Origin of the sequence: Marinobacterium zhoushanense (assembly GCF_014641945.1) — a bacterium.
GTDB classification, from domain to species: Bacteria; Pseudomonadota; Gammaproteobacteria; order Pseudomonadales; family Balneatricaceae; genus Marinobacterium_D; species Marinobacterium_D zhoushanense.
Map to the genome: position 1 here is coordinate 343,908 of NZ_BMIJ01000001.1, position 57,671 is coordinate 401,578.

51 protein-coding genes, 1 tRNA gene and 1 riboswitch (2 of these 53 cut by a window edge) are annotated in these 57,671 nt (G+C 58.8%); of the genes, 22 read left to right on the forward strand and 30 right to left on the reverse strand.

The annotated features are described in order from the left end of the window. The 13 genes in view from IEX40_RS01665 to IEX40_RS01720 are tightly spaced (at most 12 nt apart) and all read right to left on the reverse strand, a layout consistent with a single transcriptional unit that may run on beyond the window. On the reverse strand, positions 1-177 hold the beginning of the coding sequence (locus tag IEX40_RS01665; protein WP_188745365.1) for a DUF3261 domain-containing protein. Its footprint begins 378 nt before the window's first position; only the first 177 of its 555 coding nucleotides appear in the window; its start codon is at positions 175-177; the stop codon falls past the left edge of the window. Continuing rightward, complete coding sequence (locus IEX40_RS01670) at positions 165-1,397, reverse strand: NAD(P)/FAD-dependent oxidoreductase (RefSeq protein ID WP_188745366.1); 1,233 nt, start codon at positions 1,395-1,397, stop codon at positions 165-167. The genes IEX40_RS01665 and IEX40_RS01670 overlap by 13 nt, the downstream gene beginning before the upstream one ends. After that, positions 1,397-3,712 carry an MMPL family transporter gene (locus IEX40_RS01675; protein WP_188745367.1) on the reverse strand — a complete coding sequence of 772 codons (2,316 nt, stop codon included), beginning with the start codon at positions 3,710-3,712 and terminating at the stop codon, positions 1,397-1,399. Before IEX40_RS01675 ends, IEX40_RS01670 begins: the two co-directional genes overlap by 1 nt. After that, complete coding sequence (locus IEX40_RS01680) at positions 3,709-4,272, reverse strand: outer membrane lipoprotein carrier protein LolA (RefSeq protein ID WP_188745368.1); 564 nt, start codon at positions 4,270-4,272, stop codon at positions 3,709-3,711. The genes IEX40_RS01675 and IEX40_RS01680 overlap by 4 nt, the downstream gene beginning before the upstream one ends. Next, positions 4,269-4,676 (reverse strand): acyl-CoA thioesterase, encoded by a 408-nt coding sequence (locus IEX40_RS01685; protein ID WP_188745369.1) that lies wholly within the window; start codon positions 4,674-4,676, stop codon positions 4,269-4,271. The genes IEX40_RS01680 and IEX40_RS01685 overlap by 4 nt, the downstream gene beginning before the upstream one ends. 12 nt (positions 4,677-4,688) lie before the next feature. Continuing rightward, positions 4,689-5,666 carry a lysophospholipid acyltransferase family protein gene (locus IEX40_RS01690; RefSeq protein WP_188745370.1) on the reverse strand — a complete coding sequence of 326 codons (978 nt, stop codon included), beginning with the start codon at positions 5,664-5,666 and terminating at the stop codon, positions 4,689-4,691. After that, positions 5,659-6,426, reverse strand: a complete 768-nt coding sequence (locus tag IEX40_RS01695) for a glycosyltransferase family 2 protein (protein WP_229680471.1) — start codon at positions 6,424-6,426, stop codon at positions 5,659-5,661. Before IEX40_RS01695 ends, IEX40_RS01690 begins: the two co-directional genes overlap by 8 nt. Beyond that, positions 6,404-8,101, reverse strand: coding sequence for an ApeI family dehydratase (locus IEX40_RS22050; protein WP_229680473.1), 1,698 nt, complete (start codon positions 8,099-8,101; stop codon positions 6,404-6,406). Before IEX40_RS22050 ends, IEX40_RS01695 begins: the two co-directional genes overlap by 23 nt. Next, positions 8,098-8,631: a COG4648 family protein gene (locus IEX40_RS01700; protein WP_229680475.1), complete on the reverse strand. Its 534-nt coding sequence runs from the start codon at positions 8,629-8,631 to the stop codon at positions 8,098-8,100. The genes IEX40_RS22050 and IEX40_RS01700 overlap by 4 nt, the downstream gene beginning before the upstream one ends. An 11-nt stretch (positions 8,632-8,642) precedes the next feature. Beyond that, the gene (locus tag IEX40_RS01705; RefSeq protein WP_188745373.1) at positions 8,643-8,888 is read right to left on the reverse strand and encodes an acyl carrier protein; all 246 of its coding nucleotides are present in this window, start codon (positions 8,886-8,888) and stop codon (positions 8,643-8,645) included. A gap of 9 nt (positions 8,889-8,897) precedes the next feature. Next, positions 8,898-9,158 carry a phosphopantetheine-binding protein gene (locus tag IEX40_RS01710; RefSeq protein WP_188745374.1) on the reverse strand — a complete coding sequence of 87 codons (261 nt, stop codon included), beginning with the start codon at positions 9,156-9,158 and terminating at the stop codon, positions 8,898-8,900. Further along, on the reverse strand, positions 9,109-9,918 hold the full coding sequence (locus IEX40_RS01715) for a lysophospholipid acyltransferase family protein (RefSeq protein WP_188745375.1): 810 nt from the start codon (positions 9,916-9,918) through the stop codon (positions 9,109-9,111). The genes IEX40_RS01710 and IEX40_RS01715 overlap by 50 nt, the downstream gene beginning before the upstream one ends. Before the next feature lies 1 nt (position 9,919). Further along, positions 9,920-10,651: a beta-ketoacyl synthase chain length factor gene (locus IEX40_RS01720; RefSeq protein ID WP_188745376.1), complete on the reverse strand. Its 732-nt coding sequence runs from the start codon at positions 10,649-10,651 to the stop codon at positions 9,920-9,922. A gap of 205 nt (positions 10,652-10,856) precedes the next feature. Here IEX40_RS01720 and IEX40_RS01725 point away from each other — a divergent pair, with 205 nt between their 5' ends. Further along, positions 10,857-11,297: an excinuclease ATPase subunit gene (locus IEX40_RS01725; RefSeq protein WP_188745377.1), complete on the forward strand. Its 441-nt coding sequence runs from the start codon at positions 10,857-10,859 to the stop codon at positions 11,295-11,297. After that, positions 11,272-11,964, forward strand: a complete 693-nt coding sequence (locus IEX40_RS22225; protein ID WP_373286469.1) for a 4'-phosphopantetheinyl transferase family protein — start codon at positions 11,272-11,274, stop codon at positions 11,962-11,964. Before IEX40_RS01725 ends, IEX40_RS22225 begins: the two co-directional genes overlap by 26 nt. Positions 11,965-12,130: 166 nt before the next feature. Here the strand turns inward: IEX40_RS22225 and IEX40_RS01735 are convergent. Next, positions 12,131-12,206, reverse strand: a tRNA-Thr gene (locus tag IEX40_RS01735). Positions 12,207-12,418: 212 nt separating this feature from the next. Here IEX40_RS01735 and IEX40_RS01740 point away from each other — a divergent pair. From IEX40_RS01740 to IEX40_RS01760, 5 genes are read left to right on the forward strand one after another with little or no spacing between them, the layout of a single operon-like run. Further along, positions 12,419-13,531: a 4Fe-4S dicluster domain-containing protein gene (locus tag IEX40_RS01740; protein WP_188745379.1), complete on the forward strand. Its 1,113-nt coding sequence runs from the start codon at positions 12,419-12,421 to the stop codon at positions 13,529-13,531. Next, on the forward strand, positions 13,528-14,373 hold the full coding sequence (locus tag IEX40_RS01745) for an FAD/NAD(P)-binding protein (RefSeq protein ID WP_188745380.1): 846 nt from the start codon (positions 13,528-13,530) through the stop codon (positions 14,371-14,373). The genes IEX40_RS01740 and IEX40_RS01745 overlap by 4 nt, the downstream gene beginning before the upstream one ends. Further along, positions 14,373-15,185 carry an NADH-quinone oxidoreductase subunit B family protein gene (locus IEX40_RS01750; protein WP_188745381.1) on the forward strand — a complete coding sequence of 271 codons (813 nt, stop codon included), beginning with the start codon at positions 14,373-14,375 and terminating at the stop codon, positions 15,183-15,185. The genes IEX40_RS01745 and IEX40_RS01750 overlap by 1 nt, the downstream gene beginning before the upstream one ends. Continuing rightward, positions 15,178-16,500, forward strand: a complete 1,323-nt coding sequence (locus tag IEX40_RS01755; protein WP_188745382.1) for a Ni/Fe hydrogenase subunit alpha — start codon at positions 15,178-15,180, stop codon at positions 16,498-16,500. Before IEX40_RS01750 ends, IEX40_RS01755 begins: the two co-directional genes overlap by 8 nt. Then, positions 16,497-16,991 (forward strand): hydrogenase maturation protease, encoded by a 495-nt coding sequence (locus IEX40_RS01760; protein WP_188745383.1) that lies wholly within the window; start codon positions 16,497-16,499, stop codon positions 16,989-16,991. Before IEX40_RS01755 ends, IEX40_RS01760 begins: the two co-directional genes overlap by 4 nt. A gap of 263 nt (positions 16,992-17,254) precedes the next feature. Here the strand turns inward: IEX40_RS01760 and IEX40_RS01765 are convergent, their stop codons facing one another. After that, entirely contained in the window at positions 17,255-17,899 is a 645-nt protein-coding gene (locus IEX40_RS01765; RefSeq protein WP_188745384.1) for a TetR/AcrR family transcriptional regulator, read from the reverse strand. Positions 17,900-18,193: 294 nt separating this feature from the next. Here IEX40_RS01765 and IEX40_RS01770 point away from each other — a divergent pair, with 294 nt between their 5' ends. The 3 genes from IEX40_RS01770 (at position 18,194) to IEX40_RS01780 (ending at position 21,545) form a co-directional block, all read left to right on the forward strand. Then, positions 18,194-19,408 (forward strand): multidrug effflux MFS transporter, encoded by a 1,215-nt coding sequence (locus IEX40_RS01770; RefSeq protein ID WP_188745385.1) that lies wholly within the window; start codon positions 18,194-18,196, stop codon positions 19,406-19,408. A gap of 75 nt (positions 19,409-19,483) precedes the next feature. Continuing rightward, positions 19,484-20,152, forward strand: coding sequence for a response regulator (locus IEX40_RS01775; protein ID WP_188745844.1), 669 nt, complete (start codon positions 19,484-19,486; stop codon positions 20,150-20,152). Between the two features lies 1 nt (position 20,153). After that, positions 20,154-21,545, forward strand: coding sequence for a sensor histidine kinase (locus IEX40_RS01780; RefSeq protein ID WP_188745386.1), 1,392 nt, complete (start codon positions 20,154-20,156; stop codon positions 21,543-21,545). Between the two features lie 6 nt (positions 21,546-21,551). Here IEX40_RS01780 and ggpS read toward each other — a convergent pair whose 3' ends face one another. Continuing rightward, on the reverse strand, positions 21,552-23,822 hold the full coding sequence (gene ggpS, locus IEX40_RS01785; RefSeq protein ID WP_188745387.1) for a glucosylglycerol-phosphate synthase: 2,271 nt from the start codon (positions 23,820-23,822) through the stop codon (positions 21,552-21,554). A 545-nt stretch (positions 23,823-24,367) separates the two neighbouring features. Then, on the reverse strand, positions 24,368-25,636 hold the full coding sequence (locus IEX40_RS01790; protein WP_188745388.1) for a response regulator: 1,269 nt from the start codon (positions 25,634-25,636) through the stop codon (positions 24,368-24,370). Between the two features lie 142 nt (positions 25,637-25,778). Then, positions 25,779-25,853: riboswitch (cyclic di-GMP riboswitch) on the reverse strand. Between the two features lie 513 nt (positions 25,854-26,366). On the opposite strand from IEX40_RS01790, the gene IEX40_RS01795 reads away from it, so the two are divergent. Continuing rightward, positions 26,367-27,686: an alkaline phosphatase PhoX gene (locus IEX40_RS01795; protein WP_188745389.1), complete on the forward strand. Its 1,320-nt coding sequence runs from the start codon at positions 26,367-26,369 to the stop codon at positions 27,684-27,686. 250 nt (positions 27,687-27,936) lie between these two features. On the opposite strand, the gene IEX40_RS01800 is transcribed toward IEX40_RS01795, so the two are convergent. Then, a complete protein-coding gene (locus IEX40_RS01800) occupies positions 27,937-28,227 on the reverse strand; it encodes an EH domain-containing protein (protein ID WP_188745390.1) in 291 nt (96 codons plus the stop codon). A 377-nt stretch (positions 28,228-28,604) separates the two neighbouring features. Between IEX40_RS01800 and IEX40_RS01805 the strand changes: the two genes are divergently transcribed. Genes IEX40_RS01805 through IEX40_RS01815 form a run of 3 tightly spaced genes read left to right on the forward strand, consistent with a single transcriptional unit; the run spans position 28,605 to position 31,910 of the window. Continuing rightward, positions 28,605-30,053 (forward strand): sensor histidine kinase, encoded by a 1,449-nt coding sequence (locus IEX40_RS01805; protein WP_188745391.1) that lies wholly within the window; start codon positions 28,605-28,607, stop codon positions 30,051-30,053. Further along, positions 30,046-30,546 (forward strand): hypothetical protein, encoded by a 501-nt coding sequence (locus IEX40_RS01810; protein ID WP_188745392.1) that lies wholly within the window; start codon positions 30,046-30,048, stop codon positions 30,544-30,546. Before IEX40_RS01805 ends, IEX40_RS01810 begins: the two co-directional genes overlap by 8 nt. Further along, positions 30,543-31,910 (forward strand): sigma 54-interacting transcriptional regulator, encoded by a 1,368-nt coding sequence (locus IEX40_RS01815; RefSeq protein WP_188745393.1) that lies wholly within the window; start codon positions 30,543-30,545, stop codon positions 31,908-31,910. Before IEX40_RS01810 ends, IEX40_RS01815 begins: the two co-directional genes overlap by 4 nt. Before the next feature lie 43 nt (positions 31,911-31,953). Here IEX40_RS01815 and IEX40_RS01820 read toward each other — a convergent pair whose 3' ends face one another. Both IEX40_RS01820 and IEX40_RS01825 read right to left on the reverse strand, forming a co-directional pair. Continuing rightward, entirely contained in the window at positions 31,954-32,508 is a 555-nt protein-coding gene (locus tag IEX40_RS01820; RefSeq protein WP_188745394.1) for a PRC-barrel domain-containing protein, read from the reverse strand. A 235-nt stretch (positions 32,509-32,743) separates the two neighbouring features. Continuing rightward, entirely contained in the window at positions 32,744-33,241 is a 498-nt protein-coding gene (locus IEX40_RS01825; RefSeq protein WP_229680477.1) for a retropepsin-like aspartic protease family protein, read from the reverse strand. Between the two features lie 339 nt (positions 33,242-33,580). Between IEX40_RS01825 and IEX40_RS01830 the strand changes: the two genes are divergently transcribed. Continuing rightward, positions 33,581-34,798: a glycerophosphodiester phosphodiesterase family protein gene (locus IEX40_RS01830; RefSeq protein ID WP_188745395.1), complete on the forward strand. Its 1,218-nt coding sequence runs from the start codon at positions 33,581-33,583 to the stop codon at positions 34,796-34,798. 4 nt (positions 34,799-34,802) lie between these two features. Here IEX40_RS01830 and IEX40_RS01835 read toward each other — a convergent pair whose 3' ends face one another. From IEX40_RS01835 to IEX40_RS01850, 4 genes are all read right to left on the reverse strand, one after another. Further along, complete coding sequence (locus IEX40_RS01835) at positions 34,803-35,669, reverse strand: urea transporter (RefSeq protein WP_188745396.1); 867 nt, start codon at positions 35,667-35,669, stop codon at positions 34,803-34,805. A 199-nt stretch (positions 35,670-35,868) separates the two neighbouring features. Continuing rightward, positions 35,869-36,585: a DUF5020 family protein gene (locus tag IEX40_RS01840; protein WP_188745397.1), complete on the reverse strand. Its 717-nt coding sequence runs from the start codon at positions 36,583-36,585 to the stop codon at positions 35,869-35,871. Positions 36,586-36,774: 189 nt separating this feature from the next. Further along, the gene (locus tag IEX40_RS01845) at positions 36,775-38,121 is read right to left on the reverse strand and encodes an 8-oxoguanine deaminase (RefSeq protein ID WP_188745398.1); all 1,347 of its coding nucleotides are present in this window, start codon (positions 38,119-38,121) and stop codon (positions 36,775-36,777) included. A 31-nt stretch (positions 38,122-38,152) separates the two neighbouring features. After that, on the reverse strand, positions 38,153-39,601 hold the full coding sequence (locus IEX40_RS01850; RefSeq protein ID WP_188745399.1) for a nucleobase:cation symporter-2 family protein: 1,449 nt from the start codon (positions 39,599-39,601) through the stop codon (positions 38,153-38,155). A 621-nt stretch (positions 39,602-40,222) separates the two neighbouring features. Here IEX40_RS01850 and xdhA point away from each other — a divergent pair. The 4 genes from xdhA to guaD all read left to right on the forward strand — a co-directional run bounded on the left by xdhA (position 40,223) and on the right by guaD (position 46,338). Next, positions 40,223-41,662 (forward strand): xanthine dehydrogenase small subunit, encoded by a 1,440-nt coding sequence (gene xdhA / locus IEX40_RS01855; protein WP_188745400.1) that lies wholly within the window; start codon positions 40,223-40,225, stop codon positions 41,660-41,662. Then, a complete protein-coding gene (gene xdhB / locus IEX40_RS01860) occupies positions 41,655-44,048 on the forward strand; it encodes a xanthine dehydrogenase molybdopterin binding subunit (RefSeq protein ID WP_188745401.1) in 2,394 nt (797 codons plus the stop codon). The genes xdhA and xdhB overlap by 8 nt, the downstream gene beginning before the upstream one ends. A 50-nt stretch (positions 44,049-44,098) precedes the next feature. After that, positions 44,099-44,938 carry a xanthine dehydrogenase accessory protein XdhC gene (xdhC, locus tag IEX40_RS01865; protein WP_188745402.1) on the forward strand — a complete coding sequence of 280 codons (840 nt, stop codon included), beginning with the start codon at positions 44,099-44,101 and terminating at the stop codon, positions 44,936-44,938. A 65-nt stretch (positions 44,939-45,003) separates the two neighbouring features. Then, positions 45,004-46,338 carry a guanine deaminase gene (gene guaD / locus IEX40_RS01870; protein ID WP_188745403.1) on the forward strand — a complete coding sequence of 445 codons (1,335 nt, stop codon included), beginning with the start codon at positions 45,004-45,006 and terminating at the stop codon, positions 46,336-46,338. Positions 46,339-46,400: 62 nt separating this feature from the next. Here the strand turns inward: guaD and IEX40_RS01875 are convergent, their stop codons facing one another. Beyond that, a complete protein-coding gene (locus tag IEX40_RS01875; protein ID WP_188745404.1) occupies positions 46,401-47,138 on the reverse strand; it encodes a GntR family transcriptional regulator in 738 nt (245 codons plus the stop codon). A gap of 508 nt (positions 47,139-47,646) precedes the next feature. On the opposite strand from IEX40_RS01875, the gene IEX40_RS01880 reads away from it, so the two are divergent. Both IEX40_RS01880 and IEX40_RS01885 read left to right on the forward strand, forming a co-directional pair. Then, the gene (locus IEX40_RS01880; RefSeq protein WP_188745405.1) at positions 47,647-49,080 is read left to right on the forward strand and encodes an NCS2 family permease; all 1,434 of its coding nucleotides are present in this window, start codon (positions 47,647-47,649) and stop codon (positions 49,078-49,080) included. Between the two features lie 74 nt (positions 49,081-49,154). Next, positions 49,155-49,772, forward strand: coding sequence for a LysE family translocator (locus tag IEX40_RS01885; protein WP_188745406.1), 618 nt, complete (start codon positions 49,155-49,157; stop codon positions 49,770-49,772). A gap of 139 nt (positions 49,773-49,911) precedes the next feature. On the opposite strand, the gene IEX40_RS01890 is transcribed toward IEX40_RS01885, so the two are convergent. Further along, positions 49,912-51,837 (reverse strand): FAD-dependent monooxygenase, encoded by a 1,926-nt coding sequence (locus tag IEX40_RS01890; protein ID WP_188745407.1) that lies wholly within the window; start codon positions 51,835-51,837, stop codon positions 49,912-49,914. Between the two features lie 172 nt (positions 51,838-52,009). On the opposite strand from IEX40_RS01890, the gene IEX40_RS01895 reads away from it, so the two are divergent. After that, positions 52,010-52,438, forward strand: coding sequence for a MarR family winged helix-turn-helix transcriptional regulator (locus IEX40_RS01895; protein ID WP_188745408.1), 429 nt, complete (start codon positions 52,010-52,012; stop codon positions 52,436-52,438). Between the two features lie 272 nt (positions 52,439-52,710). Here the strand turns inward: IEX40_RS01895 and moaA are convergent, their stop codons facing one another. The 4 genes from moaA to IEX40_RS01915 form a co-directional block, all read right to left on the reverse strand. Further along, the gene (gene moaA, locus IEX40_RS01900; RefSeq protein ID WP_188745409.1) at positions 52,711-53,709 is read right to left on the reverse strand and encodes a GTP 3',8-cyclase MoaA; all 999 of its coding nucleotides are present in this window, start codon (positions 53,707-53,709) and stop codon (positions 52,711-52,713) included. Continuing rightward, the gene (locus IEX40_RS01905) at positions 53,706-54,863 is read right to left on the reverse strand and encodes an MFS transporter (protein WP_229680479.1); all 1,158 of its coding nucleotides are present in this window, start codon (positions 54,861-54,863) and stop codon (positions 53,706-53,708) included. Before IEX40_RS01905 ends, moaA begins: the two co-directional genes overlap by 4 nt. 62 nt (positions 54,864-54,925) lie before the next feature. After that, positions 54,926-57,328: an efflux RND transporter permease subunit gene (locus IEX40_RS01910; protein WP_188745410.1), complete on the reverse strand. Its 2,403-nt coding sequence runs from the start codon at positions 57,326-57,328 to the stop codon at positions 54,926-54,928. Then, a protein-coding gene (locus tag IEX40_RS01915; RefSeq protein ID WP_188745411.1) for a WD40/YVTN/BNR-like repeat-containing protein crosses the window boundary here: on the reverse strand, positions 57,325-57,671 show its end. The gene runs 670 nt beyond the window's last position; 347 of the gene's 1,017 nt are visible here — the last part of the coding sequence; its start codon lies off the right edge, out of view; its stop codon occupies positions 57,325-57,327. The genes IEX40_RS01910 and IEX40_RS01915 overlap by 4 nt, the downstream gene beginning before the upstream one ends.

Genomic DNA, 57,671 nt, shown 5'->3' on the forward strand with positions numbered 1-57,671 from the left:
CAAACGCTCGTCAGCTGACTGCAGGGTGACCGTCTGCTTCAGTAGCACCGGCGCGGGCCCCTCCTCTGGCGGCAACAGCGCAAGCGTTGCCGCCGCATCCTGACCCGGGCGTATCAGGGCGCAGCCCGCCATCAGGCAGATCAAGCCGACAAACACCAACCGAATTAACGACGACATAGCTCGGCCAGTGTGGAGAGTCTTGCAGGCTCACTGACATAGGGGTTGCGGCGGTCCCAGGCGTAGCCGGCGAGAACGGAGCTGATCATCGCTTTCACCGGCTCGCTCTTGTTGTCGGAGAAGATCACATCCTGCAGACGCCCGTCATACCAGCCCTCCACGAACACCCGAAACGTGTCGATCCCGACCTTCAGCGGTATGGCATACTCCTGCTCCCAGTCGGGTTGCAGCCCGTTTAGCTGCCGGTGCACCGCGGCAGCCGCCAACGTCGCCGATTTGAGCGCGATAGTCACGCCGGATGAAAACACCGGGTCCAGAAACTCGCCTGCGTTGCCCAGCAGCGCGAATCGCTCGCCATAGAGTCGCGCCACATCGCAGGAGTATCCATCCAGTTTGCCGACCGGAGTATCGAACAGGGCATTGGCCAGAATCTCACTCAGCATCCCCCCTTCGTCGATATAACGCTGCAAGGTCGGCTGTTCCGCCATGATGGCGTCGTCAAACAGTGCTCTGGGCAGCACGACGCCAACCGACGAACGGCCATTGCTGAACGGAATCAGCCAGTACCAGATCTCCGGGTTTGACGGGTGCACAGTGATCAAAATCTTGTTGCGGTCAAATCGGCTATCGCGAATGTTGTCTTCAACATGGGTAAACAAGGCGACTCGCGAGCCGAGGCAGGACGCCTTTTCCAGATTCAGCAATCGCGGCAGCACGCGACCGAACCCGCTACCGTCGAGCAGAAAATCGGCCGCGACTCGATAGGGTGTACCCTCTTCGGGAGATACGTCGATAACGATCGACGTTTCCAGCTGTTCGATCGCGGTAACGGTCTGGCCATAGCGAATCTCGACACCGCGCTGACCGGCGCTGTCGGCCAGGATCTTGTCGAACTGGCCGCGCTGCACCTGATAGGTGGTGCCCCAGCCGTCCGAGAATTTCTTGCGGAAATCGAACTGGTCGTGCTCTGTACCCCGGCAAAACGCAGCGCCGTTCTTGTACTGGAAACCCGCCTCCACCACCGCTTGCAGCAGTCCGGCCTGCTCAAGAAACTCCATGCTTTGCGGTAACAGGCTCTCGCCGATGGAGAACCGGGGGAAATGTTGCCGCTCGAGTATCAGCACCCGGTGGCCATAATTGGCCAACAGCGTAGCCGCTACAGAGCCGGAGGGGCCGGCACCGATAACGACCACATCATAACGTCCCTGTGACTCTGTCATTATTTAAGCTCTCCAGTAGAGGGGGCCCGCATGAGCGGTGCCAACAGCCAGGTCAGCGTCAGACCCGGCAAGACAACGATACCAAAGTGATACAGTACCGGCGTTTGACTCAACGCCAACAACCCGAATGCCAGCAAGCTGCTCACCGCCGACAGGCTCACGGCCAGCCAGGTGTGATCGCTGTCGCTGGACTCGCTGAGGAAGATCCCCATATCCAGTCCTATGCCCAGCACCAACATCAGGGCTATCAGGTTAAACAGGTTGTAGCCGTCGTTGAGTAGGAGGAAACCGGCGAAGGTCAACAGTGATCCCAACAGCGGTGGCACCACGATACGCCAGAAATGCTGTCGATAACGCAGCACCAGCATCAGCACGACACCGGTATAGGCAAGCAGCAGCCAGTCGACAATTTCGCTGCGATAGCGCGACATCAGATCACTGATGTCACCGACCCGATCGACAAACTCAACCTCGGGCTCCGCTGCGGCCAGCTCGATCAACGCCTGCTTCAGCGCCGCACTCATGCTCCCCTTGAGCCGGATAACAGTAGCCACCTCGCCGTCAGCGCCATTGATAATGTGTGAAGCCCAGGGCTGACTGGTTGTTAGTTGGCGCCACTGTGCCGGGGTCAGCACTGCGGCGGTTCCCTGCTCCATCAGGGCCTGGGCCTGTTCAACCTGTTGCAGAGACAGGTGCAGTATGCTGGCGAGCGCTGGCCAGTGCGATGCATAGAGCGCCCGCACCAGCTCCGCGTTTTCGCGCTGGCGCTGCTGCGAGGGCAGCACCTGAGACAGCGCCGTATAGCCCTGCAACAACGCCCGGTCCTGCAGCGATGCCAAGAGCGGCTGCAGCCGCTCCTCGGTTCGAAGCAGCTGCTCAAAATCCCGGCCCGTGACCAGCAGGAAGGCTGCACTGCTGCCATTAGCCAGCCATGACTGGACCTGCCGGTCCTCCTCCAATAGCGCCTGGGGCGAGGTCTGCAGTAACGTGATATCGTCACGCGCCGCGCCCTGCCAGATCACCAGGCCGCTGATCAGCCCCAGTACCAGCAGCAACGGCATCAGCCAGGATGTCTTGCCGATACGGGGATAGCCGTTACGCCAGCGATCCAGCCATTGAGCGGCCGGCAGCGGCGACAGCCGACGTTGCCCACCGATCACCGGCAACCAGAGCACAACGGTGAGCCATGCCGCTGCCAACCCCAGGACAGAAAACAGCGCCATCTGCCGCAGGCCGGGAAAAGGTGCCAGCGCCAGCCCCGCATAGGCTGCAACACTGGATATCAGTCCCAGCAGCAGGCCGGCAAACAACTTGCGGATGGTGCTATCCGCCACTACCCGGGACTCACAGATAAAGTGCAGGGCGTAATCAACGGCAACGCCGACCAGACCGGCGCCAAAGGCAACGGTCACCAGGTGAATGCGGCCAAATAGCAGCAGGGTCACCGCGGCCGCAACGAGCGAGCCGACCAACACCGGCAAGAGTACGAGGCCCAGCGGCGCAAGGCTGCGAAACACCACCAGAATCAACAGGACGATCCCCAGCAGCGATCCCAGACCGATGGTCGACATCTCCGAGCGCGCCTGCTTGGCCCCCTCTGCGGCATGCAACAGCAGCCCCGAACGGCGGATGTTGATTCCCCGCTGCTGCTGTTCTTTTACCAAAGGCTCCAGCACAGCGTTGACGGCCTGCTGAACGCTCAGGCTGAATGGATCGGCCATCAGCTGCAGGCTGAGCAGATAGCTCGGCTGCTCGGCCGCAGTCAGACGCAGAAGACCGTTATCGATACTGACTGGGAGGTCTGACTGCAGCGATAGCATCAGATCGGTATACAGACTGAACGGATCGCGCAACGGCGCAAGGCTAAATCCAGAGAGCGGATTCAGCAGCCGCTGCAGGGCAATCTGGAACTGCGCAGCCCCTCCCTCGCTATTCAGGCGCACCCGTGCCTCGTCACTCAGCAGGGTGAAACGATAGGGGAAGAGCTCATCTAAAGCCCGGTCGGACGGCGGTGCCTGCCAAGTCAGACGGGCGATACTGTCCAGCGACTGCAAGCCTGCGGCCACCTGCCTGACCGCATTCCGGGCCCTGAGCTCGTCATCGGCCGAGATCACCAGCAGCAGCTTATCGGTGTAGCTCGCCGCGAGCTGTTCGGTGGCGCGTTTGATCAGTGGCTGCTGCTCACTTTCCGGCAACAGTTCCATCACGCTGGTATCGAAAGCGACACCCTTATGCCAGGCGCCGATACAGAGTGCCAGAATCACCGCCAGCCACAACAGCGCCGCGGATCGCCGTCCAGTAGTAGCCGATGTCATTGCTGGATGTCGTAGAACCGGATACGCGTCCAGTCCCCTCCCACTTCGTGGAGCACGACCTCCCTCAGGTAGCGACCGCCCTGTAGCTCAACCTTTGACACCACCTGCTGTACCCTCGGCTCTTTTGGCATCAGGGTTACCTGCCACTGCGACTGGGCGATGCGGGTCTGCAGATCGAAATGCTCGGCCAAGCGGCTCCAGCGCGCGGTCATCACACCAAAGAATATATCGCTGAACAGTGCCACCACCGGGTTGTTGCCAGTTTCCAGCTGCGACAGCACCCTGCCCGCCTGCTCACTGGTGATGCGTTCAGGTGTCAGCCTCAACATATTTTCGATCGGCGCCAGCGTCTGCCAATTGATCTCGCGGTCCCGCTCATAGGCGAAGCGACCTGAGGAGGCGATTTCGGTATCCAGTGCGGCCAGATACTTGACCTGTTCGAAACGACCGCTGAGGCTGGGCGGTGTGGCCATCAACGCTTCCAGCTCCCGGTAATCGGCCACTGCGGCCAAGGGCACGAACACCAGCAGCGAAAACAGCAATACAAGCCGGCGTATCATGCTTCCAGCCCCAGCTTCTGCAGCAGTACCGAGGGTGAGGCATAGAGCATCTCACCGCTGTCGACATCCACCGCCACCTGTACCGTGTACGCCTTGGTCAGGCGCTGCCCGCTCTCCAGATCGATGATCACATAGTTGATTTTCAGTCGGCTTTCCCACTCTACCAATGTCGCTTCAACGACGATTTTCTGCTGAAAGCGCAACGGCTGGGCGTAGCGGATACGCATGTCGATAACTGGCCAGGCATAGCCAGACGTTTCCATCTGGGGGCAGTTGTAATCGATCTTATCCAGCAAGGCGCAGCGTGCGATCTCGAGATATTTGGCATAGTGCCCATGCCAGACGACGCGCATGACATCGACATCATGAAAGGGTATTTCCAGGGTAACTTCAGCTTTAACCATGTGTGTTCCTGATCATGAATGCCTGTCGCGTTGCCGACTCTCAGACGCGGATGAGCTATCCGGCTTGCGGTCGGCCAGCCAGAAAGGGAAAAAATTGAACCATTGCAGCGGCGCCCGGCAGCAGTAATCGGCCAAGCGGTCAGCGTAGGACTGCACCGCCAACTGCAACCCTTCGGTCCGGCTCCTGCGCGGCAACGACAGCCTCTCAGTAAATTTTTCCATGTAGAGATGGTACTGGCCGGCTTCTTTCAGGCAGAACATCAGATACACCGGACAGCCTAACAGACCGGCGAGAATAAACGCTCCCTGGGGGAACTCCGCCTGATCGCCGAGAAAGCTCACCGTCGAGGTCCTTGTGCCGCCGCTGACAGGGGTGCGATCGCCGGCGATCACTACGTACTCACCTGCCGCCACACGTTCCGATAACAGCATGGCGGTTGCCGGCGACATATCCGTCACCTGCATCAAATTGATGCTCGCATCGGGGTTGGCATGCTGCATCAGCCGGTTGAATTTTTCGGCATGCCGGGTATAGACCAGCATGGTGATGCCGATATTCGGTAACTGATGGGCCAAGGCGCTGCATATTTCGGTGTTGCCGAGGTGGGAAACAACAATAATCCCGCCACTACGGCTCCTGTCCACCTCGTCAAACACCTCAGGCGTGGCGAACACAACATCCTGCGGCCGGATATGCCCCATCCAGACCAGCAGCTTATCCAGCAGAATCTCGCCGAAACACCAGAAATGCCGAAAGGGTGTCAGTCCAGCCCTCTGCTCTGCCGGCACTAGCTGCTGAACCCGCGCAAGATAGCGCCTTGACGCCTGCCTTGATGACGGGCGCGTCAGGTAGAAGTAGCTCATGACCGGAAACAGAAAAACTCTGAACCCCGCCCGACCAAACAGCCGATAGGCCAGCAGCAGGATTTTCATGCCCAGCAGCGTGCCCGCTTCACCAATACCGGCCCAGTGCTTAGTGCTGTCAGCCATTGCGACGACGCCTGATAATTGACGGCAGACGCACCAGCATGCCGAAGAACAGCCGGGCATGCATCAGGGAGATCAACACGTTGTCCTTGACCGCATCGAAGTGGGAAACGCCGTCGAGCGGGTAGTGCACCCGGGTCGGCAGGTTCTTGATCGGCAAACCACGCCATGCCCAACGCACGATCACCTCGGGATCGAAATCCATCCGGTTGCCGCAGGGCTCCCGATCCAGCAACTCGACCACCGGCGCCAGGGGATAGACCCTGAAACCACACATGGTGTCCTTGATCCGGAACGACAGGGTATTGATCCAGACCCAGACATGGGTCAGATAACGGGCATAGTAACGCAGCGCCGGTACCGACTCGTCATACCGGGGGTAGCCGGTGACCAGCGCATCCGGCGATGCCATCCCCAGTTCTAAAAATAGCGGCAGATCGTTCAGATCATGCTGGCCATCGGCGTCGATCTGAACCGCATGGGTATAGCCCTGCTTAAGCAACTGGCGAAGCCCGGCTTTTACCGCCGCGCCCTTGCCGCCGTTCTGCTCCAGCCGGATCAGGCACACCCTGTCACCATACTGCCGTTCAAGGCTGATCAGCACATCGCGACAGGCCGGTGAGCTGCCGTCATCCACCAGTAATACCGGGTAGCCGTAGTCGAGCACGCTGGCCAGAGTGGGCCCAATCGCTTCCTCATGGTTGTACACCGGTATGACGATAGCGGCCCTGAAACTCTGGTCAGCTGAAGCAGATCCGCCCACTGGAGTGCACTCCCTTGTCTGAGTAATAACGGAAGCCCAGCTTGTTCTTCTCGGCCGAGTACTCAAGCTCCAACGACACCTGTGACTCGGGGAAGATAACCTGCTGAAACTTGACCACCTCCAAGCGGCCGAAATCACCGTCGGTACCAAATAGCTGCCGCCCATAATGGACAGCCCAGTGCACCTGCGTAATACCCGGCAAGATCGGATTGCCCGCGAAATGGCCGTCGAAGTAGATCAACTCCGCCGGTATGCGCAATACCAGCGCCGCGGTCTGCGCCGTGGAGGTCCGACTGATCAGCTCGGGCCATTTGGCCTCATCTTGATGAAACAGGGCCATCAAAGCATCCATCGTAATTTTTCCCTGCTGATTGTATGGCATCTGCTCCACGAACCGCCAACGTCGCGGCAGCGCCACCGGCTCAAAATGCGGTTTGAAGGCTTCGCGAATCTCGCGTACCAATCCCCTTTTCCCCTGCGCCCCGAGGCACTGCAGCCCCTCATCGTTCAACTGGACCACCAGGGCGATCTCAACGCGCTTGCGCGATAGCGCCAAAGCCCGCGCGGATTTTATCAGCGGGTGCTGCTCTGCAACCTGCTCCACTTCGGCCAGCGAGACGCGCTTGCCTTCCACTTTTGCAATACGGTCGGTCCGACCCAGCAGCCGGAAACATCCATCCGGGTCCAGCGCCACCTGGTCAGATAACGTCTGCCCGTCACCCGCAATCTGGGCTGCTCGCAGGGTCAGAGTCGAGTCGGGGTTGAGCTGCATCGAAATGCCCGGCAGCAACGCCCACCGGGCCTCCGCATCATGATGCTGCGCCCGCCAGGCAACCGCCCCGGTTTCCGAACTGCCGTAGATTTCACGTACCGGCACGCCCAACAGATCCGATACCTGCAAGCTATCCTGTCGCTGCAAGGGTGCCGCTGAGGAGAGCGCGCCACGGCACTTAGAACTCAGGCTATGCCACTCCAGCGAAGGATTGAACCGCCCCAGGTGGGACGGTGTTGAAACAAGGCTGAACTGGGGGTGTTGTTGCGCCCGACGGTAGATATCTTCGGTAAACTGGCAGGCATCCCGCTCGAACAACTGGCCCCGGCATAGCGGCCAGAACAGGCGGAAGGTCAGCCCGTAGAGATGCTGGTGGGAAACGGTGGTGACGATGACCGCGTCGTGCTGACCAGGCCATAACTGCTCCAGCGCGGCCAGCTCGCTTTCTATCTGGGCAAAGGTCTTCACTACCGGTTTCGGCTCTCCGGTGGAGCCGGATGTAAAAATCTCCAGTGCGGGAAAGTCAGCCGGTAGAGCTTGCCACTCTGGCTGCGAGCTTGGCGCATGAGACTGGTGCTGATACGTCGCCAAGGATGCGGGATACTGACCGGCAAAGCCGTCCACTCGTCGCTGCAAACGTTTGGTGGTCGCTGGTCGATCGTCACCGGGCACACAGACGGTACAGCGCTGCTGCCACAACGCCAGCAGCAGGCTCAGAAACTCGACCGTGTCCTGATGATAAACAGCCCAGCGCTGCCCGGGTCGGGCCGGCAACACCTGGCACCAGTGGGCAACTCTGGAAAGCAGCTCATCACGGGAAACAGCCCCCATATCGCCTGTCGCTATGGGCGCGTCCGGCGCCAGGCGCAGCCAGTCGGACAGGGGTATCAACGCATGGGTCATGAATGCTTCCTGACCCTCTGCCGCACCAGCCACTCCACGGACAACATCAGGCCGATTAGGATATAGGCGATCAGGCCGTTATACAGCATCCAGATCTCATCCGATGCCCAGAGCACGGTTGCCATCGACACAGCGGCATTGAATACAAAAAACAGACACCAGGCGATGGTCACTTTCCGGGTGTAAGCCACCCCCGCCACTGGCAGATCGGGCTCCCTGATCCGCGCCAGCCGCTCAATCAGGGTCTGAGACGCGAACAGGCTGCTGCCGAACAGGATCAGCAGCCCCAGGTTGACCAGAACCGGGTAGAACTTGAGGCCCAGGTGAGCATCCCAGAGCAGCGTCACAGTCAGCACACCCAGCGCACTGCAGCCGATCACGACTCGATCACGCCCATGATCTCCCCCCAGCCAACGCAACAGCAGGATCACAGCCAACGCCGGCAGCAGCACCAGCGCATCAAAGCGATGCAAGCCCCAGTACACCAGAAAGGGGTAGCTCAGGGTGAGCAGCGTAATGAGCGTGCGCATCAGCATCAGGCTCAGCCCAGCAGTTTCTCAACTTCGGTGACCACATCCTGTACCGTGCGCACAGACTTGAAATCCTCTGGCCTGATCTTCTTCCCGGTCATTTTCTTCAATTCAACCACCAGATCGACCGCATCGATGCTGTCGATATCCAGGTCCTGATAGAGATTGGCCTCGGGATGGATATCATCTGGATCAATTTCAAAAAGCTCTTCCAGAACCTTGGCGATCTTCTGATAAATTTCTTCCTGATCTGACATGGTATCTACTTACTGTTCTGCTTGAGATTGAATCAGTGCAGCCAGTGCATTGACGCTTGCAAAATGTTTCCGGGTTTCATCGGAATCGGCCTTCAACTTGATTCCATAACGCTTCTGCAGCGCCAAACCGATCTCCAGCGCATCGATCGAATCCAGTCCCAGCCCATCCACAAACAGCGGTTCGTTATCGTCGATTTCGCTGGCCTCGATGTCCTCAAGATCAAGCGCATCGATAATCATCTGCTTTACTTCCAACTGCAGATTGCTCATAAACTCTCAACTCCTTACCAAAATAATCGGCGAGATCCGCTGTCAGCTTTCTCGCCGCTACGGATGGTGTAGTGTCATGCAAGTAAGGCGCCACCGAAATGGTGTCGTTTACACGGATACGAATATGGACCTTGGACGACGGCACCTGGTACCAACGGTCCTGTTTAGTCAGTGTAGAGGGTGTGCAGCTTATCAATACCGGCGTGATATCCGCTGCCGTGCGGATCGCCACATTGGCAGCCCCTCTTTTCAGTTTCAGCGCTGAACCCGGTGTCGTCCGCGTCCCTTCAGGGAAGACAATCAGAGCGTGCCCCTTGGCAAATGCCGCTCCCGCCGCACTGATCACCTTATCGTTGTCTTCGTTGATAATGTAACCAGCCGTTTTGATCGGCCCGCGAGTAAACGGATTGCGGACCAGCTTCCCCTTTACCACACAGTTGGCGTTGGGAACCAGGGCGATCAGAAAAATCACATCGATCAGTGTGGGATGGTTGGCCAGGATCAGTCGGGCATCGCGCAGCTTGGCAACACTCTCCAGGTCATAACTCAGTACCCCTAGAAACTTCATCATGCCGATATAGAAGCGAAAGGCGTGATGAATCACGCGCTGCCCGCGTGATTCGCGCTGCTCGACACTGCCGGGCAGGCTATACAAGACGGGGACGACGATCAGCGGCAGCAGTATGCCGCCAAGACCGAACACCAGAAAACTGAATGCGGTCCCGCACCATCGCCAGGCATGATTAATACGCACCAGCATTTCAGTTCTCCCCCGCATCGACGGTCCTGCGAAGGCTCCAGCCGACGCCCGACCCGGAACCAAAGTCAGCACTGGCATCAAGATCGCAAAGGAAGCGCATCAGACGCAAAAGCTCGCTTTCGCCCGGCAGTCCCCGACGCGGCGATATCTGTTCAAGCACCATATCGCTCCCCTCGCTGCGGCTGAGCAGCATCGCCAGCGCGAACGGGTAAGACTCACTCTCAGCGTAGGGACGGTAGAGTTCGGGCAGCGGCACATCATAGATGAGGCATAATACCTGCTCTCGCTCCTGCAACTGTGTCACCGCCTCAAGCAGAGCGAGAGGCATCAGGTTTTCGCTAGCGGCGATGGAGGTCGCGGCGCTGACATCCTTGCGTGCAATCGACAGTAAGCCCGCCACAGCATTGTGTACCGCCAGGCTAAAACCTGTGGGAGACATCGGCTGGTCATCCGCGATCCCTTCCAACAGGGAGAGCGTCAACGGCGTATCACCATGTCTGGACGCAAACACCCCAGGAATGGCGTCGATGCCCTCAAGCAACGGCAGTGCCGCACCCGCCGCACAGCGGCCAAGTTCGGTGAAGCGTCGCCTTAATATTGGGGAGATCTGCGTCAGCGATACTTTATGAAGTTCAGACGAGAGAGGAAAAGGTTGTTGCAGCCATACACGCCACTGGGACTCACTCTCCAGCCCCGGCGCGACAGCATTCCACGATTGCAACTTGAAACTCAACAAAGCCCATACTCCCGCTTGCCGAGTATCGAAAAATCAAAGCAAGCCACCATCCTAGCTGTTCTTGTCAACATTGTCCCTATTGAGTGACAAGCGGATTCTACCTGCTCGTATCCATGATGCAAATAGCAAGCCGATTGATCGGCAATCTGACTCTGCCTATAATCGGCGACACCTATGGATCTGCCAGCACAAGGAGAAGAATGTGAAACTCATCGCTATCTGCCTATCATTGTTTCTTATTGCCGTGTCACCTCAGGCCTTCAGCCGTGATACCAAGCACATGTTATCCATCGAAGCAGCAATGGCATCGGCTGATTTTAAAGAGCGCCTGGACCCGAACATCGACTTCTACTTCGGCAGCCAAAAGCACCCCAAAGTCAATAAGACCTTTGGTAATTTCTCAACCAATAAAAAGACTAACGCTTTTAACAAAAGCGACGAGGAAGCATGTCAGTGGGTGCTTTTATCCGCTTTAATCTCGCTTCAGGATCGAGTTAAGGCGGAAGGTGGAAATGCCGTCATAAACATCGCGAGCTACTATAAGAAAAACAAAGTCAGCCACAATACTCAATATGAATGCCATGCCGGGGCAATTATGGCTGGCGTCGCCCTGACCGGTGAAGTGGTTAAGCTTGCCAAGTAAGCAAAACTCCTCAACCATCCGGTTCTGGTATACCAGAACCGGTGATTCCGCTCTACACGCTCCTGAAACGAAGCTCCCCCTACTTCCCCAGAGACAACAAGAGTTTTATCACTCTCTCAATTCTACCAAGCGGAAAAAGCAGTACCTTTATAGCCGGTTGCTAATATGCACTGCTTTGACTCGGCTTTACCAGCGGCCAACTACATATTGGAATATTGAAGAGCGGCCCCATAGCAAACCGGTTATTCATAACCTCGATACGCCTCACCATATCAGTCTGAGTCACAGCCGGGAGTTTATCTGCTTTGCGTTAAGCACAACGAGAGTAGGAGTTGATGTCGAGTTTATGAAGGTGAGAAGAGACCTGCAAAAACTCGCCGAGCTTTTTATGAATGAGAATGAGCTTCGCCAATTACCAAAGGGGGAAATTCAGAGAGCGGATTACTTTTATAAACTCTGGTGTGCGAAGGAAGCTCTGTATAAAGCCCTACCCCTCCATGAGCAGGCACAGACCTCATTATCATCGATCTCATACCAGGCCATTCTGGGAAACAGTTCCCCCTGGCATCTAATTGAAAATGTAATTGATGATTACCGAGTAGCGATACTCAGCGAAAGAACTGACTGTCCAACAAAACTGATAGAGTCCCCAGTAGAGCTCGACTAGGGTAGCCCTTTCAAGTTATCAAAACTTTTAGCGCGAAAGCGGACTTACCGGACTACCGTACGCAAGTCAGGTGGCAACGCCAACTGGCCAGCGGCCTCGGTAAATGCATATGCCCAGCAACCGCTTTTTCGCTCTCCAAGGCAGGAAATTAAAATTTAATACTGGCTGGTGCCGTTGAGAGGAATCGAACCTCCGACCTGCTCATTACGAGTGAGCTGCTCTACCGACTGAGCTACAACGGCCTACCGGGATATCTGCAAGGATAGCCTCGAATGCGCTGGATAGTAGCAACGCCCCTCTCCAGCGACAAGAGTAGTGACAAGGACACAACAGGAACCGCTTGAGCCGCCGCCATTATCCTTCTACTTTATAGGGATTCGCTGCCGAGTTCTCATGGTTGTGGACAGCAAGGCCTAAACGGCCGGTCATAATAAGAAAGGTGGGAGAAGGCGTAATGGAAACACCCGATTTTCTTCCGATTGAGCGCTTACAGTCGTTGATCGATACACTGATCGATGACGGCTTCCGCTGTGTCGCCCCCCAAGTACGCGATGGCGCGATTCTGTACGAGACGCTGGACAGTGTGAAACAGCTGCCCAAGGGCATCGCGCAGGAGCAGTCCAACGGTCGTTACCGACTACAGGATACCGACTCACCGCGCAATTTTGCTTGGGCTAACGGCCCCCAGGCGATCAAACCCCTGACCTTCGCGCCCCGTGAGGAGCTCTGGTATGGCGAGCTAAAAAGCGATGGCAGTCTGAAATTTTACCAAGCGCCGACCGAAACCGAACCGGTCGCAGTACTGGGTGTACGCGCCTGCGATCTGGCTGCATTGGCGCTGCAGGATCAGCACTTTCAGAGCACTTTCCCCGACCCTTACTACGCTGCACGGCGTAAACGCCTGCTGCTGATCGCCGTGCATTGCACCCACTCCGCGGCCACCTGTTTCTGCCACAGCACTGGCGATGGTCCGGAAGCCCAATCGGGCTATGATCTGTCCCTGTATGAAACAGACCTTGGCTACTTTGTCACCGCCGGCAGCCTGGCCGGTGAGATGCTGCTGCACCGGCTTCCGCTGGAACCGGGCGATGCCGCGCTGTTCGCCGCTGCCCGCAGCGAGACACGCCAAGCGGCTGAATCACAACAGTGCCAGCTACCCCAGGGAGACCTGCAGACGCTTCTGTTCGGCAACCTCAATCATCCACAGTGGGAGGCCGTTGCCGAGCGCTGTTTGAGCTGCGGTAACTGTACCCAGGTCTGTCCCACCTGCTTCTGCCACAGCGAAAACGAGGTACCGTCCATCTCCGGCCAGAGCACGACCCACGAGCGTCAATGGGACTCCTGTTTCTCGCCGGGACATAGCTATATCCACGGCATTACGCTGCGCAAGGAGACTGCCAGCCGCTATCGTCAATGGCTGACACACAAATTCGGTAGCTGGCATGAGCAATACGGTCGCAGCGGTTGTGTGGGTTGCGGCCGCTGTATCAGTTGGTGTCCGGTCGGTATCGATCCTACCGAGGAGCTCGCCATCATTTGTAAAGACGGCACGGGGGATTCGGCATGATCAACCCCTATCTTCCATTGGAAGCGGAGGTGGTGGAACGGATCCAGGAGACGCCCAGCATCGTTACACTACGTCTAAGGCTCACCGACCCGGATGCCCGCCACCGCTTCTACTGTGCGCCGGGCCAGTTCAATATGCTCTATCTGTACGGCGTGGGTGAGGTTCCCATCTCAATTAAATCGGGCCCGCAGAGCTTTCTCGACCAAACCCTGCTACTGGACCACACCATCCGCGCAGTGGGTCGGGTGACTCGCGCTCTGGTCAAGCTGGAACCCGGAGCGAAGCTAGGCGTACGAGGGCCCTACGGACGGGGCTGGCCATTGAACCAGGCCCAGGGCAAGGATGTGCATATCATCACCGGCGGGCTGGGCTGCGCACCGGCTGTATCCGTGGTACATGAACTGATGCGCCAGCGCAGTCGCTATGGGCGGATCTCGGTGGTACAGGGGGTCAAACACGCCGACGACCTGATCTGGCGCGATCAATACGAGCACTGGGCGAAACAGCCCGACACCCAGGTATTGCTGGCCGCCGATCAGGCGAATGCCTCCTGGCGCTGGCACACCGGCATGGTAACGGGACTGCTCGACCAGCTGCATCTGGATACGGAGCGCTCTCTGGCCATGCTCTGTGGACCCGAGCCGATGATGCGCGCCTCGGCCGAGCGGCTGATCGAATTGGGGCTCCGGCCGGAGCAGATCTGGCTCAGCATGGAGCGCAACATGCAGTGTGCTATCGGCCATTGCGGCCACTGCCAGTTCGGCGCCGCCTTTGTGTGCAAGGATGGCCCGGTGTTCAACTATCCGGCGGTTCGCGAACTGCTCGGCACACGGGGGTTTTGATGATCAACCTGGAGAAAAGACCCCGCATAGCGGTACATAAGTTCAGTTCCTGCGATGGCTGCCAACTTGCCTTCTTGAATCTGGGCGGCGACCTGCTGGAGCTGACCAAACGGGTTGAGATCATGCATTTTCTCGAGGCAGGTCTCGACGACCCGGAAGCCAAGGTCGATATAGCGTTTGTCGAGGGTAGCCTGTCGACACAGGACGAGATCGAGCGTATCCACAAGGTGCGCGAATCCAGCCGTTATATGATCACCATCGGCGCCTGCGCCACAGCGGGTGGATTGCAGGCACTACGCAATCTGGATAACCAGCACGAGCAGTGGCGCGATGCGATCTACGCCAAGCCTGAATTTATCAAGACGCTGAACCACGCCCGTCCCATCGCCGACGAGGTGCGGGTGGACTTCGAACTCTGGGGCTGTCCGATCAACAGCCGCCAGCTGCTCGCCGCCGTCAATTCACTGCTGTTTGGCGTACCCCCGATCGATGACCGGGACAAGGTCTGCCTGGAGTGTAAACGCCAGCAACGGGTCTGTGTCATGGTCACCGAAGACAAGCCCTGCCTTGGCCCGGTGACGCGTACCGGCTGCGGCGCACTTTGCCCAAGCTTCGGCCGCGACTGCTACGGCTGCTACGGTCCGGCGGACAACCCCAATACCGCCAGCCTCAGTGGACGCTTTGCCGGACTGGGATTGCTGCCGGGTGCGATCGCCCGGCGGTTTCTGTTGATCAACAGCGCAGCGCCCGCCTTTCACGATGCTGGACTGATTGCCCGCAGCAGCGACACTGGAGGGGAGAGCCATGACTGACTCACATCAGGATCAGCCCACTTCCCGCCGCATCAGGATCGATGTCCCGGCACTGACCCGCGTCGAAGGTGAGGGATCGCTGAAGCTGGCAATCGACGGCAACCAGATCAAGCAGCTGCAGCTGTCCATATTCGAGCCACCACGCTATTTCGAAAAGTTTCTCGAAGGACGTGAATACCAAGAGGTACCGGATATCGTTGCCCGTATCTGCGGCATATGCCCGGTGGCTTACCAGATGACGGCGGTGCAGGCGCTGGAGCAGGCGTTCGGTCATACCCCTTCGTCCTGGGTCGCACGGATGCGCCGTCTGTTCTACTGCGGCGAGTGGTTGCAGAGCCACGCCCTGCATATCCACCTGCTCGCCCTGCCCGATTACCTCGGCTTCGACAGCGCCATCGGCATGGCGGCAAAGCACCCGGAGGCTGTCCAGCGCGGACTCGCCCTGCAGGCACTGGGCAACTCGATCATCCGCCTGTTTGGTGGCCGCTCGGTACACCCGGTCGGCGCCTGCGTCGGCGGTTTTCACCACGCCCCTGCGCCGGCCGAGATCTCGACGCTGCATACACGTCTCCAGGAAGCGCAGGAGTACGCCGCTGAATTGACCCGCTGGTGCGCTCTGCTGCCGCTGCCCGAGGATGAGGATGACTTCATAAGCGTCGCGCTCAGAGCGGACACCGAGTATCCGTTTTATCGCGGAGCATTGGTCAGCTCGGACGGTCTGGCGATCGATGCCGCCCAGTGGGATAGCCACTTCCGCGAAGAGCACACGCCTCATTCGACGGCACTCTGGTCACTGTACGCGGGCAAGCCCTATCTGGTCGGTCCGCTGGCACGACTCAATCTGAACCTGGACCGGTTGCCTAAGCGGATTCGCACCAACCTGGAGAGCACCGGCATCGGCTTCCCCAGCCGCAATATGTTCCACAGTATGCTGGCCCGTGCCGTGGAGATTGAGCTGGCGATCCACGACGCGCTTGAACTCACCTCGACCTATGAGCCAACGGCGCACCCCTTCGATCCAGTCACGCCCCGCGCCGGTATCGGCTTCGGTGCCACCGAAGCCCCGCGTGGATTACTCTGGCACCGCTATGAAACAGACACGGAGGGGCTGATCAAGAGCGCCCGCATCGTGCCACCGACGAGCCAGAACCAGGCCAGAATCGAACAGGATCTGCAGCGGTCGCTGCAAAGTTTCGGACTGGATCACAGTGACGAAGAGTTGCGCTTGCACTGCGAAAAGGTGATCCGCAACTACGACCCCTGCATCTCCTGCGCGACCCATTTCCTCACCCTCGATCTGGAGCGGCGCCGTTGAGCTCTGCCCGGCTGCTGATTATCGGTGTTGGCTCCCCCGCCGGCGATGACCGGCTGGGCTGGGAGGTGATCGCTCGCTTGAAGGCAAAACTGCCAGATGAGGCGAACTGCGACCTCTGGGCTCTCGACCGCCCCGGCGCAGGTCTGATCGAGTATCTGGATAGGGCTGAGGTATGCTGGCTGGTGGATGCGCTGCTAAGCAAAGACACCCCCGGCCGCTATCTTCAACCGGGGCTTGAACTGCTTATGCAGTCAGACGATAGAGCGTCGGGCTCACACGGTTTCGGCTTGGCCGATACCCTGCGCCTGGCAGAGCGGCTTGGCATGCTGCCTCAGCGCATCGAACTCCACTGCCTGACGATCAACTCGGCGGATACTCTCAGCGAGCAGCTGAGTCCTGCGGTTGACGCAGGCGTTAACGGACTGGTGGAACGCCTTTACCAGCGCCTGATAGACGGTATGGATCATGCTGATGCTAACTCTCAGGGGTAATTAATACGGCAACACTATCGGCAAAGGCCAGGAGGGCCTGCCAAGCCAGATCAGTACCGGAAACGATCTGTAGAGGGGGTACGGATGGCGCGTATTCTAATCGGATTGCGCTGAAATACGATTGAAAAATATGCAGCTACATGGGTATACAGATGAGTAATTTTTACGCAGAGTTCAACCACCCGCGCAGAACTGGTAGACTCCAATTAACGACGTTTTCTTCCCAGGCCGGCGACCAGGCATTCCCGCCACGCCGGCCTTTTTTATGCGCTACGCAGAGTCCCCTTCAGAAAGATATCGACCCCCTGGCGCAAACTCTGCTCGGGCAGCGCGGGATCGTAGGGTATATCCAATAACGCTTTAAGATGCCAGGGCTGTTTGATCATCTCGACAAACTGCCCTGCAGCCACCGTACAGCAGCCAATATTCATTCGCCCCTCGGCATTCTGCCGCTCCAGGTACACCGTCAGCAACTTGCGTATGCGATCGGGTCCCGCGTTATAGAACAGGGCCTGGATCTGCTCACGCTCCGCACTATTGGCAGAGAGTACCAGACGATACATGGCGACCGCTTGCGGGCGACTGACCATCTCGATGAAGCGTTGGCCAAAGCTGTACAGCGTTGATTCGGGATCATCACTCCAAATCCGGTCCTGATCGAAACTGGCAAAGAGGTCGTCGCAGGACTGTTCCATCATCGCCTCAAACAGGCCCAGCTTGTTGCCGAAACAGCGGTAAAGGGTACTCATCGATCCGCCGGCGCGCTTCATGATGTCGCTTATGCTGGCATTCTCAAACCCCTGCTCAAGAAACACCTCCTTCGCGGCATCGAGGATCCGCCGTCGGCGCTCAAGCCCCTTTGCGGTTAGCCCTTTATCCGAGCACTCTTGCTGCAGCGAATGACTCATCTCTACTCCGCCCACTCCTCGATCGGGATTAAATCGCCACACCGGCGATCAGTCATGGAGTCCTCTGGAATATCAGTGGACCCGCCTCGATAATGTAATGTATATTACACTATATTCTTTCGCCCTCTCCAACTTTTTAGTCAGCGTCTACTTCGGCCTGCACTCGTCAGTTCGTTCAATAGCGAACCGCGGACGAAGACAGGCTTATGGAGAGCGTCCAGTGCCAATACCCGGCCGTTACCAATCTGTCGGCTCGCATACACGTTTGCGAGTTCTGAAGGAGCAACACCTTATATGGAATCCAAAGTGCTCAGCAATGACGTAGGTCTTGCCATTCCCGGATTCGTGTTCATTCTCGCGGCCTTGACCGCCCTTGCGCCGCTGGCCACCGATGCCTACCTGCCGGCGATGCCAACCATGGCCCTGGAACTGGGTCGTACGATAACCGACGTGGAGCTTTCGATCAGCTTCTTTCTTGCCGGATTTTCCATCGGCCAGCTGGTCGGCGGCCCGTTCTCTGACCACTTCGGCCGCCGCACCGGCATTTTTCTTGGCCTGAGCCTGTTCATCCTTGGTTCACTGGCAATCACCTTCACGTCGTCGATCGAATGGCTCTGGGGATTCCGCGTCGTGCAGGCACTTGGAGGTGGCATCACCGTGGTCAATACACCGGCTATCGTGCGCGACCTGCACAGCGGACGAGAGAGTGCACGCACCCTGTCACGCATGGCAATGATCCTGATGATGGCACCGCTACTGGCGCCCGTGTTGGGCAGTTTTGTGCTGCAGACCTTCAACTGGCAGATGATCTTCATTCTATTGCTGATCTACGGCTGCCTCCTCGGCGCAGTCATCTATCGGGCGCTGCCGGAAACACGCAAGTTGCAGAGCAGTCGACCCAACGCCATTCGCCGCTACTGGATGGTCATGCGTAACCGTCATGCGCTTGGTTACCTGTTCTCCGCCTGTTTTGGCTATGGCAGCCTGTTCGCGTTCATCACCGGTTCGCCGTCGGCCTACATGGGCTATTTCGGACTCAGCGAGTCGACCTATCCGCTCGCCTTCGGCGCCAACGTCTTTGCCTTGCTGCTGCTGAACAAGATCAACATCCGCCTGCTTGCCAACCATGCGCCCCGCACACTGCTGCTGGCCGGTCAGCTGATCCAGATCGTCACCGGGGCGCTGCTGTTCGGCTATGCCTACTACGGTGGCGAACTGCAGATACTGGTATTCGTCCCCTTGGTTATGCTGTTTTTCGGCTGCCACGGTCTGGTCAGTGCCAACTCAATGGCAGGCATGACCGACCTGTTCCCCACCAACAGTGCCACTGCCACGGCGTTGATGGGCGCCTGCGGCTTCGCTTTCGGCGCACTCTCCGGCTCCCTGGTCGGTCTGCTCTACGACGGTACGCCGCTGCCGATGACGTTGGTGATGTTCGCTTGCGCGCTGCTGGCACCGACCATACGTCTGTTGCTGCAGATGGGCCCCCAACCGCAGACTGCGCAATAACGGGAAAACGGGTATTAAGACTTCTTTAAGTAAAAGGGGTTAGACTGAGCCATCCCTCCATGGATGCGTAAGGTGATGAAGGTACTCCTCGTTGAAGACGACCCCCTGCTCGGTCAGGGACTGCATAGCGCGATGAAGCAACACCGAATCCCGGCGGAATGGGTTACCAACGCAGCAGAGGCCTTAGGCGCACTTCGCAGCTCAGACTTCGATGCGTTAGTGCTTGATCTCGGCCTGCCGGATCTTGATGGCATTGAGCTGCTCAAGCGCCTGCGCGGCAATGGTCACCAGCTGCCGGTGTTGATTCTGACCGCCCGCGACGGTATCAGCGAGCGCGTTCGCGGACTCGATACCGGCGCCGACGACTTCCTGGCCAAACCTTTCGATATCGACGAATTGATGGCTCGCCTGCGCGCGCTGGTACGCCGTAGCAGCGGTATCGCCACACCGACCATTCAACTCGGCGAACTCGAGATCATCCCCAGCCACCACCGCGTAGAGCTGCGCGGCCAGGAGGTAGCCCTCAATCGCCATGAGTATCAATTGCTGACGCTGCTGGCATCCAGCCCCGGCCGGGTATTCAGTCGTGAAACGATTATCGATCACCTCTACCGTTGGGATGAGGAGATCGAAAGCAATACCATCGAGGTCCACGTGCACCACCTGCGGCGCAAACTCGGTCGAGAGCTGATCGGCACTGTGCGGGGCATAGGTTACCGCCTGGTAATACCGGAGAACGCCTGACGTGAAGCGCTCCATCGCCCAATACCTGATAGTTGGCCTGACCCTGGCTACGACCCTGTTATTGGGAGCCGGCTACCTGTTGAGCTATATGGACATCCTCCACGAGACCGAAGAGGTTTACGATGCGGAACTGGCCCAGGCAGCCAGGGTGCTCGAATCCCTGTTTATCAGCCAGGATGAGGATGATACGGCGCTGAACATCCACCTGCCGGAACAGGTCGCGACACAACCCACCGAACGCAGTGACCTGGGCCATCGCTATGAGAAAAAGCTCGCCTTCCAGATATGGGATAACAGCGGCCGTCCACTGCTCGGCAATAGCAGCGACAGCGCTCCTCTGAGCTGGGCCGCTAAAGTCGGCTATGGCTACGAGCACGAACAACGCTGGCGAACCTTCACCCTGCACTCCGACAGCGGGTTATGGATCAAGGTCGGTCAGGACATGGAGATCCGCGAGGAGATCGCCGAAGAGATCAACAAGCACAACATTCAGCCACTTTTGCTCATTGTGCCGCTACTCTGGTTGATGATCTGGCTGATCGTGCGGCGCGGGTTACGCCCACTGCGCCAGGTATCCAGTGAACTGTACAAGCGCAACGCCGAATACCTGGACCCGATCGATATCAGCTCAGCACCGAACGAGATCGCCGGAGTCGTCTACTCGATCAACCGGCTGATGAAAGCCCTGGAACGGTCGTTACAGCAGCAGAAGCGGTTTACCAGCAACGCGGCACATGAGCTGCGCACCCCGCTCGCCGCTATCCGTATCCAGGCGCAGAACCTGCTGCTGACCGATACCGAAAACCTGGTCAGCCAGCAGCAGATCATCAATGGCGTGGACCGGCTCAGCCACATGGTCAACCAGTTGCTGACACTGAGTCGGCTGGAAAGCGGCGAGCGACGGGACAATTTCGAACTGATCGACATCCATGCCGGCATTCATGGCCTGCTGCAGGACCAGCGCCGCATGATCCGCAACCGCAAACTCGACGTCAGTTTATTGCCCGCAGAGCCTGTCCACGCGCGCGTCACCCCTGACTGCATCGACATTCTGCTGCGCAACCTTCTCGACAACGCACTGCGCTACACGCCGGATGGCGGACGTGTGCAGATCGAGATCGACCGGCAGAAAGCGGACCTGCGAGTCCGGATCAGTGATACCGGCCCCGGACTGGACGCCGAGCAGAAGAAGCGAGTCTTCGACCGCTTCTATCGTGCCGCCGGCCAAGGCAGCGACGGCTGTGGCATCGGCCTGTCGATCGTGCAGGAGATCTGCGAACGCACCGGTTACCGGGTCAGCCTCAGCGACTCCCAGCTGGGGCCTCATGGGCTGTGCGCGGAACTGACCTGCCCGGGCGCGATGGTCGCCGCTAAGGCCAGTCCCGACGCCTGACGCGACTCAGGCCAGTTCCAGCAGCGCACCGGCGACCGGCTCAGGAGCACTTTGATAACGGGCGTTGGCGACAAACTCCTCGCCCCAACGGCGTATATCGTAGTAGCTGACAATATCGAACAGCTCACGCATACGGGTGGACGCTTCATTGGGCGCCATCACCAGCGCCTGGTAACAGCGTTCTACCAGATCCTTGGTATCGTGGGGGTTGGTCAGCAGTGCGCCATGCAGCTCCGCCGCGGCACCGGTGAATTCGGACAGCACCAGCCGTCCCATGCGGTGGCTTAGTCCCTGGATCGCCACGAACTCCTTGGCCACCAGATTAAGCCCGTCGCGCAGGGGGGTAATCCACATCACGTCGGCACGCTGGTAGAAGCTGACCAGCTGCTGCAGCGGGAAACCCCGATAGTAGTAGCGTACCGGTGTCCATCCCACCTGAGCGAAGCGGCCATTGATCCTGCCCACCGCCTGTTCGATGTCGGCTATCAGGTCACGATAGACCTTGATCTCCCGCGCCGCCGGTACACAGATAATGACCAGCGTGACATCGTTGTGCAGCTCGGGATGCTGTTCGAGCAACTGCTCGTAGGCTACCAGTTTCTGCAACACCCCCTTGGTGTAATCGAGCCGCTCCACCGACAGGATCACCCGGCTGTCGTCGCCCAGCTCCTCCTGCAGCAGGCGCGACTGTTTCTGCGCCGCACGCGACTCCAGAGCCTGTTTCATACGGTCGATATCCAGCCCCACGGGGTTGGCGCCGAGGCGGATAGTACGCTGATCAGTCTCGATCTCCGTGGTCATCTCTCCAAGGCCGGCGGCACAGCCGTAAGTCAAAAAGCGTGGCGCGCAGTTCTGCCGCTCTTGCACCTGAAACGGCACCACGCCGCGCACCACATCGACAAAGTTCTCCACCTGACGCGGGATATGAAAGCCGACGTAGTCGCACTGCAGCAGACTGCCTACGATCTCACGGCGCCAAGGCACCACATTGAAGATATCGGCGGATGGGAAGTGGGTGTGATGAAAAAACGCGATACGCAGATCGGGACGGCGTTCACGCAGGTAGGCCGGCACCATCCACAGATTGTAATCATGGATCCAGACCAGCGCCCCCTGGGCCGCCTCCTCCGCCGCTTTTTCGGCGAACTTGCGGTTGACCTCGCAGAACACACCCCAATGCTCCTCACGGAACTCAGCCCGCTCCCAAAAGGTGTGCAGCATCGGCCAGAACGCCTCTTTGGAGAAGCGCTTGTAGAAGATATCCACATCCTCCTTGCTCAGCGCGACGCGCGAGCAGATCAGGTTGGGATAGGCGGCATTGTCCACGCTGGTATGGGTCACGAACGGCTCCTCGGTGCCGTCATCGATACTCCAGGCGATCCAGGCACCGCGCGTGCCATCGGCAAAGAAACTCAGCAGGGTGGGCAGGATGCCGTTGGGTGAGCTGTGCGGCTGGCGGCGCACCTTGCCGCGCTCGCGCACCTCCTCGTAGGGCAGACGGTGATAGACCATCACCAGATCGGAGGTGCCGGGTTTGGCACTCTCCTGCCCTTCATGGGCCACGCCACGGGGACCGAGGAAACCGAAGTGGCTCATCGCGTCCAGTATGCCGCCACAGCCCGGCTCATCGGCATGCAGAATCCTGGCGTTACTGCGTGTCGACTCAAGCAGCGCCGGTTCCGATGCGCCCACGCACACTCCCTTGAAGCGACCATCCAGCATCGACAGATCATTCAACGTATCACCGGCGGTCAACACATCCTCGACAGACTCACCCATAAACTCGATCAGGCGCGCCAGTGTCGCCCCTTTATTGGTCCCTCGCGGCAGAAAGTCCAGATAGTAGTCGGCAGAGTACAGCAGGTCGCAACCCAGTTGCTCTGCGACCGCGTGAAGCTTTTCGGTCACCGCATGCGGCTCGCAGAACCAGGAGCAACGCCTGGCCTGAGGCACCTCTTGACGGCTGATCTGCTCGAATCGCGCCATCGCCTCGACGATGGCGATCTCGCCGGGCCAGCGCTCCTCGATCTCCTCCAACAGCTCCGAGACCGGTCGCAGACTGCTGCCATCCACCACTGTCGCTCCCACATCGCAGATGATGTATTCAGGCTCGGGAATGCTGGGATCCGATAGCAGCGGCATCACCGCTTCAAGACCGCGTCCGGTAACAAACACCAGTCGAATGCCAGGATGAGCGTTGATCAGTTGGTACAGTCTGGATCGGTTCTCAGGGCTGCCGCCCAGAAAGGTACCATCAAGGTCGGTCGCAAGAATCATTTAGATTGCTCCTGTGGTCGCGAACTCATATCTGCGCTTTTCCGGCTGCACCTGAGATCGGCCTGAACTATCGTTCCAGGCCGAATCTGCACGGGAATACGCTTCGGCTTGGGCACCGCTTTGTCGTAGAGCGCACAGTTCCGGTGCAGCGATCGCACAATAGATTGAGATCGAATAATGAGAGGGGAAAACGAGAGGCAGGTGGGGCGTTTAGTCTGGGGATGGGATCTAGGGCGTACTACCGGCTTAGCCAGTATGTGTGCAGGGATTCTGAGTTTATACCTATTTAAAAACAAAAACATAACATGATTGCCAGCCGACGGAATATCAGTCCGTACGACCGCTTTCATCACGGTTCGGGCTCAACCGGCTCCGCTGAAGCCCAGTTAAAACCACAACCGTTGGCAACGCCTCCTAACTACTCCGGTACACACGAAGCGTGTGCACATGATCAGTAACAAGCAAATAATGCACCAACGCCCGATTGGGTACAGGCAAACCCTCGGGCGCTGGTGATCGATACTGATGGTTCAGAGCGGGGACTTTCAGGCGCTTTGTACGCGTTCCGATTCACGCATGCGCAGGCGATAACCGTTTGCCACCATCTTCCAGCTTGGTAGGTACTGCTTGGCACTGATTCGCTCGACGTAGCTGTCGCTGAGCGTAGCCGACAGGTCCAGCTCGAACTCGTTGGCTATCGACGGCAGCAACGCATCGGCAATATGCGCGGCACTCAGAGGTGTAAAGCTATCGCCTACCGCCTCATCCGGCTCGTGGTGTAACAGCACCGCTTCAACTACCTGAGGTGCCAGGTTCCACATATTGAGCAGGTAGGCACCAAGCTCCGCATGGGTAACGCCATACGCCATCCGTTCCACCACATGCAGCGGCAACTGCTTGCGGGCGGCATATTTCAGTACCTTCAGATAGCCCTGCCCCTGCTCAGCCGCCAGCATCAGCATGCCGATATCGAGCAGCAAGCCGGCCAGAAAAGCCTGATCCTTCAAGGCCTGGCCCTTGCTGTACGGGCCACAAATCTCCTGCGCCATGCGCGCCACACAAAGCGCCCGCTGACTCATCATGTCGAACGAGAACACCTTCCAGGCGGATGCTTCCGGGTAGTGCGCATTCAGATGGCCCGCCAATGAAAGCCCGCGCACGGTACGCACGCCGAGCAGGGTAATCGCCTCATTCAGGTTGGAGATGTGCCGGCTCAGTGCAAAATAGCTCGAGTTCACCAGTCGCAGGATGCGTGCTGCCAGCGCCGGATCGCGCTCGACAATAGCACTGATATCGCGGGTGCTCGTGCGGTCGCTGTTCAGCGCACGGCTGAGTTCATGATAGATGGACGGCGGGGAAGGCAGTTGACGGAATGCGGCGAAGGAGCGCACCACCTTGTCCCGATAGAGTTGCCGCGTCACCATTACCGTCTGTTCGACGGATGCCACGATCTCCTCGACACTGCAGCCCTGAAAAATATTGCGATGCACCACATCGAGTGCCTTGGCCAGGTTAGCCGCACTCAGTGCCGGCGACAGCAGAATCCGCGCCGTTTTCGGCTTTGTGGAAGCCACTTGGCGCAGGATACCGAGCTCCCGTTCGAAACTGGTCAGCGCAGCCACGATGACGGCATCAAAGTTGGTTTCCTCCAACATTTTGATTGCCGCGCGTCCGTCGTCGGTGCGCACGACCTGCCAGTTGCAGCCGTACTGCACGAGGCCGCTGCCCCAGGTGACGAATGCAGCATGCGGATCGATAAATAGGATTTTCAGAGGCGCGGTTGTCTGCGAACCGCCGGTATCTGCCCTGTTCATAATGCGCCTGTCTTTTTTGTGGCCTGTCGATCACCACACCAATATTCAAAAGACGCTCAGAGCGGTTAGGGTTCTGAGCGCCGCCTAGTAAAACGGCATACTCAAGATCCTCAGAAGTCGTGGACTTGCAAGCTCACTCTCCTTCGATGGCCCAGCTATCCCAGAGGGACCTGAAGCTTTGCGTCGCCCGATTACTCGGGGTTTGCCATTATCGAGAAAGGATCTCTACAACGCACAAGAGAGGGTGTCGGCCCCTCTTTCAAAAACTATAGTCTATGCATTGATGATTATTTCATCAATCGTTAGCTGCCAAGCCTCTCATGTCAAGAAAAAAACACCAACACTTGCATTAATCCAGGCTAACGTATCCATTGAGAGACACTTTATTCTAGCTCACTGGAAAATCACATCGGCTCTATTATAGACGTGAGTCGGTTTAGCGTCGCTGGTGAAATCGCGTGATGCGGATCGAATTAGCGCCTCTTATTTCACCCCAGATCGACAGCAATTTAATTCGTTACTAAAACCAGACAAAATCCGATAATAATTACCTGGACGTCGCTATCTCCCGATCTGGCTGTTTATATAACTTTCATACCAGCTTAACCGAACTGTTTTTTATCTGAAAACTCCTCGCACAATACTGATTCCGGCGCAATGCTGAGAGTGATGTTCCGCTGTATCTCGGCCCTACGGCACTCATCTGACCCAACGCTTCGAGGAATCATACATGCTGAAGAAACAGATCTGCGCGGGCATCACATTGGCACTTCTCGGTGCCGGCAGTAACGCCGCCCTGGCGGGCAACGACTCCACTACCGGTCCATTCGGCTTTAATCCAATCAGCGGATCTGCCTACGGAGCCGAAAACGACCCGGCTGCCCCCTGGCTTATCCCGGAAGGTTTTGAACAGTATCTGGTATCCGGAGAAAGCGGTGACATGTGGGGCGGTGACGGCCTGAATATCTACGCCGACGGCCAGGATGACTGGCACGACATGAACACCGTCAATGAAAACGGCCCGCATGCCGGACGCTTTCTGTTCCGCACCCACGAAACCCGTGAACATCCCGACGGTGGTGCCCTGTCCATGGTTGATCTGAAAACCGGTCAGCACATACTGCTGGCACAGAAAGCGGACGATCCCGAAGCCGCAGGGTACGACGGCTATACGGCACTGGACGGAATTCGCTGGACCCCCTGGGGTACCCTGCTCTTTGCGGAGGAAACCAGTGGCGGCCGCCTGTTCGAAGTGGTGTTCGAGTATAACAACGAAGGCGTTCCCACCGAGGCTACCATCTACGACCGTCCCGAAGTTGGTCGCCTCGCCCATGAGGGGATCGAAATCGACAGTGAAGGCAACGTCTATGTGGTCGATGAGTTCCGTGGTCAGCGCGAGGGGCTGGGCGGTGGGATCTACAAGTTCGTTCCCGATACTTACGGTGATCTCAGTTCCGGAGCGCTCTATGTGCTGAAGGTCGACAGCAGCGATGAGGAGTTCACTGGCCAGGGTGAATGGGCAGGTCCCATCGATCCGCAGGATCCGCGCAGCTCTGGCCTTGCCGTCCAAGGCGCCCGTTACAACCGGCCGGAGGACCTGCAGATGATCGGCAACACGCTGTACGCCGCCATTACCGAAGGTACCTACAGCGACGGCTCGCAGAACTACGACGGCCGTGTGCTGGCGGTCGATCTGGACAATCTGATGGTCAGCGACTTCGTCAAGCCGGGCGAGAATGTAGCGGTGGAAAGCAGCGGTGTCACCGGCTTCGACAACCCGGATAACCTGGCCAAGACCCCGGACGGCAAACTGGTGATCGTCGAGGATAACGTCCCATCCGACATCTGGATCGCACAGCCGAGCCACAAGAATGTCGGCAAGGCCGACTGGACCAAACTCTTTGCCTCACTGACCGACGACGGCGCCGAGGGCACTGGCATCTATTTCGGCCAGGATCCGGATACCCTGTTCGTCAATGTGCAGCACTCGAAGCACGACGATGGCGACGGCACCTGGGCGATTCGCAAGGTAAGCAAGGGTAACAAGTGATAAAGCGGATGAAAGCCTGGCGTTAACCGGAACCAGGCTTTAGCGACACCCACAGCTGCGGGTGTCAATTCCGGGTCTGGCAGCGTATTACTGAACCGATTTGAGAGCCCCCTTCAAACTCTCGCGCGGCTGAAGGCCACCCTGTTACGGATGCCTTTCAACTGCATCGACTCAGCGCACTGCCAGTCCCGAAACGACTTTTCCAGCGACGAAACTCCCCCGCTCCAGGAGGAGTCTTTTACCCGTTAGATCAGTTTGCGCTACCCTCTTCCGTCGGCGCCTTCTCGGTTGCCTGTTCCGGCACCGGCTCAAACGCACTGAACTCGATGCGATCGATGGTACCGTTTTCATCGGCATCGATAGTGGACCATTTTCCACTCAACTCCTCGTTGACGCTTACCTCTTCTGCGCTCAACTGGCCATCTTTGTTCTGGTCCAGCGCATCGAACTGAGACATCTTTGCATCTCCGGCCAGTGCCAATCCGGACACCAGCATAGAAGTAGAGAAACCAATCACAGCGGCAAGACTCAGTTTTTTCATGACATCCTCCTGTAGTCAATTAATGGGGTGTGCAGGATGTATAAGAGCAGGCTCTGTGCCACTTTATAAAAGTTATTAATAATCAATATGATACAAACCACCCCATCGCCATCCGCCGAATATACACGGTCTATCTGTCGCCTGCAGGCGACCACAAACCGAGACCAAAAACTAACCCATTGATATTAAACACATTTTCATGTTGCCGTGCAGCGACGGTGCCATTTGACGCCGAGATTCCCTGTTCCCACAGGCTCGCGCGCGGGAACCAATAGCCCCTCCTGCGCTCTCTAAGCTAGGCTTAGATAGCCGCCCGATAGCTCAATCACTCATTACCACCCAGTGACGCACCCTAAGGTTATGGATAACACAACCCCATGAGACTGAAGTTCAAACTCTCGCCCTCGTTCTCCGCGCTCTTGCTCGCTGGGTTTGTCGTTGTCGCACTGCCATTGCTGGGCGGTATCCTGGTGATGACCCATGCACTCGAGCAGATGGCGCTGGAGGGCAGACGCTCCGTCAACATCAGTGCCGAGATTACCCAAGCCAGTCGCCAGCTCGGCGAGGTGGAGCTGGCACTCAAGCGCGCCGCCGGTCAGTATTTCGTGTTGGAGGATCCGGCGTTGAAGCAGCGTCTCGAGCGCGCCCACCTGCGTTTCCAGGAGACGCTGGATCTGCTTGCGCCGATGCCCTGGACGGTTGAACAGGAGCGCCAGCTTGCCGACCTCCATGAGATGGAAGCGGCACTGTACGACCGCCTGATTCAAACGCCTGCAACCGGCGTATTTGAGACCTACCGGGAAGATTTCGACCGCCTGGATTCGGCGACCAGTGCGTTGAGTGATGCCTCAACGCAGGTGATTAAAGGCCAGGTGACCGGCATGAACGAGACCGCCGACCGTATCCAGGCCGCGATGATCACCCTGGCAATCGCGATGATCCTGCTCTCCCTGCTGTTATCCGGCACCCTGTCCTGGCTGCTCAGCCGCCCCGTATCCCAGCTTGCCGCCACCATTCGTCGCCTGGGCCAGAATGACCTGGACACCCCCAGCGCCATCCGCGGCCCGCGAGACCTGGTGTACCTTGGCGAGCAGCTGGATTGGCTACGCAACCGGCTGCAGGAGCTTGAGGCGCGCAAGCTGAGTTTTTTTCGCGAGGTGTCGCATGAGCTGAAGACTCCACTGACCAACCTGATGGAAGCGGTCGCGCTGCTGCGGGACGAAGTGACCGGACCACTGACCATGCAACAGAAAGAGGTGGTCGAGATCATGCGCGTCAGCACACGGGAGCTGCGTCAGCGGATCGAAGACCTGTTACGCTACAACGAGGCGTTGAGCGAGCCCCGGCTGGAGTCCGATTGGTTCGAGCTGCGCACACTGGTCGACGAGGTCGCCACGCGCTTCGACCTGGCCATCCGCAGCAAGCAGTTGCACTGGAGCATTGACGTTCCCGCCCTGCGCCTGCGCGCCGACCGCGGCCGACTGTCGATCGCGCTGGAAAACCTGCTCGGTAACGCGATTAAATTCAGCCCTCAAGACGGTACCGTCGAGTTGCGGGCGACCCAGCAGGTGGGCCAAATCGAGATAGTCGTCTGCGATCAAGGGCCCGGGATCGCCCCGGAGCATATTGACCAACTGTTCCAACCCTTCTTCAAGGGAACCCCTCAGCCCCGCGGCGCCCTGAAGAGCAGCGGCCTGGGACTGGCCATCGCCAAAGCCCACATCGAGCTGCAGGGGGGAACATTGAGACTGTTACCAGAAATGACCAGTGGCGCCTGTTTCCAGATCAGTCTGCCACTTACACAGGAGAATGCCGACCGTGGCTAAACGATACATGCCCCTTCTACTGGCTCTGTGTGCATTAGCGGGCTGTACCTGGTCTGAGCAAAACTCCCCCCGCGTATTTACCCAGGGCATGCTCAGGCAGTCACTGTCATTGCATGAGATGCTCGACTGTGTCGCGACAAACGATGGTCTGAATCCAGCTCAGGTACGTCAGCGCCAGAGCGAACTGGAGCAGCAACAGTCCAGTGACAATCCTGCCGCGCAGTTCAGGCTTGCCTGCCTTCTCGGCCGCAGCAGCGCCAGCGATACCGAACTGGTGCGCGCGCGCCAGCTGCTCGATCAACTGCAGCGGCAACCGGCGCTGGAGCCGGAGCAGGTGAAACTGCTGACACTCTATCAACGCCACCTGTTGCTGACCCAGCGCCTGCGCCAGCAACTGCGGGAAACACGCGAGTACCGCGACAAGATCGAGCAGCTCAAGGGACTGGAGGAGGAGCTGGAACCGGCAACAGTGGAGCAGGAGACAGCGGAATGAGCGCAAACAGCCGTACCGTACTGCTGGTCGACGACGATGCCAGCCTACTGCAACTGCTATCGATCCGCCTGCGTGCCGCGGGCCATCAGGTGGAAACTGCGAGCAGCGCGGAACAGGCGCTAGCCCGCATCGCCGTGACGCGTCCGGCTGCCGTTCTGACCGATCTGCGCATGGAGGGGATGGACGGCATGGAGCTGTTTGAACAGATCCATCAACAGGACCCTGCCCTGCCGGTCATTCTGCTTACCGCCCACGGCACCATCCCCGATGCGGTCAAAGCGACCCAGCGCGGACTGTTCGGTTACCTGACCAAACCGTTCGACGACGTAGAGCTGATGGAACTGCTTGAGCGCGCGTTGAACACCCCGGGGGGCGATGAATCCGCACCCGCCGACAATGCGGATGCCCCCTGGCGCGCCGGAATCATCACCTCAAGCCCAACCATGGAGGCACTTCTGGCCGAAGCCCAGCTGGTCGCCAGCAGCGAGGCCAGCGTGTTGATTCAAGGGCCCTCGGGAACTGGCAAGGAGGTACTGGCACGGGCCGTTCATCTGGCCAGTCCCCGTCACGACAAACCCCTGGTGGCGATCAACTGTGCCGCGATTCCCGAGCAGCTGCTGGAATCGGAGCTCTTCGGCCACGCCAAGGGCGCCTTTACCGGTGCCACCAGTGCCCACAAGGGGCTGTTCCAAACCGGCTCGGGCGGTACCGTATTCCTCGACGAGATCGGCGATATGCCGCTGGCACTGCAGGCCAAGCTGCTGCGTGTACTGCAGGATCGCGAAATTCGCCCGGTGGGCGCCAGCCAGTCGATTCCGGTCGATGTGCGTATCGTATCGGCAACTCACCGCAACCTGGAGAACGCTATCGCCGCCGGGGAGTTTCGTGAGGATCTCTACTATCGACTCAATGTGGTGACCTTGACGCTGCCACCGTTGCGGCAGCGCCCGGAAGATATTCCACTGCTGGCACGCCACTTCCTGACCCAGCTGCGTGAAAAGCATCCCCATCGCGCCCAGGACTTTACCCCGGAGGCACTGGAGCGACTGGTCGGATATGACTGGCCAGGCAACGTGCGTCAGCTACTGAATGTGGTTGAGCAGTGTTGCGTGCTCTGTACCACCGCTCTGGTGCCGGCAACCCTGGTGGCGCGGGCGCTGCACGAAAAACCCACCGGCATTCGGACCTATGTCGAAGCCAAACAGCAGTTCGAGCGGGACTATCTGGTACAGCTGTTGAAGATTACCAATGGGCAGGTGGCGGAAGCGGCTCGGCTGGCGGGGCGCAACCGAACCGAGTTCTATCGGTTATTGCAGAGAAATCATCTGACACCGGGTATGTTCAAACGCACCGACGATGTCTGAATAGCGCGGGCCGGCAACGCCAGGCGCTGCGGCCCGACACAACTTATTGCTGCTGCGGCAGCGCTTCGAATGCGGAAAACTCACTGATCGGATGATCTGCCGGTGTCACCGGCACATAACGATCCGCGACATATTCACGGCGCATCTCCAGTTCCGGTCCGGTGATGGTCATGTGCAGCGCATCATCGACGATATTCAGCTCGTCCAGTTCCACTGCATACTCGGAAGCACCGAAGCCGAGGATGCCACCGCGCGAGATGACCGCATAAACCCGGCCGCTAACCCGGCCACCGACGATCTCGCTGATGGAGCCCAACGCTTCGCCATCGGCCCCGATAACCTCCCGGTCGACCAGTTCATTCGGGCTCTGGTTGTACAGCATCAGCACTTCGGGCGTTGCGAAGGTGGTCTGCGTATCACTGAGCTGCGGCTTAGTCTCAGGCATCGGCGCCGGGGAGGCCTCCTCTACCACCACCGTCTCGCTCTGCCCCTTGTCCATGGTCGATGACGGGGCTGCCTCCTCTGCCGCCCAAACCTGAGCCGAAACCAGTGCGGATACTGCGGCTGCCAACACTACCTGGCGATATTCCATTTTCATATGAACCTCCCAATTGCGAATGAGTTAAAGCCATCCGGGGGGAACAGTTCTACCGGATGGGTAATCAGCAAATCGCAAGTTCCAAGCCAACTCCCCATGCACGCCTGTCAAAAAAACCTAATCCTTTGATTTTAAAAACGAAAAAGCCAACCTGGCAGTAAGGTTGGCTAGAGTGACTCTACCGGCGCCCCGGTAACAGCATCGAATCCTGTCGTCTGCCGGCGACCGATCCCGATCAGGGCTCCAGCTCTGCGGCAAGCAGGTCGGTTTGGGGACAGCGGCTGAGCACCAATTGCGGCGGATCGAAGGAGAAAGTGAAGGTACCCACATGCTTCAACGCACTCAGACCAAGAATCTGCCGGGTAGTGCCGGGGAAGACCGCCGCTTCGATATCGTTCAGCCGGCAATCACCGACCTTGAGGCTCGATAATCGATAGACGGGAACACGAACCTCTGAGCCGTTGGCCAGCACACCGATCAGATCGCGCTGGTATACCGCGTGGCCATCCACTTTCAGGCTGGCCAGGGTCTCCTCATTGATGGTCATATAACCCGATCCGGTATCGACCATGAAGTCCATGCTCCTCAGGCTGCCGACGGAGGCCTGGACATAGTAGGTAGTGGCGTTCCCCTCCTGCATCGGCACGTGCATCTCGGTATCGGCGGAAACCGCAGGCAGGCTTAGGGAGAGAACACAAAGCCCGCTAAGGGCAGCAGCTAATCGGTAACTCATGACAGGCAACTCATCTGACAACAGGGTGAACGCGGCGGTGCTGACGCTGCACTACCGCCCGGCAATATGCCCCTCCCTGGCCTCTGCACCGTTAACCCTGTTCGTTGCACACCCCAGGGTTTCTTATCGGCCTCCCGAAACACTAAACCGCGCACGGCTCACAAAACAAGCGCAGTCTTCTATGTTTTATGCAGGCTGGATACTGAATATGTCCTTAACACCGACTCTCAGTGACAACGGGCAATGACTGACAGCTCTGTTACGAAAACGTCACCTAACTATCACCTACTATCAACATCCCTGCCTTCCAATAGCTGTTTTCAAAGCCAAGGAGGAACCATGGCCAGATCATTCACCTCACTGTCCTTATCGGTAGCCGCAGTCCTGATGAGCAGTGTTCTTCAAGCCGACACAATCTCCCTGGGCCCACGCCCGCTGTTCCTGATCGACCAGATGTCGGACAGCCCGTTGAAGCAGAAGCTGCTCGAATGCGCAGACAAACCTGTCAAGCGTACTCTCTTCTCCATCGGCCATCGCGGCGCTCCGATGCAGTTTCCAGAGCACACCCGAGAATCCTATATCGCCGCGGCGCGCATGGGCGCCGGGATAATTGAATGTGACGTGACCTTCACCCAAGACCAGCAGCTGGTCTGTCGCCACGCCCAGAATGACCTGCACACAACCACCAACATTCTGGCCACACCACTGGCAGAAAAGTGTACCCAAGCCTTCACGCCTGCCGCTGGAGATCAGCCAGCATCGGCCGAATGCCGCACCAGCGATATCACCCTGGCAGAGTTACGCACACTGCAGGGCAAGATGGACGCCGCCAACACAGAGGCAACCGATGCCAAGGGCTACATGGACGGGACACCCGGTTGGCGTACAGATCTATACGCGGCCCAGCAGGGCACTCTGATGACCCATGCCGAGTCGATCGAACTGTTCAGGTCCCTGGGCGTCAAGTTCACACCGGAACTCAAGGCAGCATCCGTTGAGATGCCCTATAACGGATTTTCCCAGCAAGCGTACGCGCAGAAGATGATCGACGAGTACAAGGCGGCGGGTGTCCCCGCGCAGGATGTCTGGCCCCAGTCGTTCAATCTTGATGACGTTCTGTACTGGATCGAGCACGAACCCGAATTCGGCAAGCAGGCGGTCTATCTGGACGATCGTTACGATCTGGATGGCTTCGACCCGATGAACGCCGCCACCTTTAAACCGTCCATGGCCGAGCTAAAGGCGATGGGCGTCAACTACATCGCGCCGCCGATGTGGATGCTGGTCACCGACGACAATGGCAGGATCGTACCGTCCGCCTACACTCTGGAAGCCCGGGCGGCAGGCCTTAACATCATCACCTGGACTCTGGAGCGCTCCGGTCCGCTCAAGCGGGGTGGTGGTTGGTACTATCAGTCGATCGAGAACATCGCCGATGATGACGGCAAGATGCTGGAGCTACTCAACGTATTGGCACAGGATGTGGGCATAAGCGGTCTATTCTCAGACTGGCCCGCTACCGTCAGCTATTACGCCAGCTGTTTGGACCTGAAGTAAATTGTCAGTAGCTGGCTGGCGAGGTGAAGGTGGCAGACAAGCTGCTCAACAGCAGCGCCAGCCAGCTTGATATGACGAACGGCGCGGTCAACACCGGCACGCCGCACTGCTGCAGCCAACCGGTAAGAATGACACTGAGCAGAATGGCCGCAAAGACAACCATGACGCCCAGCTCTGCCCTCGCGGACAGGGCAATCGCCACCAGCACCGCGTTATAGGCGTAGGCGCCGCTGAAAATATCCTCGGGTACACCACCGAGCAAAAACGCTCCCCCACTGCTGAGCACCACGGCAACCGCCCCCCAGCAGAGTGCACGGCGGGAGGCGAATGCCAACCCGACCAGGATCAGCAGGCTGGCGATCGGCTGATCCAGCAACAGCACCTGACCAAACCCGAGCAGCAGGTTATCGATTCCGCTGCGGGTCACCACTACGGTCGACGCGGGCTCTACTTCGACAGCCGACGCAACCAGCCAGATCGACAGAATAAAGGGGGCGGTATAGGCGGGACAGCTAATTCTCTGAAAGAACAGCCGCTCGACGAAGAGCCGCATCAGCCCCGTGCTGACCAGCGCCGCGAGCGGCAGTATGACCAGCAGCTCTGTGCCCGCTGGCCAGTACAGTGCGCAGGCCAACCCCACCAGCGCTCCGTTGTAACCGTACAGACCCTGTTCGAGGTGCGCTCGTCCAGCACCCGATGCCCAGGCACCGAGATAGGCGGTTAGACTGCCAGCAACGGCAGCCAAGCACATCGGCACTGAATTCACCGCGATCGCGGCCAGAAAAAACAACCCCGTCAGGCTGTTCGATTGCAGCATGATCTGGCTAAAGCCGGTCAGGAACGACCGGATAAACTGAAACCCTGCGGTCACGTCGCACGCTCCCACGACTGCTGGCAAGAGGCCAGATGGTAAAAAACGGCGCCATCCAACTTGGGGAGTGGAATGACACCGTGCTCAAGCTACACCCTTGTCGGCTTGAAAGGGGAAAGCCGGCCAGGTGCGGTTGTCACTGAGTCGATCGATGCGATCCTGTCAGTGCGATCAGCGTGATCCGATCTACGCGATCCGATCAGAAGTGCCACTTCAGCAACAGGGAGGGGCTGCGCTCATCGACGCCGTTGATACCGAACTTGTTGTTCCAGTGCGCGTACTCGACACCCACGTAAACCGGAGCCTTGGTGCCGAACAGCTTGCCGGCGTTCCATTTCAGCTGGGAGGTGAAGTTCATCTCGGCGGCATGATCGGACTCTTCGGTGGACCAGTCGAGGAAACCGTCATAGAGGAACTCGGCACTGCCCAGTTCGAACGGCAGCCCCCAGGTCAACGTCAGCTGGCGATCGTTGTCCTTCAGCTCGTTATTAACGTGATACAGGTTGACGTTGAAGTAGCGGAACCCCGGTACATCCAGGCTGACCCCTACCCCGGCCAGGTAGTTGTCGAAGCCCTCACCGCTCTCCCAGGTACCGGCCAGCAGCAGGTCCTTCACAGGCCCGAACGACAGCTCGCTGTTGGTCAGATACCCCAGGCTCAGGCGCGGTGACAGCTCGAAATAGTGCTCGGTGTCGCCGTTGGATGATTTCAGACGGTCGAGGAAGAAGAAGTTATCGCCCCAGCTATGGCCACTGGCATGCTCGACAGTCACCACCTGACGATCATCGTCCCCCACTTCATACTCACTGCCGTTCAAGTAGCTGAGGCTGAAGTCGCTCCACAGCTGCTCGGCTGAGACCGTGGTGGACAGGAGTGCGCCGGTGAGAATGCAGGCTGCGGTTTTTGTTATTGTCATCTTATCTATCTTCCTTCGTTGTTATTTTGAGCTGTTGTTTTTACGGTTCTTTTTTGCTGCTTTTGGGACGAATGCGGCCCTGCCGGCCCGAGGGCCGGCATTGCCAGATGCTTTCTTCAGTGGTTGTTACGCAGAAGAGAGTGCGAGGGACACTCTCGATTCAGCTAGCCGTTACCGCTCGACAAGCGCTCAGGACGCCAGTCTTCGGGCCAGACTTTTCTGTCGTTCGATCAGCGCTTGCAGATCGAAGTCCGCAATCGCTCCATCCGTTACCCGCCAGCGTCCGGCAACCATGACCCGGTCGGCCTGGTGAGCACCACACAGCACCAGTGCCGCCAGTGGATCACCGGCTCCGGCGAAGCGCAGCTCATCCAGTCGGAACAGGGCAATATCGGCCTGCATGCCGACCTTCAGTGCACCCAAATCACTCCGGCCCAGGCAGCGGGCGGAACCTTCGGTGGCCCAGGACAGCACCTTTTGGTGGGTAATCTCGGCGGCATCGTAGCGCAGCCGGCCGAGCAGGAACGCCTGACGCACCTCCTGGATCATGTTGGAACCGTCGTTGGATGCGGAGCCGTCGACACCCAATCCCACTGGACTCCCGGCGCGTTCCAGATCCAGCGTCGGACATAGCCCCGAGGCCAGCAGCATGTTGGATGACGGGCAGTGGCAGATACCGGTACCGGCCCGCCCCAGACGACGGATCTCCTCGTCGTTGAAATGGATACCGTGGGCCAGCCAGACGCGGTCGCTTAACCATCCCACCTTTTCCAGATAATCCAGCGGGCGCAGGCCGAACATCTTCTCGCAGAAGGCGGTCTCGTCATGGGTCTCGGCCAGATGGGTGTGCAGCCTGACGTCGTGTTTCTCAGCCAACTGGGCGCTGGCCTTCATCAGGCTTTCGCTGACCGAAAAGGGTGAACAGGGAGCCAGCGCAACGCGGCTCATGGCGCCCTCCCCGGCCTGGTGATAACGCTGGATCAGCCGTTCGCTGTCGGCCAGGATAGTGTCCTCATCCTGCACCGTGGTCTGCGGCGGCAGACCCCCATCCTCCTCGCCCAGGCTCATGGAGCCCCGCGTCAGATGTACGCGAACCCCCAACTTTTCCGCCTGGGCCATCTGGATATCGATGGCGTTCTCCAATCCTTGCGGAAACAGGTAGTGGTGATCGCTGGCCGTGGTGCAGCCGGAGAGCAGCAACTCGGCCAGCGCGACCTGGGTCGATACCTCGACCATCTCCTCGCCCAGCCGTGCCCATACCGGGTAGAGGCTTTTTAGCCAGCTGAACAGGGACTTGTTCAACGCCGCCGGGAACGCCCGTGTGAGGGTCTGGTAGAAGTGATGATGGCTGTTGATCAGCCCCGGCAGCAGCACATGCTCGCGAGCATCGAACACCTCGTCGACAGGGGCCGCCGGGGTTTCGCCCGCGGCCAGCACCTCGGCAATGCGCTGACCTTCGACCACCAGACCACCGGCGCATGCGCTGTCCAAGGTCGCCAACGGTGATTTGATCCAGATACGTTGAGTGCTGTTCACGCTGCTACTCCATTTGATCAGTTGCTAGTGCTTACTTCGCCGTGCTGGAGACGGTTGCCGCGGTCATGGCGCGTCCGTCCTCTGATGACTCAGCGCTTTCCGCCTGCGCTCCAGCATGCTCCGATGCGGCATGAGGCGCGGCATCCAGATGATGCGGCAGCAGCAGGTTCAGGAAGATCGCGGACAGGGCACCGATGGTCAGCGGTGAACCGATGATGTTCTTAATATCGTCCGGCATGGCAGACAGTACCTCGGGCACCCCTGCAACACCCAGCCCCATACCGATGGAGATCGCGGTGATCAGCATGTTGCGGCGGTTCAGACCCGCTTCGGCGATGATCTTGACCCCAGCCATCGCCACGGTACCGAACATGATCAGCGTGGCGCCGCCCAATACCGGTTTCGGCATCTGCTGCAGCACGCCGCCGATAATCGGGAACAGCCCCAGCAGCGCCAGGATCGCGGCGATGAACAGCGCGACGTGGCGGCTGGCGACGCCGGTCAGCTGAATGACACCGTTATTCTGACTGAAAGTGGTCATCGGCAGGCTATTCAGGGTCGAGGCGATCGCAGAGTTCACACCGTCGGCCAGTACACCGGCCTTGATGCGGCGGATATAGATGGGACCATCCACCGGCTGCTTTGACACCATGCTGTTGGCGGTCAGGTCGCCGGTGGTTTCAAGCGCGGTGATCACATAGATGATGGCGATGGGCAGAAACGCGGCCAGATCGAAACTAAAACCATATTTGAACGGTACCGGAATCGCGATCAGCGACAGATCGCTCAGCCCGCTGAAATCCACCTTACCGATCGACCAGGCCACGACGAAGCCCAGGCTCAGGCCGATGATAACCGCACTCAGTCGCAGCATATGCATCTGAAAACGGTTGAAAATCACGATGGTGATCAACACCAGACCGGCAAGCGCCAAGTTGACCGGTGCCCCCATATCCGGCGCGCCGAAGCCACCGGCGATATCGGTCATCGACACCTTGATCAGGGAGAGGCCGATCAGGGTAATAATGGTGCCGGTAACCACCGGCGTAATGATATGCCGCAGCTTTTCGATAAAGCGGCTCAGGAAGATCTCCACGAACGCCGCCAGGAAGCAGACACCGAAGATGGTGGAGAGTATCTCGTCCGGCCCTCCGCCGTTGCCCTTGACGATGAATCCTGCGGCCAGAATCGAGCTGAGGAACGCAAAGCTGGTGCCCTGCACACAGAGCAGACCGGAACCCACTGGGCCGATACGACGGGCCTGAATAAAGGTGCCGATACCGGACACGATCAGCGCCATACTCACCAGATAGGGCACTTCACTGCCCAGCCCCAATACACCACCGACGATCAGCGTCGGCGTGATGATACCGATAAAGCTCGCCAGCACGTGCTGGAGCGCAGCAAAAACCGCTACCGAAAATCTAGGTTTGTCATCCAGTCCATAGACCAGATCGATCGAAGAGCTGTGCTTTGCCATTGTGAAAATACCCTAGTTATTTTTGTTGGTCTCGCCTCGCCCCTCTCCCGAGCGAGGTCGTCACAAGCTGTCCGGCAGGCGTCAGTCCTGCACAGGGTTAAAACCTAATTCATCGACCAAATATTGTCTACAAACCAATATACTTCTTGTATTCACAATACGAAATACTATGCACACCCTTAGACAAAATCGTTTAAATACTTATAAAGTCATATAGTTATAGAACAAGACATGGGCATTCACAGTACGGATACCACCCCCTTCCAAAGGGATCCTAAACGCGAAAGCGGACAAGAAATCCGGTTAGAAACAGGGAAAATAAAAGACAATCAATGTATACAAATCATCATGAAAAAAAGTACACAAGAATGATTTGACCGATTAGACAGGATTTAGCTCTGCGTTCACGCACCCAATCGATGAAATTCACTACCAATCCGCATGATTAAGAATTTTCTTCCAACAAAGGGCAAAACATTACCTGACCAAGAGGTCAAATTATAAGTTGACTTGAAAGTCAGCTTTTACTTTAATCAGCCCATACCCAACGAGCCCCGTAACAAACACGGCTCCGTATTAAACATCTCCGTATAAAACATAAGTAAAGAAAGGAGGCCCTCCTTGATCAGGTTCTTACTCAACAGAGAGCTGCGGGTCGAAGACCATCTGGACCCCAATATGACGGTGCTGAACTATCTGCGCACCCAGGCCCGCAAGACAGGTACCAAGGAGGGCTGTGCCTCTGGAGACTGCGGTGCCTGTACCGTGGTACTGGGTGAACTGGATGGCGAGCGCATCCGCTACCGCAGCGTCAACTCCTGTCTGACCTTCGTCTCCGCGCTGAACGGCAAGCAGCTGATTACGGTCGAGGACCTGAAACAGGGCGACCGTCTGCACCCAGCCCAGCAGGCGATGGTGGACTGTCACGGCAGCCAGTGTGGTTTCTGTACACCGGGCATTGTCATGTCCATGTTTGCGCTGGGTAAGAATGTCGGCAAACCGGAAAAGGAGGAGATCCACGAAGCCCTGGCCGGCAACCTGTGCCGCTGCACCGGCTATCGCCCCATCGTCGAAGCCGCGGAAAAGATGTACGACGATGTAACCCCGGACAGTTTCGATCGTGAGCAGGCCGACACCCTCGCCCGCCTGCGCGAGATTCAGCCCCAGGCGCAAGCGGAGCTGAAGTACGGCAGAAAAGCCGCCTACAACCCGACCACCCTGGCGGAACTGGCCGCCCTCAAAGAGCAGCATCCCGAGGCACGCCTGGTCGCCGGCGGTACCGATCTGGCACTGGAGGTGACCCAGTTGCGCAAGGAGATCGACACCCTGATCTATGTTGGCGATATTGCGGAGATGAAACAGGTCCAGGTGTTCGATGACCGTATCGAACTGGGTGCTGCCGCGTCGCTGACCGACTGCTACCAGGCCTTGAGCCACGACTATCCCGATTTCGGCGCCCTGCTTCACAGGTTCGCCTCCCTGCAGATCCGCAACCAGGGCACCCTGGGCGGCAATATCGGCAATGCCTCGCCGATTGGTGACTCTCCCCCCGCACTGATCGCCCTGGGCGCACAGCTGGTGCTGCGCCAGGGTGAGCAGAGCCGCACCCTTGATCTGCAGGATTACTTTATCGACTACAAGGTCACCGCCCAGCAGCCGGGTGAGTTCATCGAGAAGGTGATCGTGCCGCGGGCCGCCGATAACGGCGAGTTCCGCAGCTACAAGATCTCCAAGCGGATCGATGACGATATCTCCGCCGTACTCGGCTGCTTCAACCTAGTGATCCGCGATGGCCGGGTCCAGTCCGCCCGCGTCGCCTTCGGTGGTATGGCGGCGATTCCGAAGCGCGCCAGCCAGTGCGAACAGGCACTGACCGGGGCCGAGTGGAACCGCGACACCATCGAAAAGGCGAAACAGGCGCTGGCGCAGGACTTCAGTCCGATCTCCGACTTCCGTGCCTCCCGCGAGTACCGCCAGTTGACGGCCGTCAACCTGCTGACCCGGTACTTTGTCGAGCTTGAATCCCCAGAAGTAGAAACACGGGTGACCGCATATGTCTAATCATCATCAGAACAAGAAAAGCTACGCCGAAATGCTGGAACTGGTTAAACAGGACCTGACCACCGGCGTCGGCCGCAGCGTCAAGCATGAGAGTGCGGCAAAGCAGGTCAGCGGCGAAGCGGTCTATGTCGACGACCGCCTCGAGTTCCCCAACCAGCTGCACGTCTATGCCCGCATGTCGGACAAGGCCCATGCCCGCATCACCAAGCTGGATGTGAGCCCCTGCTACAACTTCCCCGGTGTGGCGATCGCCATCACCGCCAAGGATGTGCCGGGCCAGCTGGATATCGGCGCCGTGCTGCCCGGCGATCCTCTGCTGGCCGATGGCCTGGTCGAGTACTACGGCCAACCGGTACTGGCGGTTGCCGCCAACGACCTGGAAACCGCGCGCAAGGCGGCGATGGCCGCCATCGTCGAGTATGAAGAGCTGGATCCGGTACTCTCGGTCGAACAGGCGCTGGAGCAGGAACACTTCGTCAGCGAGCCGCATACCCACAAACGGGGCGATTCCGCTGCGGCACTGGCCGGCGCACAGCACAGGATCACCGGTCAGGTCCATATCGGCGGCCAGGAACACTTCTACCTGGAAACCCAGATCTCCTCGGTGGTGCCCACCGAAGATGGCGGCATGATCGTGTTCACCTCCAGCCAGAACCCCACCGAGGTGCAGAAGCTGGTCGCCGAGGTGCTCGGCGTCTCCTTCAACAAGGTTCAGATCGATATGCGCCGCATGGGCGGCGGCTTTGGCGGCAAGGAGACTCAGGCCGCGGGCCCGGCCTGCATCGCGGCCGTGGTGGCCCACCACACCCGCCGTCCGGTCAAGATGCGTTTGCCGCGTATGGAAGACATGATGATGACCGGCAAGCGTCACCCCTTCTTCAACCAGTACGAGGTCGGCTTTGACGACAATGGCCGCATCACCGGTTGCGAGATGAAGCTGGCCGGTAACTGCGGCTACTCGCCGGATCTGTCCAACTCCATCGTCGACCGCGCCATGTTCCACAGCGATAACGGCTACTACCTGGGTGACGCCACCATCACCGGCTACCGCTGCAAGACCAACCTGGCCTCCAACACCGCCTACCGCGGTTTCGGCGGTCCCCAGGGTCTGATCATGCCGGAGATCATTCTGGATGATATCGCCCGCCGCCTGGGCAAGGATCCGCTGGAGGTGCGCAAGCTCAACCTGTACGGCGGCGAAGGCCGGGATACCACCCACTACTACCAGAAGGTGGAGGACAACGCCCTGCCGCAGATGATCGATGACCTGGAACGGAGCAGCGACTACCAGGCTCGCCGCCAGGCGATCCGCGAGTACAACGCCAAGAGTCCGATCCTGAAGAAGGGTCTGGCGCTGACCCCGGTGAAGTTTGGTATCTCCTTTACCGCCACCTTCCTGAACCAGGCCGGCGCGCTGATCCATATCTACACCGATGGCAGCATCCACCTGAACCACGGCGGTACCGAGATGGGCCAGGGCCTGAACACCAAGGTCGCCCAGGTGGTGGCCGAGGAGTTCCAGGTCGACTTCGACACCATCCAGATCACCGCCACCAATACCGACAAGGTGCCGAACACCTCGCCGACGGCGGCCTCCTCCGGTGCCGACCTGAACGGTAAGGCGGCGCAGAACGCGGCGCGCACCATCAAGCAGCGTCTGGTCGAGTTCGCCGCGCGCCACTTCAACGTGACTGAAGAGGATGTCACCTTCCGCAACAACCACGTGCTGATCCGCGATGAAGTGATGCCGTTCGCCGAGTTTATCCAGCTGGCGTACTTCAACCAGATCTCACTGTCGAGTACCGGCTTCTACCGCACACCGAAGATCTACTACGACCGCGACACCGCCCGTGGCCGCCCGTTCTACTACTACGCCTACGGCTGCGCCTGCAGCGAAGTGGTGGTCGACACCCTGACCGGCGAGTACAAGATCCTGCGCGCCGACATCCTGCACGACGTGGGTGCCTCGCTGAACCCGGCGATCGATATTGGTCAGGTCGAGGGCGCCTTCGTTCAGGGCGCCGGCTGGCTTACCACGGAGGAACTGGTCTGGAACGACAAGGGCCGGCTGATGACCTCTGGCCCGGCCAGCTACAAGATCCCGGCGGTCACCGATATGCCGATCGATTTCCGTGTGCGACTGGTGGAGAACCGCAAGAACGCCGAGGACACCGTGTACCACTCCAAGGCGGTCGGTGAGCCCCCGTTCATGCTCGGCATCTCTGTGTTCTGCGCCATCAAGGACGCCATCGCCAGTGTCGCCGATTACCGGCTCAGCCCGGCCATCGATGCACCGGCCACACCGGAGCGGGTGCTCTGGGCGATCCGCGATATGGAGCAGCACCAGCAGCAGGCCCGCACTGCAGCGGTTGCCGAGACCGTATAAAAGCGCCCCGGAACGGCACCAATGACAATAAGAACCACGGGAGCAGCAAGATGAACAGCGAGTGGATCAAGGCCCTGAGCCAGCTTGAAGCCGACGCCACCCCGGCGGTGATGATCACCGTTGTCGATGAGCGCGGCTCCACCCCCCGCAATGCCGGCGCCAAGATGGTGGTCAGCGCAGCGGAACGCTTCGACACCATCGGCGGCGGCCACCTGGAGCACAAGGCGATCAAGATCGCCCGTGCCATGCTCGAGGAGAAGCAGGAACAGCCGCGGCTGGAACGTTTCTCCCTCGGCGCCAGCCTGGGGCAGTGCTGCGGCGGGGCCACCACGCTGCTGTTCGAGCCGCTCAATGCCGGTATCGTGCAGATCGCGCTGTTCGGTGCCGGCCATGTGGCCCGTGCGCTGGTGCCGATCCTGGCCACCCTGCCCTGCCGTATACGCTGGATCGACTCCCGCGAGGATGAATTTCCCGCTCACATCCCCGAGGGGGTGGAGAAGGTGGTCAATGAGTTCCCGGTGGACGAGATCGAGTCGCAAGCCGCCGGCAGCTACTTCATCATCATGACCCATAACCATCAGCTCGATCAGGAGCTCACCGAAGCGATATTGAAACGGAACGATTTCAAATACTTCGGCCTGATCGGCTCACAGACCAAGCGCAAGAAGTTCGAGCATCGGCTGAAGGCCAAGGGCTTTGACGACGCGCAGTTAGAACGCATGACCTGTCCCATGGGCATACCGGAGGTCAAAGGCAAGCTGCCCGCCGAGATCGCGGTGTCCGTGGCCGGCGAGGTGATCGCCCGGTATAACGCCGCGTTCGGCAGCAAAGCCAGCGCCCCAAAGGACACTCCTTTTGAAGTACCTGCGGTGGAGCGGCTGGCGATCTGACGCCCGGCCGATCCATCCGCTCCCCTGTTACTCAAGACAGTTACGCAATACCGGAACCGACCGACATGACACAATCTCCGTCCACCTCTAACGCTACCACTTCCGCCACAGCCTACCGTGCCGCCATCCTCGACAGCCTGGGCGACCCGGCTGAACTGGGACTCGAGAACAGCTATCGCTACTTTGAAGACGGCATGATGGTCGTCGAGAACGGACGCATCACCGCCCTGGGCCATGCCCCGGAGATCATGAAGGGCCTGCAGTCAGGCACCAAGATCCACCACTATGAAGATGCCCTGATCACGCCGGGCTTTATCGACACCCATATCCATTACCCGCAGACCGGCATGATCGCCTCCTACGGTGATCAGTTGCTCGACTGGCTGGAGAACTACACCTTCCCCGCCGAACAAAAATTCGTCGACCCGGCCCATGCCGAACAGGTCTCGGAGATCTTTCTCAACGAGTTGTTGCGCAACGGTACCACCACCGCCCTGGTGTTCGGCACCGTGCATCCGCAGTCGGTGGATGCCTTCTTCAGCAGCGCCGAAAAGCGCAACCTGCGCATGATTGCCGGCAAGGTACTGATGGACCGCAATGCGCCGGAAGCCCTAACCGACACCCCGGAGAGCGGCTACCGCGACAGCAAGGCGCTGATTGAGCGCTGGCACGGCAAGGGCCGCCTGCACTACGCGGTCACCCCGCGCTTCGCGCCGACCAGCAGCCCGGAACAGCTCGCCACCGCGGGACAGCTGCTGCGTGAGTACGACGGGTTGTACATGCACACCCACCTGTCGGAGAACCGCAACGAGATCGAATGGGTCAAGGCGTTGTTCCCGGAACAGAACGGCTACCTGGATGTGTACGACCACCACAACCTGCTCGGTCAGCGCTCGGTGTTTGCCCACGGCGTGCACCTGTGCGACGAGGAGTGCCAGCGCCTGGCCGAAACCGACTCTGCCATCGCCTTCTGCCCCACCTCCAACCTGTTCCTCGGCAGCGGCCTGTTCAACCTGCCGCAGGCGGAGCAGCACAAGATCAAGGTAGGCCTCGGCACCGATGTCGGTGCCGGCACCAGCTTCTCGATGCTGCAGACGATTAACGAAGCGTACAAGGTGATGCAGCTGCAGGGTAAGAAACTGCACCCGTTCAAGTCCTTCTATCTGGCTACCCTCGGTGGCGCCCGCGCGCTGCAGCTGGAACAGCAGGTCGGCACCCTGGAGCCGGGCAGCGAAGCGGACTTCGTGGTACTGGATTACAATTCCACACCGCTGATGAGCTACCGCATGCAGCAGGCAAAGGATCTGGAGGAGCGCCTGTTCGTGCTGATGACGCTGGGCGACGACCGGGCGATCAAATGCACCTTCGCCATGGGAGAGCTGGTGTATAGCCGGGACTGAGCCTGTCACCATCCCATAAAAAAACGCCCGAGCGGGCGTTTTTTTATGGTCGACTGAAACCCTTAGCTCGACTTGCGGCCAAGGACATTGGAGAAGATCGCCTTCAGATCGTTATCCGCGGCTTCATCATCCAGGCTCAGCTTATGCTCGATATGATCCAGGTGGTGCATCATCAGCGCCACCGCCTTGCTCTTGTCCCGCTGTGCGATGGCATCAATCAGCTCGAAGTGCTCATCGTAGGAGCAGTGTGACTTGGACTCACCCTTCTCAAACTGGGCGATGATCAGTGAGCAGAGCGACACCAGGCTGCGCTGGAAGCTCAGTAACGGCGGATTCTTGGCCATCTCGGCCAGGTACAGATGGAACTCACCGGACAGACGGATACCGGCACCGAGATCGCCACGATCAAAGCAGGCCTGCTCGTCACGTACCAGCTGTTTCAACTGCTCGATCTGGGCCGTTTCGGCGTTGTCGCACACCAGCTCGGTGACCGCCTTCTCCACCACCCGGCGGGCAAAGACGATCTGCCGCGCTTCATCGATAGTGGGGCTGGCCACCACGGCACCGCGATTGGGCCGCAACACCACCACCTGTTCATAGCCGAGCCGAGACAGCGCACGCCGAATGATGGTACGACTGACACCGAAGATCTCACCCAGAGACTCCTCGTTCAGCTTGGTTCCGGGCGGCAGCCGCTGCTCCAGAATGGCGTCGAAGATATGCTCGTAGACGATGTCGTCCTGGGTTTTCTTCTCACCCTTTTTCGGATCACTTTTCTTGATTTCGGTTAACCGACTCATAAGGCCTCATCAACTGTGCGCTGGCGTTCTTACGACACCGGCCAAGGAGATCCCCGCCCTAAGGACGGATTAATAAATCGTACACAATGGACCACTTTTTGTACACATTAATCCCTGGCCCAAGACCCAGACATCAACAACCTACGCCCAAGATAGCCCAGCCGTCGCTCAAGCTCTCCCTCGCCGCCTCGTATCTGTCGACTGCCTTGACTATCAACCCCATTCATCAACTATGCATTTCACTTAATGAAAAAACCTGACTCCTAGGTTGATTTTTATGTATACAATCCTATTATGGATCTAAGCACAATCTTGAAAGGAGGGTGCCAAGGGTAACCGTACACACATCTATGGTTTCCCGAGTTTCCAAGGAATGAAACACAACATCCCCCGGCAGTCGAATGCGTTTGACGGCCAGCCATAAAAATAAATAGGGGCGACAAGCCCCCATTGAGGAGATAAAGTTGTGGAAAGCATACAGCAACAAGAAGTAGCGCTGGACACGGCCATGTCAGACCAAGCTCCGTCAGATCGACGCGCATCAGGCCAACGCCGTTTTATCGACCGTTTCTTCAAACTGCAGGAACACAGGACCAACGTGCGGACCGAGGTGATCGCGGGCCTGACCACGTTCATCACCATGTCCTACATCATGTTCCTGAACCCGATCATCATGTCCAAAACCGGCATGCCGTTCGATGGCCTGTTCCTGGCCACCTGCATCGGCGCCGCGATCGCGACGATCTTCATGGGTGTCTATGCCAACTGGCCGATAGGATTGGCGCCGGGCATGGGACTCAACGCCTTCTTTACCTTCACCGTTGTCCTGGAGATGGACTACAGCTGGCAGGTCGCGCTGGGGGCCGTGTTCCTGTCCGGAGTGCTGTTCGTCGCGATGAGTGTGACCCGGCTGCGTGAATGGATGCTCAACAGCATACCGCTCAGCCTGCGTCTGGCGATGACCGCCGGTGTCGGCCTGTTCCTCGGTTTCATCGGCCTGCGTTTTACCGGCATCGTCGTCCCTAACGCGGACAACGTGGTCGCCCTGGCCGATCTGACCCACTTCGGTTTCGGCCAGTTTGGCCCCGAAGCGCCGGCGCTAGGCCTGCTGAGCTTCCTGCTGATCAGCATCCTCAGCTACCGCCGTGTATTCGGCTCGGTGATACTGGGCATCGGTATCACCACCGCTGTCGCCTTCCTGATGGCCGCGGTACTTCCCTATGACTTCTTCACCGTCAGCGTTGATTGGGCACCCGCCTCCGGCTTCGTGTCCTGGCCTGAGGGTGGACTGGTTGCAGTGCCCAACTTTGCCGACCTGTCACCAGTGTTCATGCAGCTGGATATCGCCGGGGCGTTTGAAGTCGCGCTGATCCCGGTCATCATCACCTTCCTGTTCGTCAATATCTTCGACACTGCCGGCACCCTGATGGGTGTCGCCCAGCGCGCTAACCTGCAGGATGAGAACGGCAACATCGAAGGTCTGGACAAGTCACTCAAGGCTGACTCAATCTCCTCCGTTATCGGCACCGCCTTCGGTTGCCCGCCGGTGACCTCCTACGTGGAGTCCGCAGCCGGCGTATCGGCAGGCGGACGCACCGGCCTGACTGCCGTGGTGATCGGTGTCATGTTCCTGTTCGGCCTGTTCCTGCTGCCGCTGGCGCAGATGCTGCCTGGGTTTGCCGTGGATGGCGCGCTGATCTATGTCGCCATGCTGATGATGGGCTCACTGGCCAAGATCGACTGGGAGGATATGACCGAGTTTACCCCGGCCATTCTCACCACTATCATGATGCCGCTGACCTTCTCCATCGCCAACGGCATAGCGGTCGGCTTTGTCTCCTACACAGCGCTGAAGCTGTGTACCGGCAAGGCATCGTCTATCAGTGCCGGTGTTTGGGCTCTGACGGCGATCTTCGTGGCCAAGTTTATCTTCCTGCCCTAAGCAACGGCAGGTTCTTAATCCAACAGACCGAGCCCCCCTTCATTAAAGGGGGGCTCTTTGCGTGAGAGACAACCATGACATTCGAAAGCTGGTCGCTGTTCTGCCTGGCCTCCCTGCTGGTGATCCTGATCCCAGGCCCGCTGTCACTGCTGATGGTCGCCAACAGCCTGAACCACGGCATACGGCGTAGTCTGCCCGCTTTCTTAGGTGGCACCCTCGCCTCGCTGACCCTGCTGCTCGCCTCCGCCACCGGCCTGGGCGCCCTGCTGTCAGCCTCGGAAACCCTGTTCACGCTGATCCGCTATGCCGGTGCACTCTACCTGATCTGGCTGGGCTACAAAGCCTGGCGAGAAGCGGGACAGCAGCAGCCAACCAGCGATAAGCAGCCGCTCAAGCCCGTCGCCTCCCGGATGTTCCTGCGCGCCTTCACCTTGGGTATCAGTAACCCGAAGGACATTCTGTTCTTCGTTGCCTTCCTGCCGCAGTTCATCTCGCCGGAAACGGCCCTGCTGCCGCAGCTGCTGGTGATGTCGCTGAGCTGGTGCCTGCTCGATCTGGTCTGCAAACTGGCCTACGGCGGCGGTGCCCGCCTGCTGACCCCGGTGCTGAAAAACGGTCGTAACCTGCAGCACTTCAACCGCGCCAGCGCCGGGTTGTTTGTCGGCATCGGTGGCGCGGTGCTGATCAAGTAGTCCTTCGCACCGAACTGAATCCGCCAAAAAAAAGGAGCCGGGCAACCCCGACTCCTTTTGCTCTCTTCTTACACTGCTCCCTTCTTACACTGCTCCCTTATTACCCGGCTAAGCCCTGCACCTAACGCTCCCTGCTTCATCACTTCGCTACCGGCAGATAGATACCGTCAAAGAAGGATGCGAGTTCCTGGTAAGCGTCCAGCGGCAGGATATGCGCGATGTACTGGTCCGGACGCACGACGATCATGCAGCCCTTTTCACGATTGATGCCACGCATCTGGTAGATATCGCCCAGCCCCTTGTGGTCCACGCAGAAAACTTTCTCGTGATCCTGCAGACCGAGCTTGCCTTTGGTCGGCTTCAGCAGCGACGGCATATCTTCATACGCAAGGGCATTGAAGGTCTGCTGGAATACAGCGCGCAGGTCGATCAGCGCATCGATATCCTGATCCTTGCCAGTGTATTTCACCACAGGCGAATTCGGATTGCTCTGCAGCCAGTCGGCCAGCTTGTGGATCGCGGAACCCGGCGCCGAGCTGTCTTTCTTGCCGGCAAAGGCGTAGATCCGCCACCTGGCATCGGCCTCTGCTACATGACCGAGCTGCATCTGCTTGGCGTCGGACAAACGCACCACCGGAGCCGAATGGAAGCGACGACCGATCTCCTCGCCTCTGGCCAGCAGTTGGTGAGTGGCCGGTCCAACGAGAGCGGATTCACCGTATTTCACCGCCAGGCCACTAGTGAACTCGAGATTCGCCTTGAACTGACGCACGAAGCGCGGCTCATCGCCATTGTCCAGTGAAGACTGCCCAGCCGGAGCGGACATGATACGCGCCCACTCATGGTCGGTATCGACCAGGCGCTTGGCCTCGGCCCAGCGTTCCGCCGAGTAGCTGTGCAGCAGGCTCGCATCGGCGCGCCCCTGCAGTACATGCGCCAGCTTCCAGCCCAGGTTGAAGGTGTCCTGCATCGACACGTTCATCCCCTGGCCCGCCTTGGGGCTGTGGGTATGGCAGGCGTCACCGGCGGTAAAGACACGCGGGTTGCGGGTCGCCTGTTCGCCGGCGGGCACGTCGTCGAACTTGTCGGTCATGCGATGCCCAATCTCATAGATCGACCACCAGGCCACCTCTTTCACGTCGATGCTGTAGGGCTGCATGATGCGGTTGGCACCGGCGATCAGGTCATCGACGGTGAAGTTGCGGTTGGCCACGCGCTCGTCCGGGTTCAGCTTGTCCAGTTCCACATACATGCGGAACAGGTAACCGCCTTCGCGCGGCAGGATCAGCACGTTGCCCTCATGGGCGGAGGTGATCAGACACTTCTGGCGCACATCGGGGAAATTGGTATTGGCAAGGATATCCATGACACCCCAAGCCTGATGCGCCGCGTCGCCATGCAGCTCGCCGCCGATCGCCTTGCGCACGTTTGAGCGCGCACCGTCACAGCCGACCACATAGTTGGCGCGCACGACCCTGGTTTCGCCCTTGTTCACGCCGGTGTTTTCCAGAATCACGGTCACCGGATATTCATCAGTTGTGGTATCGACCTGCAGATCGCGCACCGCCCAGCTATAGTCCGGTTCCAGGCGGGTGGTGGAGTTGCGCATCACGTCGAGGAACAGCTCATGCACCCGCGCCTGGTTGATCAGGATATGCGGCATCTCGGAGGAGTCATCGGCTACGTCCTGTACCCGGCCGATGCGCTTGATGTTTTTCGGATTCTCCGGGTCCGGCATCCAGAAGTTGGTCTGGTTGACCCAGTAGCTTTCGCGCTTGACCTTGTCGGCGAAACCGAACGCCTGGAACATCTCCATGGTCCGGGTGTTGATGCCGTCGGCCTTGCCCTTTTCGATCGGACCCGGAGTGGGGTCCACGATCATGGTATCGATCTCGGGGAACTGGGACAGCTGTGCGGCCAGGCACAGGCCGGTCGGACCGGTGCCCGCAATCAGAACATCCACTTTTTCGGGTAGAGGGGCAAACTCGCTACGGTCACGTCGCGTTGATGTTGCGTCTTTACGATCGGGATCACCACCGCGGAAACCATCTACATAATATTGCATCGTTGTTTTTCCTCGCTTTCTTGTTCTGATTGCCTTAATAGTAAGTACACTTACATTTCAAATAATATCTATACTTACTTTTATGGGTCAACTAATAAGTATACTTACTATTCCATAGGCGATGGCTTTTTGGGGGAAATACTGACCCAGATCAATATTTGCGAGAGTGATTATGGATTTGCACAAAAAGCCCGGGCACCTGATCAGACGCCTGAATCAAAACTCGACCGCCGTGTTCAGCAATCACATGCAGCAGGTCGGCCTGGATCTAACGCCGGTTCAGTTCGCCGCGATGGACGTCATTGCCCGCATTCCCGGCATTGACCAGGCAAAAGTCGCCGCCGAAATCGGCTACGATCGCGCCACCATTGGCGGTGTGGTCGACCGTTTGGAGCAGAAGGGGTATATCGAGCGCACGGTGTGTAAGCATGACCGGCGCGCTCGCGAGGTAAGGCTCACCGAAAAGGGGTCGGAGGTGTTTGACCAGGTCGCGCCGGTGGTGCAAGCGCTACAGGCGGACATTCTGCCCGGACTGAGTCTTGCAGAACGCGACAAGTTCATCGAGCTGGCCAGCAAGGCGCTCGCCCACATCGATGGGTAATGCCCCGAGAGGCAAAACGCGGGGCTAACGCCAATGACCGCGGCAGTAGCACGGCGGCTAAAAAAACCACTAATGGTTTTACCTGAGCAGTTGCTAACGGAAATGCGCCACATGAGCATGGAGTTCTAACATGAGTGTGAAAGCGGTACCGCTATCTAGCACCTATTGACGCTGTTAAAGCAGCACGGCATCCCGCTCACCATCTTTGCGGCTGTCATAGCCGTGGAACCTCATACCGATGTATCCCGAGTGATGGTGGAAGCCGGAGATTTTTAACCTCCCGTCATACTCATAAACCTCAGGATCTGAGGCTCAGCATCCAATTTGAACTCATGCCGTTCGGGCTTGATCGCCATCGCCGCCATGATCGTCCGCTCCAGCCGCCCGACATCGCCGGGATAGCGCCGAACTATCTCACGCAGGTCCACGGAATGCTCGTTGCCCAGGCACAGCAATAGCCGCCCCTCGACGGTTACACGGACCCTGTTGCACTCGCCACAGAAGTTGTGGCTGTGCGGCGAAATGAAACCGATACGGGTATCACTGCCCGCCATGCGGTAGTAGCGCGAGGGTCCACCGGTTCGTTCGGTAGAGGGGTATAACGGATACCGGCTCGATATGAGTTCACGAAGATTGTCACTGGAGCAGAAGCTTTCACCCCTGTCATGTTCGGTGATCTGGCCCAGCGGCATCTCCTCGATAAAGCTGATATCGAGCGACGCCCGGCGTGCGAAATCGACCAGATCAAGCACTTCATCCTCATTACGCCCGCGCAATACCACCGTATTGAGTTTGACGCGTGTGAAACCGGAACTGCGTGCGGCTTCGATGCCTGCCAGCACCCGATCAAGACTGCCGTTTCGGGTCAGCTCACGAAAACGGTCGCCACGCAGGGAATCCAGACTGATGTTCAAACGCCGGACACCACAACTTGCCAGTTCATGCGCCATCTGCGGTAGTTGAGTACCGTTGGTGGTGAGCACCAGCTCCGCCGGCAACTGCCCCAGGCGCTCGATCAGGGTCAGGATGCCCCGCCGCACCAGCGGTTCGCCCCCGGTTAGACGGATCTTGTTGACCCCCAGCCGGACAAAACCCGCCGCTACCTGGTACAGCTCCTCCAGCGACAACACCTCGGCGTGGGGCAGAAAGCGCATATCGTCCGCCATACAGTACACGCAGCGCAGGTCGCAGCGGTCGGTCACCGACAGGCGCAGGTAGTCGATGCGCCGGCCAAAGCGGTCCTGCAACAACGTTCCCCTGCCTGAGTTCATCGCGCCGCCTGCACCAGTCCCACTTCACGACCGAGCTGGGATACGCTGAGGATGGCGAGCAGCGCCAGCACCAAGGCACCGTATCCCAGGCTCTCGTAACCGAAGAACTGGACCAGTGTGCCGCCGAGGAAGGGGCCGATACCGGAGCCGATCATGTTCATCGCTGGTGTCGCCGCCACGGCGCGGCCCGAGGGATCCTTGTCCGCGAAATAGCCGAAGGCGAAGGTGTGGGTAAACACCATGATGAATGGGTAAAAGCACACAGCGATGGCATAAGCGGGAAAAGCCGTGGTCATCACGATCACCAGGGTCAGAGCCGCCTGTAGTGCAGGGCCTGCCAGCATCACCTTGGGTGCCGACCAGCGACCGTGCATCAGCATGGCGGCCAACCCCGGCAACATGCCAACCAGCCCCGTTGCCAGCAGCACGCCGGATACCTGGGCGGTGCTGTAACCATGCATATCACTGCCGACACGCTCGACGAAACTAAACGTCATCGCCTGCAGGATCGCCATCAGGCTGACGCCGAAGATGCCAAACCACACCTGGCGGGGAATTCTCTCCCTTGCCACTTGATGCGTCGGCGTTTTCGCCTTCCTGTTGTCGATATGCGGAAACAACAACAGTGTCATGATTGCCGCCAGCGCCATCACCGAACCGAAAATAACGAATAACGCGGGTCCGCCGAAGGTTTCGATAATCGTCGGCGAGCCACCCAGAAACAGGATGGCAAAGCTGCCGAGGGAGAACTGCGCCAGACCGAAAAGTTTATGCGGATTGCTAGCGCGGCCGATGGAACCGTGCGTGAACGACAGACTCATGCCGGTGGTCAGCCCACCGCAAGCATGCAGAATCGCCAGCAAGATATAGTGATCGGTGGTGGTGGCGACAAAAAAGGCGATAGAGGTCAGGCAGAACCCCAGAGGCACCAGAAGCCGGGGCTTGAAGCGATTGAATCTGGGCGACCAGAACAGGCTGGCAACCACTACACCCATCAGAAACAGCGTCGCCAACCCTCCCGCCTTCTGCGGCGTGAAGTGGTATTGGGAGATCAGAGCCCCAACCCAGACCGGCAGCGCGATCATATCGATCATGCCGGCGACGTGGGCCACACAAAGCGCGGTGCGGCCACGGATACTGTCTATTGTTATCATTGTTGTCTCTCCAGAGAGTAAACAGGCACCAGAATCTGATAAGGCCAGGACATCAAGCCCGTTCAATCAGCCTGAGCCACTACCTGACCCCGAGGAGCTTTCAGCTCGGGCAGTATGAAGTGGCACAGCGCCGGAATCAGGATCAGAGCACCCAGCATGTTCCACAGGAACATAAAGGTGAGCAGCACACCCATATCGGCCTGAAATTTGATCGGTGACCACGCCCAGGTGCCCACCCCCACCGCCAGCGTGATGCCGGTCAGGATCACGACCTTGCCGGTAAACAGCAGGGCGCGGTAATACGCTTCCGACAGGCTTTGTCCGAAACGCAGTCCGGTCAGCGTGACGGTGAGGATATAGAGCGCATAGTCGACACCGATGCCGACCCCCAGCGCAATCACCGGCAGAGTTGCGACCTTGACCCCTATGCCGAGTACCACCATCAGCGCTTCAGCGAGGATCGAGGTCAACATCAACGGTAAGATAGCCACCACCACGGCCCGCCAGGAGCGGAAGGTGATAAAGCAGAGCAAGACCACCGCACCGTAGACCAGCAACAGCATCAGGTTCCAGGCGTTATGGACCACCTCGTTGGTCGCTGCATCGATGCCAGCCCTGCCGGCGGCCATGACGAAGTGCACATCCTCAGTGTTGTTCTCGGCAGCGAAAGCGGCGACATGGTCGACAACCCGTTCCAGAGTCCCCGCCTTGTGATCGGCAAGGTAGACAAAGAGGGTCAGCAGGTCACAGGCATCGTTATAGACGCCGCGTGGCACATAGGTGGTAGCCGAGTTCAGCATCGCCTGGTTGGCTACCAGGTCATTCCATTTGAAATTGCCCTCGCTGAGGCCAACGATCACCCGGCGGGTCACTTGGGCCATGCTGTTGGTCGACTCGACGCCCGGAAGCTGCCGCAGCGACCACTCCAGCGCGTCCAGTTTCATCAGGGTATCGTAGCGGCTGCACTGGTCCTTGGGTGTCTCGACCATGACGGCAAACAGGTCGCTGCTGGCGCCATAGGCACTGTTCATAAACGCCACATCCTGGTTGTAACGGCTATCCGGGTTCAGCTCCGGCGCCCCCGGATCCAGGTCACCGATCTTCAGCGACTGGCTGGTATAGAGCCCCGCCATAGCCAGTAGCACCGCAACGACTATCGCTCTGCCGGCCCAGCGCCGCTCGGTAAAATGATCGAGAAAACGCCACAGTGGGTGCTTGGCCTCGCCGAGCTTATCCGCTGTTTCGGCACGCAGGCTGCGCTCGGCTGCTCGCGGAGAGACTCCGACATAGGAGAGCAGGATCGGCAGTAAAATCAGGTTGGTAAAAATCAGTACGCCGACACCGATCGAGGCGGCGATCGCCAGCTCGCGGATGACCTGGATATCGATCACCAGCAGTACGGCGAAGCCCACCGCATCCGCCAGCAGGGCGGTCAGGCCGGCGATGAACAAGCGACGGAAGGTATATCGGGCAGCAATATACTTGCTCATGCCGCGTCCCACATCCTGCATGATGCCGTTCATCTTCTGCGCACCATGGCTCATGCCAATGGCGAACACCAGAAAAGGCACCAGGATCGAGTAAGGGTCCAACACAAATCCGAGGGTCGGCAGCAAGCCCAATTGCCAGGTAACCGCAATGATTGAACTGAGCACAACCAGAACGGTGCTGCGAATACAGCGCGTATACCAGAATACGATAGCGCCGGCGAGCATGATCGCACCGGCAAAGAAGGCGAGAATCTGATACAGGCCATCGATCAGGTCACCGACGATCTTCGCGAAACCGGTGATGTGGATATGGATATCATCCGACTGGTAACGGTTGCGGATATCCTCCAGGGTGCGCGCTAATGCACTGTAATCCAGCTCGCTACCGTCCGGCAGCTGAGCCAGCAGGGGTACATATATCACGCTGGAGCGCTCATCCTGCGCCACGATCTGGCCGATAGTGCCGGAGCGCGCCACATTGGCCCGCAGTTGGACCAGATCCTCAGGCTCGCCCTTGAAGCCACGCGGGATAACCGGCCCCCCTTCAAGCCCCGTTTCCGTTACCCCCATCCAGGTGGTATTCGGAGTCCAGATCGACTTCATGTAGCGTCGATCCACACCGGGCACGAGAAACAGCTCATCGCTGATCTTGCGCAGGGTTTCCATATAGGCGGCATCGTAGATACCACCCTGGCGGGTTTCCACGGCGACCCGAACCGCATTACCGAGTCCGGTCAGATCATCAGCGTGCTCGCGAAACGCCAGCACGAATGGATGATGGCCGGGGATGGTCTTCTCGTAGCTGGAATTAAATCGCAGGTTGAACGCCTGGTAACCCAGTACCAGAGTGACCAGCAGGCAGGTCAGCACAACCACCAAGCGATTGTTGAACAGCACCCGCTCCACCAGAGTGCCACTGCTGCGGTCGAAATCGATCTCTTCGATCACACTTATTTCCTGGCTCGGGTACTTCATGGTTTACCGCTCCCTGCCACCATCGTCGGCATGGTCAAAGGACCGACAGTACCGCCCATGCCAGTCACAAAAAGTTGTTCATTATCGACCAGCACGGCATCGCTGGCCGGCGGCAGGGCCTCGATCTCCAGTCGTGAATAGTGCAGGTCAACTTCTGCACCCGGTTCCAGTCGCCACAACTGCCCCGCCTGGTCGGTTAATAGAAACGCGCCATCGGCAAGAGACTCCACCGCGGAGACCGACGCCGTACCACCGCCCTCGACCTGCTGCCAGCTATCGCCAGCGTCACGGGATAGGAAAACGTTGCCGCGCAGCCCAGCGACCACCAGGTCGCGACCGTTGT

Excerpts from the sequence above, each read along its gene's own strand:
- IEX40_RS01670 (WP_188745366.1), bottom strand. The coding sequence starts at position 1,397 with ATGACAGAGTCACAGGGACGTTATGATGTGGTCGTTATCGGTGCCGGC.
- IEX40_RS01675 (WP_188745367.1), bottom strand. The coding sequence starts at position 3,712 with ATGACATCGGCTACTACTGGACGGCGATCCGCGGCGCTGTTGTGGCTG.
- IEX40_RS01680 (WP_188745368.1), bottom strand. The coding sequence starts at position 4,272 with ATGATACGCCGGCTTGTATTGCTGTTTTCGCTGCTGGTGTTCGTGCCC.
- IEX40_RS01685 (WP_188745369.1), bottom strand. The coding sequence starts at position 4,676 with ATGGTTAAAGCTGAAGTTACCCTGGAAATACCCTTTCATGATGTCGAT.
- IEX40_RS01690 (WP_188745370.1), bottom strand. The coding sequence starts at position 5,666 with ATGGCTGACAGCACTAAGCACTGGGCCGGTATTGGTGAAGCGGGCACG.
- IEX40_RS22050 (WP_229680473.1), bottom strand. The coding sequence starts at position 8,101 with ATGACCCATGCGTTGATACCCCTGTCCGACTGGCTGCGCCTGGCGCCG.
- IEX40_RS01700 (WP_229680475.1), bottom strand. The coding sequence starts at position 8,631 with ATGCGCACGCTCATTACGCTGCTCACCCTGAGCTACCCCTTTCTGGTG.
- IEX40_RS01705 (WP_188745373.1), bottom strand. The coding sequence starts at position 8,888 with ATGTCAGATCAGGAAGAAATTTATCAGAAGATCGCCAAGGTTCTGGAA.
- IEX40_RS01710 (WP_188745374.1), bottom strand. The coding sequence starts at position 9,158 with ATGAGCAATCTGCAGTTGGAAGTAAAGCAGATGATTATCGATGCGCTT.
- IEX40_RS01715 (WP_188745375.1), bottom strand. The coding sequence starts at position 9,918 with ATGCTGGTGCGTATTAATCATGCCTGGCGATGGTGCGGGACCGCATTC.
- IEX40_RS01740 (WP_188745379.1), top strand. The coding sequence starts at position 12,419 with ATGGAAACACCCGATTTTCTTCCGATTGAGCGCTTACAGTCGTTGATC.
- IEX40_RS01745 (WP_188745380.1), top strand. The coding sequence starts at position 13,528 with ATGATCAACCCCTATCTTCCATTGGAAGCGGAGGTGGTGGAACGGATC.
- IEX40_RS01750 (WP_188745381.1), top strand. The coding sequence starts at position 14,373 with ATGATCAACCTGGAGAAAAGACCCCGCATAGCGGTACATAAGTTCAGT.
- IEX40_RS01755 (WP_188745382.1), top strand. The coding sequence starts at position 15,178 with ATGACTGACTCACATCAGGATCAGCCCACTTCCCGCCGCATCAGGATC.
- IEX40_RS01765 (WP_188745384.1), bottom strand. The coding sequence starts at position 17,899 with ATGAGTCATTCGCTGCAGCAAGAGTGCTCGGATAAAGGGCTAACCGCA.
- IEX40_RS01770 (WP_188745385.1), top strand. The coding sequence starts at position 18,194 with ATGGAATCCAAAGTGCTCAGCAATGACGTAGGTCTTGCCATTCCCGGA.
- IEX40_RS01775 (WP_188745844.1), top strand. The coding sequence starts at position 19,484 with ATGAAGGTACTCCTCGTTGAAGACGACCCCCTGCTCGGTCAGGGACTG.
- ggpS (WP_188745387.1), bottom strand. The coding sequence starts at position 23,822 with ATGATTCTTGCGACCGACCTTGATGGTACCTTTCTGGGCGGCAGCCCT.
- IEX40_RS01790 (WP_188745388.1), bottom strand. The coding sequence starts at position 25,636 with ATGAACAGGGCAGATACCGGCGGTTCGCAGACAACCGCGCCTCTGAAA.
- IEX40_RS01795 (WP_188745389.1), top strand. The coding sequence starts at position 26,367 with ATGCTGAAGAAACAGATCTGCGCGGGCATCACATTGGCACTTCTCGGT.
- IEX40_RS01800 (WP_188745390.1), bottom strand. The coding sequence starts at position 28,227 with ATGAAAAAACTGAGTCTTGCCGCTGTGATTGGTTTCTCTACTTCTATG.
- IEX40_RS01805 (WP_188745391.1), top strand. The coding sequence starts at position 28,605 with ATGAGACTGAAGTTCAAACTCTCGCCCTCGTTCTCCGCGCTCTTGCTC.
- IEX40_RS01815 (WP_188745393.1), top strand. The coding sequence starts at position 30,543 with ATGAGCGCAAACAGCCGTACCGTACTGCTGGTCGACGACGATGCCAGC.
- IEX40_RS01820 (WP_188745394.1), bottom strand. The coding sequence starts at position 32,508 with ATGAAAATGGAATATCGCCAGGTAGTGTTGGCAGCCGCAGTATCCGCA.
- IEX40_RS01825 (WP_229680477.1), bottom strand. The coding sequence starts at position 33,241 with ATGAGTTACCGATTAGCTGCTGCCCTTAGCGGGCTTTGTGTTCTCTCC.
- IEX40_RS01830 (WP_188745395.1), top strand. The coding sequence starts at position 33,581 with ATGGCCAGATCATTCACCTCACTGTCCTTATCGGTAGCCGCAGTCCTG.
- IEX40_RS01840 (WP_188745397.1), bottom strand. The coding sequence starts at position 36,585 with ATGACAATAACAAAAACCGCAGCCTGCATTCTCACCGGCGCACTCCTG.
- IEX40_RS01850 (WP_188745399.1), bottom strand. The coding sequence starts at position 39,601 with ATGGCAAAGCACAGCTCTTCGATCGATCTGGTCTATGGACTGGATGAC.
- xdhB (WP_188745401.1), top strand. The coding sequence starts at position 41,655 with ATGTCTAATCATCATCAGAACAAGAAAAGCTACGCCGAAATGCTGGAA.
- xdhC (WP_188745402.1), top strand. The coding sequence starts at position 44,099 with ATGAACAGCGAGTGGATCAAGGCCCTGAGCCAGCTTGAAGCCGACGCC.
- guaD (WP_188745403.1), top strand. The coding sequence starts at position 45,004 with ATGACACAATCTCCGTCCACCTCTAACGCTACCACTTCCGCCACAGCC.
- IEX40_RS01875 (WP_188745404.1), bottom strand. The coding sequence starts at position 47,138 with ATGAGTCGGTTAACCGAAATCAAGAAAAGTGATCCGAAAAAGGGTGAG.
- IEX40_RS01880 (WP_188745405.1), top strand. The coding sequence starts at position 47,647 with ATGTCAGACCAAGCTCCGTCAGATCGACGCGCATCAGGCCAACGCCGT.
- IEX40_RS01885 (WP_188745406.1), top strand. The coding sequence starts at position 49,155 with ATGACATTCGAAAGCTGGTCGCTGTTCTGCCTGGCCTCCCTGCTGGTG.
- IEX40_RS01890 (WP_188745407.1), bottom strand. The coding sequence starts at position 51,837 with ATGCAATATTATGTAGATGGTTTCCGCGGTGGTGATCCCGATCGTAAA.
- IEX40_RS01895 (WP_188745408.1), top strand. The coding sequence starts at position 52,010 with ATGGATTTGCACAAAAAGCCCGGGCACCTGATCAGACGCCTGAATCAA.
- moaA (WP_188745409.1), bottom strand. The coding sequence starts at position 53,709 with ATGAACTCAGGCAGGGGAACGTTGTTGCAGGACCGCTTTGGCCGGCGC.
- IEX40_RS01905 (WP_229680479.1), bottom strand. The coding sequence starts at position 54,863 with ATGATAACAATAGACAGTATCCGTGGCCGCACCGCGCTTTGTGTGGCC.
- IEX40_RS01910 (WP_188745410.1), bottom strand. The coding sequence starts at position 57,328 with ATGAAGTACCCGAGCCAGGAAATAAGTGTGATCGAAGAGATCGATTTC.